66 protein-coding genes are annotated in these 52251 nt (G+C 61.9%); 12 read left to right on the plus strand and 54 right to left on the minus strand.

The genetic code is table 11. The annotated features are described in order from the left end of the window. Window positions 1-154: 154 nt before the first annotated feature. The 4 genes from CEJ45_RS22970 to CEJ45_RS22985 all read right to left on the minus strand — a co-directional run bounded on the left by CEJ45_RS22970 (window position 155) and on the right by CEJ45_RS22985 (window position 4536). Window positions 155-1084 carry a branched-chain amino acid ABC transporter permease gene (locus tag CEJ45_RS22970; RefSeq protein WP_088755204.1) on the minus strand — a complete coding sequence of 310 codons (930 nt, stop codon included), beginning with the start codon at window positions 1082-1084 and terminating at the stop codon, window positions 155-157. A 133-nt stretch (window positions 1085-1217) separates the two neighbouring features. Then, complete coding sequence (locus tag CEJ45_RS22975; protein WP_088757357.1) at window positions 1218-2156, minus strand: delta(1)-pyrroline-2-carboxylate reductase family protein; 939 nt, start codon at window positions 2154-2156, stop codon at window positions 1218-1220. Window positions 2157-2174: 18 nt separating this feature from the next. Next, window positions 2175-3185, minus strand: coding sequence for a trans-3-hydroxy-L-proline dehydratase (gene lhpH / locus CEJ45_RS22980; protein ID WP_088757358.1), 1011 nt, complete (start codon window positions 3183-3185; stop codon window positions 2175-2177). Window positions 3186-3399: 214 nt separating this feature from the next. Beyond that, entirely contained in the window at window positions 3400-4536 is a 1137-nt protein-coding gene (locus CEJ45_RS22985; RefSeq protein ID WP_088757359.1) for a branched-chain amino acid ABC transporter substrate-binding protein, read from the minus strand. Window positions 4537-4915: 379 nt separating this feature from the next. Between CEJ45_RS22985 and CEJ45_RS22995 the strand changes: the two genes are divergently transcribed. Continuing rightward, the gene (locus tag CEJ45_RS22995) at window positions 4916-5380 is read left to right on the plus strand and encodes an Lrp/AsnC ligand binding domain-containing protein (protein ID WP_034340473.1); all 465 of its coding nucleotides are present in this window, start codon (window positions 4916-4918) and stop codon (window positions 5378-5380) included. Here CEJ45_RS22995 and CEJ45_RS23000 read toward each other — a convergent pair. Next, the gene (locus CEJ45_RS23000; RefSeq protein WP_088757361.1) at window positions 5370-6374 is read right to left on the minus strand and encodes an AraC family transcriptional regulator; all 1005 of its coding nucleotides are present in this window, start codon (window positions 6372-6374) and stop codon (window positions 5370-5372) included. The genes CEJ45_RS22995 and CEJ45_RS23000 overlap by 11 nt on opposite strands. Window positions 6375-6524: 150 nt before the next feature. Between CEJ45_RS23000 and CEJ45_RS23005 the strand changes: the two genes are divergently transcribed. Further along, a complete protein-coding gene (locus CEJ45_RS23005) occupies window positions 6525-7058 on the plus strand; it encodes a carboxymuconolactone decarboxylase family protein (protein ID WP_088757362.1) in 534 nt (177 codons plus the stop codon). 180 nt (window positions 7059-7238) lie between these two features. Here CEJ45_RS23005 and CEJ45_RS23010 read toward each other — a convergent pair whose 3' ends face one another. The 7 genes from CEJ45_RS23010 to gpmA form a co-directional block, all read right to left on the minus strand. After that, window positions 7239-9293 (minus strand): TonB-dependent receptor, encoded by a 2055-nt coding sequence (locus CEJ45_RS23010; protein WP_088757363.1) that lies wholly within the window; start codon window positions 9291-9293, stop codon window positions 7239-7241. Window positions 9294-9474: 181 nt separating this feature from the next. Further along, window positions 9475-9876 (minus strand): hypothetical protein, encoded by a 402-nt coding sequence (locus CEJ45_RS23015; RefSeq protein ID WP_088757364.1) that lies wholly within the window; start codon window positions 9874-9876, stop codon window positions 9475-9477. A gap of 80 nt (window positions 9877-9956) precedes the next feature. Next, complete coding sequence (gene dksA, locus CEJ45_RS23020) at window positions 9957-10442, minus strand: RNA polymerase-binding protein DksA (protein ID WP_182993485.1); 486 nt, start codon at window positions 10440-10442, stop codon at window positions 9957-9959. A gap of 438 nt (window positions 10443-10880) precedes the next feature. Continuing rightward, a complete protein-coding gene (locus CEJ45_RS23025; protein ID WP_088757365.1) occupies window positions 10881-11636 on the minus strand; it encodes a HesA/MoeB/ThiF family protein in 756 nt (251 codons plus the stop codon). Window positions 11637-11719: 83 nt separating this feature from the next. Then, window positions 11720-13216 (minus strand): S41 family peptidase, encoded by a 1497-nt coding sequence (locus tag CEJ45_RS23030; RefSeq protein ID WP_088757366.1) that lies wholly within the window; start codon window positions 13214-13216, stop codon window positions 11720-11722. A 3-nt stretch (window positions 13217-13219) separates the two neighbouring features. Further along, complete coding sequence (locus CEJ45_RS23035; RefSeq protein ID WP_187697732.1) at window positions 13220-14599, minus strand: murein hydrolase activator EnvC family protein; 1380 nt, start codon at window positions 14597-14599, stop codon at window positions 13220-13222. 125 nt (window positions 14600-14724) lie between these two features. After that, window positions 14725-15471, minus strand: a complete 747-nt coding sequence (gene gpmA / locus CEJ45_RS23040) for a 2,3-diphosphoglycerate-dependent phosphoglycerate mutase (protein WP_088757368.1) — start codon at window positions 15469-15471, stop codon at window positions 14725-14727. Window positions 15472-15631: 160 nt separating this feature from the next. Between gpmA and CEJ45_RS23045 the strand changes: the two genes are divergently transcribed. The 5 genes from CEJ45_RS23045 (at window position 15632) to CEJ45_RS23065 (ending at window position 18437) form a co-directional block, all read left to right on the plus strand. Beyond that, window positions 15632-16045 (plus strand): rhodanese-like domain-containing protein, encoded by a 414-nt coding sequence (locus tag CEJ45_RS23045; RefSeq protein WP_088757369.1) that lies wholly within the window; start codon window positions 15632-15634, stop codon window positions 16043-16045. Next, on the plus strand, window positions 16042-16302 hold the full coding sequence (gene grxC, locus CEJ45_RS23050) for a glutaredoxin 3 (RefSeq protein ID WP_034340510.1): 261 nt from the start codon (window positions 16042-16044) through the stop codon (window positions 16300-16302). The genes CEJ45_RS23045 and grxC overlap by 4 nt, the downstream gene beginning before the upstream one ends. A gap of 52 nt (window positions 16303-16354) precedes the next feature. Further along, window positions 16355-16849, plus strand: a complete 495-nt coding sequence (gene secB, locus CEJ45_RS23055; protein ID WP_006464888.1) for a protein-export chaperone SecB — start codon at window positions 16355-16357, stop codon at window positions 16847-16849. Window positions 16850-16965: 116 nt separating this feature from the next. Further along, window positions 16966-17415: an SH3 domain-containing protein gene (locus CEJ45_RS23060; protein ID WP_039789605.1), complete on the plus strand. Its 450-nt coding sequence runs from the start codon at window positions 16966-16968 to the stop codon at window positions 17413-17415. Window positions 17416-17432: 17 nt separating this feature from the next. Then, window positions 17433-18437, plus strand: coding sequence for an NAD(P)H-dependent glycerol-3-phosphate dehydrogenase (locus tag CEJ45_RS23065; protein ID WP_088757370.1), 1005 nt, complete (start codon window positions 17433-17435; stop codon window positions 18435-18437). A gap of 162 nt (window positions 18438-18599) precedes the next feature. Here the strand turns inward: CEJ45_RS23065 and CEJ45_RS23070 are convergent, their stop codons facing one another. The 6 genes from CEJ45_RS23070 to CEJ45_RS23095 form a co-directional block, all read right to left on the minus strand. Then, window positions 18600-18854 (minus strand): hypothetical protein, encoded by a 255-nt coding sequence (locus tag CEJ45_RS23070; RefSeq protein WP_088757371.1) that lies wholly within the window; start codon window positions 18852-18854, stop codon window positions 18600-18602. Between the two features lie 437 nt (window positions 18855-19291). Continuing rightward, window positions 19292-19882, minus strand: a complete 591-nt coding sequence (locus CEJ45_RS23075; protein ID WP_088757372.1) for a GNAT family N-acetyltransferase — start codon at window positions 19880-19882, stop codon at window positions 19292-19294. Window positions 19883-19949: 67 nt separating this feature from the next. Beyond that, on the minus strand, window positions 19950-20597 hold the full coding sequence (locus CEJ45_RS23080) for an HAD family hydrolase (protein ID WP_088757373.1): 648 nt from the start codon (window positions 20595-20597) through the stop codon (window positions 19950-19952). 58 nt (window positions 20598-20655) lie between these two features. After that, window positions 20656-21810, minus strand: a complete 1155-nt coding sequence (gene ccsB / locus CEJ45_RS23085; protein WP_088757374.1) for a c-type cytochrome biogenesis protein CcsB — start codon at window positions 21808-21810, stop codon at window positions 20656-20658. A gap of 94 nt (window positions 21811-21904) precedes the next feature. Continuing rightward, the gene (locus CEJ45_RS23090) at window positions 21905-24070 is read right to left on the minus strand and encodes a cytochrome c biogenesis protein ResB (RefSeq protein WP_088757375.1); all 2166 of its coding nucleotides are present in this window, start codon (window positions 24068-24070) and stop codon (window positions 21905-21907) included. A 278-nt stretch (window positions 24071-24348) separates the two neighbouring features. Further along, window positions 24349-25011: a c-type cytochrome gene (locus CEJ45_RS23095; RefSeq protein WP_039789612.1), complete on the minus strand. Its 663-nt coding sequence runs from the start codon at window positions 25009-25011 to the stop codon at window positions 24349-24351. A gap of 204 nt (window positions 25012-25215) precedes the next feature. Between CEJ45_RS23095 and yihA the strand changes: the two genes are divergently transcribed. From yihA to CEJ45_RS23115, 4 genes are all read left to right on the plus strand, one after another. After that, a complete protein-coding gene (yihA, locus tag CEJ45_RS23100; protein ID WP_229296993.1) occupies window positions 25216-25965 on the plus strand; it encodes a ribosome biogenesis GTP-binding protein YihA/YsxC in 750 nt (249 codons plus the stop codon). A 291-nt stretch (window positions 25966-26256) separates the two neighbouring features. Further along, window positions 26257-27276, plus strand: coding sequence for a porphobilinogen synthase (gene hemB, locus CEJ45_RS23105; RefSeq protein WP_088757376.1), 1020 nt, complete (start codon window positions 26257-26259; stop codon window positions 27274-27276). 26 nt (window positions 27277-27302) lie between these two features. After that, a complete protein-coding gene (gene sigJ, locus CEJ45_RS23110) occupies window positions 27303-28265 on the plus strand; it encodes an RNA polymerase sigma factor SigJ (protein ID WP_088757377.1) in 963 nt (320 codons plus the stop codon). Window positions 28266-28388: 123 nt separating this feature from the next. Further along, on the plus strand, window positions 28389-28850 hold the full coding sequence (locus CEJ45_RS23115; protein WP_039789618.1) for a carboxymuconolactone decarboxylase family protein: 462 nt from the start codon (window positions 28389-28391) through the stop codon (window positions 28848-28850). Between the two features lie 168 nt (window positions 28851-29018). On the opposite strand, the gene CEJ45_RS23120 is transcribed toward CEJ45_RS23115, so the two are convergent. The 3 genes from CEJ45_RS23120 to CEJ45_RS23130 all read right to left on the minus strand — a co-directional run bounded on the left by CEJ45_RS23120 (window position 29019) and on the right by CEJ45_RS23130 (window position 33218). Next, a complete protein-coding gene (locus CEJ45_RS23120) occupies window positions 29019-30230 on the minus strand; it encodes an ABC transporter substrate-binding protein (protein ID WP_088757378.1) in 1212 nt (403 codons plus the stop codon). Window positions 30231-30348: 118 nt separating this feature from the next. Continuing rightward, window positions 30349-31938, minus strand: coding sequence for an aldehyde dehydrogenase (NADP(+)) (locus tag CEJ45_RS23125; protein WP_088757379.1), 1590 nt, complete (start codon window positions 31936-31938; stop codon window positions 30349-30351). A gap of 140 nt (window positions 31939-32078) precedes the next feature. Next, complete coding sequence (locus CEJ45_RS23130) at window positions 32079-33218, minus strand: iron-containing alcohol dehydrogenase (RefSeq protein ID WP_088757380.1); 1140 nt, start codon at window positions 33216-33218, stop codon at window positions 32079-32081. A gap of 204 nt (window positions 33219-33422) precedes the next feature. On the opposite strand from CEJ45_RS23130, the gene CEJ45_RS23135 reads away from it, so the two are divergent. Further along, window positions 33423-34367 carry a LysR family transcriptional regulator gene (locus CEJ45_RS23135; RefSeq protein WP_088757381.1) on the plus strand — a complete coding sequence of 315 codons (945 nt, stop codon included), beginning with the start codon at window positions 33423-33425 and terminating at the stop codon, window positions 34365-34367. Window positions 34368-34434: 67 nt separating this feature from the next. On the opposite strand, the gene CEJ45_RS23140 is transcribed toward CEJ45_RS23135, so the two are convergent. From CEJ45_RS23140 to CEJ45_RS23300, 33 genes are all read right to left on the minus strand, one after another. Then, window positions 34435-35073 carry a peroxiredoxin gene (locus CEJ45_RS23140; RefSeq protein ID WP_006464905.1) on the minus strand — a complete coding sequence of 213 codons (639 nt, stop codon included), beginning with the start codon at window positions 35071-35073 and terminating at the stop codon, window positions 34435-34437. A 110-nt stretch (window positions 35074-35183) separates the two neighbouring features. Beyond that, window positions 35184-36974, minus strand: coding sequence for a protein-disulfide reductase DsbD (dsbD, locus tag CEJ45_RS23145; protein ID WP_088757382.1), 1791 nt, complete (start codon window positions 36972-36974; stop codon window positions 35184-35186). A 34-nt stretch (window positions 36975-37008) separates the two neighbouring features. Then, window positions 37009-37356, minus strand: coding sequence for a divalent-cation tolerance protein CutA (cutA, locus tag CEJ45_RS23150; protein ID WP_088757383.1), 348 nt, complete (start codon window positions 37354-37356; stop codon window positions 37009-37011). 150 nt (window positions 37357-37506) lie between these two features. Beyond that, window positions 37507-37902 (minus strand): 50S ribosomal protein L17, encoded by a 396-nt coding sequence (rplQ, locus tag CEJ45_RS23155; RefSeq protein ID WP_008334167.1) that lies wholly within the window; start codon window positions 37900-37902, stop codon window positions 37507-37509. A 187-nt stretch (window positions 37903-38089) separates the two neighbouring features. Beyond that, window positions 38090-39067, minus strand: a complete 978-nt coding sequence (locus tag CEJ45_RS23160; protein WP_006464909.1) for a DNA-directed RNA polymerase subunit alpha — start codon at window positions 39065-39067, stop codon at window positions 38090-38092. Between the two features lie 106 nt (window positions 39068-39173). Beyond that, entirely contained in the window at window positions 39174-39797 is a 624-nt protein-coding gene (gene rpsD, locus CEJ45_RS23165; RefSeq protein ID WP_017453027.1) for a 30S ribosomal protein S4, read from the minus strand. 162 nt (window positions 39798-39959) lie between these two features. Further along, on the minus strand, window positions 39960-40364 hold the full coding sequence (gene rpsK / locus CEJ45_RS23170; protein ID WP_006464911.1) for a 30S ribosomal protein S11: 405 nt from the start codon (window positions 40362-40364) through the stop codon (window positions 39960-39962). Between the two features lie 42 nt (window positions 40365-40406). After that, the gene (gene rpsM, locus CEJ45_RS23175; protein ID WP_006464912.1) at window positions 40407-40772 is read right to left on the minus strand and encodes a 30S ribosomal protein S13; all 366 of its coding nucleotides are present in this window, start codon (window positions 40770-40772) and stop codon (window positions 40407-40409) included. 28 nt (window positions 40773-40800) lie between these two features. After that, window positions 40801-40914, minus strand: coding sequence for a 50S ribosomal protein L36 (gene rpmJ / locus CEJ45_RS23180; RefSeq protein WP_013232189.1), 114 nt, complete (start codon window positions 40912-40914; stop codon window positions 40801-40803). A gap of 30 nt (window positions 40915-40944) precedes the next feature. Next, entirely contained in the window at window positions 40945-41163 is a 219-nt protein-coding gene (gene infA / locus CEJ45_RS23185; RefSeq protein ID WP_005663428.1) for a translation initiation factor IF-1, read from the minus strand. Between the two features lie 32 nt (window positions 41164-41195). Next, window positions 41196-42527, minus strand: a complete 1332-nt coding sequence (gene secY, locus CEJ45_RS23190; protein WP_013232188.1) for a preprotein translocase subunit SecY — start codon at window positions 42525-42527, stop codon at window positions 41196-41198. A gap of 19 nt (window positions 42528-42546) precedes the next feature. Next, a complete protein-coding gene (gene rplO, locus CEJ45_RS23195; RefSeq protein WP_008334147.1) occupies window positions 42547-42981 on the minus strand; it encodes a 50S ribosomal protein L15 in 435 nt (144 codons plus the stop codon). A gap of 26 nt (window positions 42982-43007) precedes the next feature. Next, window positions 43008-43187 carry a 50S ribosomal protein L30 gene (gene rpmD, locus CEJ45_RS23200; protein ID WP_006464916.1) on the minus strand — a complete coding sequence of 60 codons (180 nt, stop codon included), beginning with the start codon at window positions 43185-43187 and terminating at the stop codon, window positions 43008-43010. 10 nt (window positions 43188-43197) lie between these two features. Beyond that, the gene (gene rpsE, locus CEJ45_RS23205; RefSeq protein ID WP_006464917.1) at window positions 43198-43716 is read right to left on the minus strand and encodes a 30S ribosomal protein S5; all 519 of its coding nucleotides are present in this window, start codon (window positions 43714-43716) and stop codon (window positions 43198-43200) included. 12 nt (window positions 43717-43728) lie between these two features. Continuing rightward, window positions 43729-44091: a 50S ribosomal protein L18 gene (rplR, locus tag CEJ45_RS23210; protein WP_008334143.1), complete on the minus strand. Its 363-nt coding sequence runs from the start codon at window positions 44089-44091 to the stop codon at window positions 43729-43731. 12 nt (window positions 44092-44103) lie between these two features. After that, entirely contained in the window at window positions 44104-44637 is a 534-nt protein-coding gene (rplF, locus tag CEJ45_RS23215; RefSeq protein WP_008334141.1) for a 50S ribosomal protein L6, read from the minus strand. A 10-nt stretch (window positions 44638-44647) separates the two neighbouring features. Continuing rightward, on the minus strand, window positions 44648-45043 hold the full coding sequence (gene rpsH / locus CEJ45_RS23220) for a 30S ribosomal protein S8 (protein WP_006464920.1): 396 nt from the start codon (window positions 45041-45043) through the stop codon (window positions 44648-44650). 14 nt (window positions 45044-45057) lie between these two features. Continuing rightward, window positions 45058-45363: a 30S ribosomal protein S14 gene (gene rpsN / locus CEJ45_RS23225; protein ID WP_008334139.1), complete on the minus strand. Its 306-nt coding sequence runs from the start codon at window positions 45361-45363 to the stop codon at window positions 45058-45060. A 7-nt stretch (window positions 45364-45370) separates the two neighbouring features. Next, entirely contained in the window at window positions 45371-45910 is a 540-nt protein-coding gene (rplE, locus tag CEJ45_RS23230) for a 50S ribosomal protein L5 (protein ID WP_006464922.1), read from the minus strand. A gap of 5 nt (window positions 45911-45915) precedes the next feature. After that, entirely contained in the window at window positions 45916-46230 is a 315-nt protein-coding gene (gene rplX / locus CEJ45_RS23235) for a 50S ribosomal protein L24 (RefSeq protein ID WP_088757384.1), read from the minus strand. 9 nt (window positions 46231-46239) lie between these two features. Beyond that, window positions 46240-46608 (minus strand): 50S ribosomal protein L14, encoded by a 369-nt coding sequence (gene rplN / locus CEJ45_RS23240; RefSeq protein ID WP_006464924.1) that lies wholly within the window; start codon window positions 46606-46608, stop codon window positions 46240-46242. A gap of 196 nt (window positions 46609-46804) precedes the next feature. Further along, entirely contained in the window at window positions 46805-47077 is a 273-nt protein-coding gene (gene rpsQ / locus CEJ45_RS23245) for a 30S ribosomal protein S17 (RefSeq protein WP_034333526.1), read from the minus strand. Continuing rightward, the gene (gene rpmC, locus CEJ45_RS23250) at window positions 47074-47268 is read right to left on the minus strand and encodes a 50S ribosomal protein L29 (RefSeq protein WP_006464926.1); all 195 of its coding nucleotides are present in this window, start codon (window positions 47266-47268) and stop codon (window positions 47074-47076) included. Before rpmC ends, rpsQ begins: the two co-directional genes overlap by 4 nt. Before the next feature lie 13 nt (window positions 47269-47281). Beyond that, window positions 47282-47701, minus strand: coding sequence for a 50S ribosomal protein L16 (rplP, locus tag CEJ45_RS23255; protein ID WP_008334136.1), 420 nt, complete (start codon window positions 47699-47701; stop codon window positions 47282-47284). 2 nt (window positions 47702-47703) lie between these two features. Then, window positions 47704-48522: a 30S ribosomal protein S3 gene (gene rpsC / locus CEJ45_RS23260; protein WP_013232186.1), complete on the minus strand. Its 819-nt coding sequence runs from the start codon at window positions 48520-48522 to the stop codon at window positions 47704-47706. 9 nt (window positions 48523-48531) lie between these two features. Beyond that, a complete protein-coding gene (gene rplV / locus CEJ45_RS23265) occupies window positions 48532-48864 on the minus strand; it encodes a 50S ribosomal protein L22 (protein ID WP_008334132.1) in 333 nt (110 codons plus the stop codon). A 6-nt stretch (window positions 48865-48870) separates the two neighbouring features. Continuing rightward, entirely contained in the window at window positions 48871-49146 is a 276-nt protein-coding gene (gene rpsS / locus CEJ45_RS23270; protein ID WP_006464930.1) for a 30S ribosomal protein S19, read from the minus strand. A gap of 10 nt (window positions 49147-49156) precedes the next feature. Further along, complete coding sequence (rplB, locus tag CEJ45_RS23275) at window positions 49157-49984, minus strand: 50S ribosomal protein L2 (protein WP_006464931.1); 828 nt, start codon at window positions 49982-49984, stop codon at window positions 49157-49159. Beyond that, window positions 49984-50301 (minus strand): 50S ribosomal protein L23, encoded by a 318-nt coding sequence (gene rplW / locus CEJ45_RS23280; protein ID WP_006464932.1) that lies wholly within the window; start codon window positions 50299-50301, stop codon window positions 49984-49986. The genes rplB and rplW overlap by 1 nt, the downstream gene beginning before the upstream one ends. Further along, entirely contained in the window at window positions 50298-50918 is a 621-nt protein-coding gene (gene rplD, locus CEJ45_RS23285) for a 50S ribosomal protein L4 (protein ID WP_006464933.1), read from the minus strand. Before rplD ends, rplW begins: the two co-directional genes overlap by 4 nt. A gap of 2 nt (window positions 50919-50920) precedes the next feature. Then, the gene (gene rplC, locus CEJ45_RS23290; RefSeq protein ID WP_013232185.1) at window positions 50921-51589 is read right to left on the minus strand and encodes a 50S ribosomal protein L3; all 669 of its coding nucleotides are present in this window, start codon (window positions 51587-51589) and stop codon (window positions 50921-50923) included. Window positions 51590-51740: 151 nt separating this feature from the next. Beyond that, window positions 51741-52058, minus strand: a complete 318-nt coding sequence (gene rpsJ / locus CEJ45_RS23295) for a 30S ribosomal protein S10 (protein WP_006464935.1) — start codon at window positions 52056-52058, stop codon at window positions 51741-51743. Window positions 52059-52156: 98 nt separating this feature from the next. Then, window positions 52157-52251 (minus strand): EF-Tu C-terminal domain-related protein (locus CEJ45_RS23300; protein WP_017455451.1); only part of this gene is annotated, 95 nt, incomplete at its 5' end.

Genomic DNA, 52251 nt, shown 5'->3' on the forward strand with positions numbered 1-52251 from the left:
CAGCGCCAACAGCGCCAGCAGGCTGAACCGCGCCTGCTGGGGGTTGCGCTTCATGTCGAAGGTCATGAGAGCCATAGTGTTCTCTTCCGATTTCTCAAGTTTCTAAGTTTCTGTTTTTAAGTTTTTAAGTTTTAAGGTTTTAAATCTTAAAAACTCAGGCACGGTCCGCAACACGCTCACCCATGATCCCGGACGGACGCAGGGTCAGCACGATGATCAGCACGATGAAGGCGAAGATGTCCTGGTAGTTGCTGCCCAGGAAGTTGCCGGTCAGGTCGCCGATGTAACCGGCGCCCAGGCTTTCGATCAGGCCCAGCAGGATGCCGCCCAGCATGGCGCCGTAGATGTTGCCGATACCGCCCAGCACCGCTGCCGAGAAGGCCTTAAGGCCCGGCACGAAGCCCATGGCGAATTGCGCGGTGGAATAGTTGGCGGCCCACATCACGCCGGCGATGGCGGCCAGTGCGGCGCCGATGGCGAAGGTGACGATGATGACGCGGTTGGCGTCCACGCCCATCAGACCGGCGATGCGCGGGTTCTCGGCGGTGGCGCGCATGGCGCGGCCCATCTTGGTCTTCTCCACGATCAGCACCAGGCCGATCATCGCGGCCAGGGCCAGGATCAACAGCATGATCTGGGTCGGCGAGATCAGGGCACCGGCGATGTTGACAGGGTTCGACGGCATGATCTGCGGGAACGGCAGCGGGCTGCGGCCCCAGATCATCATGGCGAAGGTCTGCAGCAGGATCGACACGCCGATGGCGGTGATCAGCGGCGCCAGGCGCGGTGCATTGCGCAGCGGACGATAAGCGATGCGTTCGATCAGCAAGCTCACGATCACGCACACCGGGATGGCCCCCACGATGGCGATGATCAGCTTGACGATGCCCGGCAGGTCAGGCGCCACCTGCTGCACCAATTTGAGGATCGACAGGCCGACCATGGCCCCTACCATCAGGATGTCGCCGTGGGCAAAGTTGATCAGGTTCAGCACCCCGTACACCATGGTGTAGCCCAGGGCAATCAGTGCGTACATGCTGCCTAGCACCAATCCGTTGATGATCTGCTGGATGAAAATGTCCATGAAACGGTGTCTCCTTCAGGAGGATGATTGTTGTGAAACGTCAGGAAACTGCAAGGAAACCGCAAACGCACGAGCGTTCGCGAAAAAAGCGTAAATTATTTATCAAATTAGGCGCGCATGCACGCGCAATTTTTCATATCCCCAGTGTGGTGCGCATCACGCGCGCTGCCGCCAGGTCCCACGCGGCCTGGCCCACGGTCTTGAACACCGGCAGCGCCCCCGCGCTGCCGAGCGTGTCCGGCGCAATCTTGCCGGACAGCACATCGCCGATACCGGCCACCCCCGCCCAGTCCACCTTGGCCTGGATCAGGTCGCCGGCTTCGTGGTGCGCGCCGGCCAGGTCATCGACCACGATGCGGCGTGCATGCAGCAGGCTGGCCGGGAACTCCACCATGTCCGGCTTGAAGGCGCCCACGCCGATGGCCAGCGTATCGGCCGCGACCTGTTCGGGAATCACGGCCACGCGCGACGTGGTCAAGGCAATCACCACATCGGTGCGCGGTAGATCCTGTTGCAACATCTGTGCCGGGAGCGGACTGGCCACGACCAGCGGATGGCGTTCGCTGACTGACCGGCAGAAGGCCTGGGTACGGGCCAGGTCACGTGCGGCCACCCAGAACTGACGCACACCAAACACCTCGGCCAGCGCATCAGCATGCGCGGCCGCCTGCGCGCCGGTGCCGATCAGCAGCGCCGATCGGGGCGTGCGCGGCAACAGCGTGCGGATGCCCAGCAGGCTCATCGCAGCGGTACGGCGGGCGGTCACGGTCGGGCCATCCATCAGGGCCAGGCGGCGTCCTGTATCCGTCTCGAAGGCGATCACCTCACCCTGGATGGCGGGCAGCTGATGGCGGGCATTGTCGCCATGCACGGTGATGAGCTTGGTCACCGAGAGATCCTCGGCAATGGCCGGCATGCCCAGCAAGACGCTGTTGCCATCGATGGGAACGACCTGGCGTTCCGGCGCGCGGATGGCACCGCTGGCCAGTTCCTGCGCGGCGCGTGCGAGGGCATCGACCAGTGCGGAGTAAGGCAGGGCCTGCGCGGTCTGGAGGGAGTCGAGGATATGCATGGGAATCCTGTGGGAAAGTCAGCGCAGGAAGAAACCGGTCGGGAAGGGATCGGACTCTTCCAGCACCCACTGGTTGGTACTCATGATGTGGGCGTAGCCGCTCACCTCGGTGAGGGCGCCATCGAAGTCGCCCACCTTGGTGGCAGCAGTCACGCGCACGCCGAAGTTGCTGCCGACGATGCTGCCGTTGACGTAGTGCTGGTCCAGCGCCAGCTGGCCGCGCAGGAACAGCTGGGCCGCGCGGCCCGAGGTACCGGTGCCGGTGGGCGAGCGGTCCACTTCGCGGTCGGCGAAGATGCAGACATTGGACTGGTCCGCTCCCGGGAAATTGGGTTCGCTGTCGATGATGGTGCCATACAGCGTGTTGAGGCCCGGCTCCAGGGGATGGGCGATGGCGACCTTGGCCATGACGGCAGCCTTGGTCTCGGCACCCAGCTGGATCAGCTGGCGCACCAGTTCAGGCTTGACCGTGAGACCGGCTTGCGCCGCATTGATGTAGTAGTAAAAGGCGCCACCGAAGACGATGTCACCGGTGATCTTGCCAAACCCGGGCGTCTCGACTTCGACGTCGCGGCGATAGATGAAAGCAGGTACGTTGTTGAAGCTGACCTTGCCGGCGCGCACGCCATCCCACTCGACGAAGGCTTCGATGAAGCCGGCCGGGGCATCGAAGCAGATGCGGGTCTGCGGCTGCGTGCGTTCGACGTAGCCCATCTCGACCAGCACCTTGCCCAGGGCGATGATGCCGTGGCCGCACATGTCGCTGTAGCCTTCGTTGTGAATGAAGATGACGCCGAAGTCGGCACCGGCGGTGACCGGCGGCAGCAGGTAGGCGCCGTACATGTCGGCATGGCCGCGCGGTTCGTTCATCAGGAAGCGGCGCAGGTCGTCGCGATGTTCACGCAGCCAGGCGCGCTGCTCCAGGATGGTGCCGGCCGGGATCTTGGGCAGGCCCGAGACCACGATGCGCAGCGGTTCGCCGCCGGTGTGGGCATCGATGGTCTGGACGGTACGGGTATAGCTGAGCATGGTCTTCCTTCCGAATATGCTGCGGGTCCGCCAGGGCAGAGGGTAACACTGCGGCACCGGCCTCGGCACCGCAAGCGGGTACGGCAAACCGCTCCCGGGCCGGTCGGAACCGGCGGGAAGCGGGGTACTGCAATGTGGAGCTGGGACTGGAGCCTGGCATACCGCCCGCTCATGCGGGCGGCAGGACCGGGCCAGAGAAAGGACCGGGGACCGATCAGTAGCTGGTCAGGGGAACCGGCAGGCCATCCTTGAAGCGATAGACGGTCACGGGCGATTGCTTCAGGTCGTGATTTTCGTCGAAGTCGTACTGGCCGGCCACACCCTTGTAGCTGATCTTGGCCAGGGCCGGACCGAAGGTCTTGGGTTCGACCGAGTTGGACTGCTTCATGGCTTGTGCAATCAGCATCATGCCATCGTAGAACGAGACCGCATAGGTTTCTGCAGGACGGCTGAACTTCTTCTGGTAGTCGTCAGCGAAGACCTTGCCATCCTTGGCCTTGTCCAGCATGGTGCCGCCCTGGGTGCAGTAGACGGTTTCGCCGATGGCGTCGCCACCCAGGCGACCCATTTCCGGGGAACAGATGCCGTCGCCGCCCATCAGCGGCACGTCGATGCCCAGCTGCTTCATCTGGCGCTTGATCGGGCCGCCTTGGGGAGCGTAGCCGCCCAGGAACACGGCGTCGGGCTTCTTGCCCTTGATGGAGGTCAGGATGGCGGTGAAGTCGGTAGCCTTGTCGTTGGTGAAGTCCTTGCTGATGACTTCGATGCCGTTGGCCTTGGCGACCTTGGCGAATTCCTCGGCCAGGCCCTGGCCGTAGGCGGTGCGGTCATCGATGACGGCCACGCGCTTGAGTTTCAGTTCCTTGGCTGCGTACAGGGCCATCTTGCCACCCAGCTGGCTGTCGCTGGCGGCCACGCGGAACAGGGTGGCAAAACCTTGCTGGGTGATCTTGGGGTTGGAGGCCACGGTGGCCACCACGATGCCGGCATCGTTGTAGACGCGCGAGGCAGGAATGGTCACGCCCGAGTTGTAGGGACCGACGATGGCCTTGACGCCCTGGTCAGCCAGCTTCTGTGCCACGGCCACGCCCTGCTTGGGGTCGGCCTGGTCATCTTCGGCGATGACTTCGAACTTGATCTTCTTGCCGCCCACGGTGATGGGTTGCGCATTCAGACGCTCGACGGCCATCATCAGGCCGCCCTGGTTGTCCTTGCCGGCCGATGCCTGGGGACCGGTCAGCGGGCTGGAGAAACCGATCTTGACGACCTGGGTTTCCTGCGCCATGGCGAAAGCAGGGATCAGCGCCAGCGAGGCGGCGATGATATTGAGTCCGGAGACGCGCTTGAACATGGGGTGTTTCCTCTCTTCTAGAAAGTCAGACTGCGGTGGGTGATTGCATTGAAAACGCCGGAAAAGCAGGATTTGCGCCATCCCCTGCCTCGTGGGCAAGAGCGGTGCATTCCGTTGATGCCGGGCCCAGCGCGTCAGGCCGGTTTTCACGGCCGCGCGCAGGCTGGACCTGGCAAACAAAACTCGTCAAATCTGTTGTCGAGATACTGCTGTGATCCGCGCAGAAACGAGGTGAACTTCGCTTCATGCCCGCATTACGTTATGTTTTTTATGAGGGAGGATTCTATTGACTCTTCCTTGATATTAGGCGCGCTTATTCCCCTTATAATCGGAATAAAATTTTCTCTATATATTTTTAACTGAATAAAGTTCAGAAACCATGGCCGGACTCGACAAGATCAGCAAGAAAATTCTGGCGGAGCTGCAAAACGACGGCCGCATCAGCAACGTCGACCTCGCCGGCCGCGTGAACCTGTCGCCGGCCGCTTGCCTGGAGCGGGTTCGCAAACTGCAGGAAGCCGGCTATATCCTGGGTTATGCGGCACAGCTGAATCCGGAACTGCTGGATGTCTCCCTGCTGGTCTTCATCGAAGTGGTGCTGGACCGTACCACGCCGGATGTCTTTGCCGAATTCAAGAAGAGCGTGCAGAGCATCCCCGAGATCATGGAATGCCACATGGTGGCCGGCGGCTTCGATTACCTGGTCAAGTCGCGGGTCAAGGACATGAACGCCTATCGTGAATTCCTGGGCAAGTCGCTGCTGCAATTGAAGGGTGTGCGCGAGACCCACACCTATGCGGTGATGGAAGAGGTGAAGAACACCATCCGCCTGCCTATCCGCTGATCGCCGGCTCCTGCACACCCTCTTCCGGGGCCGGCCCCTGCCCTTGCTCCAGCCTGCCCTTGCGCCGGTACGCCCCCGGCCCCATCCCGCTGAACTTCTTGAATACCCGGTTGAACGCTGCTTCGGACTGATACCCCACAGCTTCGCCGATCTGGGCCGTGCCCATTTTGCTGTAGCTCAATAGCTGCGCAGCGCGCGCCATGCGCAACTGCTGCAGGAGTTCGCCTGGCGTAGTGCCGCCGACCTCCTGGAAGCGCCGCACGAAGGTCGCACGCGACATGTGGCACAGCGTTGCCAGGCGAGGCAGCGTCCATTCCTGCTGCGGAGCATCCAGCATGGCCTGCATGGCAGCTTGCAGGCCGGGATGCGCCAGCAGCGCCAGCAAACCCGGCTGCGGCCCGCCCTGGGCCAGCCAGGCGCGCACGGCCAGACCAAACAGCGCCGCCGCCAGCCCGGCCACCACTGCCTGGGCGCCGGCGCGCAATTCCCCGCGACCATCGGCGCCACCGCACTCGTTGCGCAGCAAGGTGGCCAGGGTGTGCAGGCCATCCCCTGGCGGCAGCAGCCTGCCCCGCACCAGCAAGACTTCCGGCAGCGCCTGCACCAGGGCGTTGGAATGCGGGGCATCGAAATGGAATTGTCCACAGAGGAAATCCGACAGCGGCTGCGCGCCGCCCGCCTCCTCATCATTCACATTCAGTTGCACCGGCGCTGCAGTCACGCCCGGGCGCGCCGCGATGGCTTCGCCAATGGGCGCGATGAACAGATCATGGGCAGCGCCCCGCGTGAGCACCACCAGGTCGCCAGCCTCCAGCAGCAAAGGCTCGCCCGCTGCCAGGCGCAGCTGCGCCCGACCCTCGAGGATGAAGTGATAAGGCGCCACCCCCGCTGGCAAGGCCGCATGCGGCAGGTTCCATGGCTGCCCGAAACGGCAGCGGATATCCAGCGCGGCACGCACCGGATGCAGGGACAGCAGGCGGCTGAGGGCATCCATCATTTTCCTTTTTGAGCTTTTTGAGCAATTTTATGTCATTTTCAAGCATTCATAATTTCATCCTGGAAGCCTACAGTACGTCCATGCGCAACACGGACCAGCGGCAATCCTGCCCCGGCCACGGCGCTGACCTCATCAAGGAGAAATATCATGTCCCGTTTGAACACTGCCCCCATCAGCGAAGCCAGCGGCCAGGCCGCCCAACTGTTTGCCGCCATCAAGTCCGCCGTCGGGATGGTGCCCAACGCCTATGCCGGCATCGGCAGCCTGAGCCCGGTAGCGCTGGAATCGGCCCTGCACCTGGATGGCGCCCTGCGCAAGAGCAGCCTGTCGGCCAAGGAAATCGAAGCCATCAAGCTGGCCGTGAGTGAACAGTCCGGTTGCGACTACTGCCTGGCCGCCCACTCGCTCATGGGCAAGAAAGTCGGCCTCTCCGCCCAGGCCATCGACGGCGTGCGCCATGACCGTCCCTCGGGCGATGACCGCCTGGATGTGCTGGCCGACTTCGCCCGCCGCCTGGTTGCTACCCGTGGCACCGTGCCAGCCGATGTGGTCGAACGCGTGCGCGCGGTCTACAGCGATGCCCAGATCGTCGATACGCTGCTGGCCGTCACTGCGATTACCTTCACCAACCTGTTCAACCGTGTGAACGATACTGTTCTGGATTTCCCGCCGGCACCGTAATCGGCCCGCAAAAAATCCGGAAAATTGACCTGTTGCTTCATATGGGCGATACAGGCGAAAAAAAGCCCGGCAGCCTCCTTGCGGAGACGGCCGGGCAAGCCGCGCTGGCGGGAGGCGCAGTCTCCCGCTGGCACCCGTGGACGCCGCTGCCCGGGGCAGCTGGCGTTTCATTCATATCGCTCAGAAGGCGGTGCGTACCCCCACGATGAAGTTGCGGCCACCCAGCGGTACCGTCTCGCGCAGCACCGACGTGGACAAGCGGATGTCCTGGTTCAGCAGGTTGCGGGCCAGTGCGAACCAGGTCAGCTTCACGCCGTTGAGGCGCTGGGTATAGGACAGGTTGGCGTCCAGCTGGGTATAGGACGGGGTCTCATAGGTTTCGAAGGACGCCAGGCGATCCTGCTTCTGCGCGCGCAAGACCTTCACGCCGCTGGCCCAGGGGCCGGTCTTGTAGCCCAGCTCGATACCGTAACGGGTGGACGGTTGCAGGGGCAGGTTGCCGAGATTGTCGAGCGTGCCGCGCGAGGTATCGGCAAAGACCCGGCCGGACATGCCTTCGCCGTTCCAGTTGTACGTGACCTCGGCTTCCACCCCGCGGATGGTGGCATCGCCCTGCGACCAGAAGCGCTGGGTGAATTCGCCATCGGGATCAGCCGTGCCGGTATCGTCCACCTGGCCGTTGGTACGGCCGTAGATGTAGTTGTTGACCTTGTTGCGGAAGACATTGCCCTTCCAGCGCACCAGACCTTCGGTCTTCTGCAGGGTCAGCTCGATGTTGTGTGACGTTTCCTTCTTCAACTGGTTGTCACCGATGTCGTAGGTGGAGGTCGACTCATGGGGACCGTTGGAATAGAGCTCCTCCACCGTCGGCGCACGCTGGGCAAAGGAATAGGTCAGGCCCAGGCCGTAACCGGGCTGGAAGGTCCACAGGCCGCCGGTGGACCAGGACACCAGGCTGAAATCGCGTCCCGGCAGGCCGCTGCCGCTGTCCGGACGACGGCTCACGCTCTCGGCGCGCAGGCCGGCGCTGGCCAGCACCTGGCCGAACTGGCGTTCTTCCACCAGGAAGCCGGCAAAGGACCTCGACCGCGTGGGCGGGGTCAGCTCGGAGACCCCGGTATCGGGCGTGAGGGCCGAGTAGTTGCTCTGCTCGGTCTGCACGCCGAAGGTGCCGTGCCAGCCGGCCAGCGGGGCGTGCGTCAGTTCCCAGCGGGTCTGCACGGCACGGTTGGCGAAGACCGTGTTGGGCGTGCCATCCTCCGCCTTCTCGATGTGGCTGTAGTCGGTGTACCCCATGCGGAAGCGGAATTTCTCGATGCCGGCGAAGGGGTTGTTGACCACGGTATCGAGGTCGTAGCGGTTCTGGTGCAGGTCGATGAAGGACTTTTCGTCGGTCGGGATACCGTAGTGATCGTCCAGCGTCGCCGCCGACAGGCCGATGTAACCCCAGTTGGTGACGTAGGAGATGCCGCCACCCAGGCTGGTCTCGTGGGTGAAGGAATTAGGCAGGCGCCCCGACGCGCTGCTGCCATCACCCTGGCGCACGTTGCCGGGGATCTTGTAGTTGTCGGTATCGCGGTAGTTGCCGTCCAGGTGCAGGCCGATCTGGCCGGCCGAGGTATCGAGCGAGAAAGACGTGTTCTTTTCGCCATCGACGGTGCCATAGCGGCCTTCGACGGTGCCGGTGGGCTTGCCGACCAGCTCGGTGGGGATGCGGTCATTGACCACGTTGACCAGTCCGCCGATGGCGCCCGAGCCATACAGCAGCGCGGCCGGGCCACGCAGGATCTCGATCTGGCGGGCGGTCGCGGCTTCGGTGGCCACCGCATGATCGTTGGAGACGGTGGAGACGTCGGAGACGCCCATGCCGTTCTGCAAGATCATCACGCGCGGACCTTCCATGCCGCGGATGATGGGACGCGAGGCGCCGGCACCGAAGGCGCTGGCGGACACGCCCAGTTCGCCCGAGAGCGTATCACCCAGCGAATTGCCGAGCTTGTTGCGCAGTTCGTCTCCGGCGATGACCTTGGCGGGTGTCAGGACCTGCACGTCTTCCTGCGAGGCGAAAGGCGTCGCGGTGACGACGATGGGTTGCAGGGCCGGTTGGGCCGCAGGCGTGGCAGTGGTTGCAGCAGGGGTGGCGCTGGTGTCGGCAGTCTGGGCGACTGCGGATACGGACCAGGCCGCCAGGGCCGAGAAGACGGCCGAGGCGATGCGTTGGCGTTGAAAAGCCATGTGAATTCCTTGTTATGCAGAAGGCGCCGCCACTTGTCGTGAGGGAAACGGGCGGCGCGGATACACCGGCCGTCAACACGCGATCACGCGCGGCGACGGCGTCAGGACGACGCGGCACCACGCACGGATGCGCGAGCGACAACCGGTAACCAGTCAGGCGGGTATTGCAGCGGGAGGGAATTCAGCGCGGCGGGGCGCGCGAGGAGAAATGGCAGTTCAGCGGTGCGTCCCAGGACGCGAAAGCCAGCCACAGGGCCAGCACGCGCACCGGCGGCAGCAGCGGCAGGGGAGGAAAATCGAAGTGCACACCGGCCGACAGGGCGGCGGCGTCATAGGCCACGCAGGAGTGGTGCAGGTCGTGGGCGTGGTGATGATGGGCATCCTGCCCATCGGCGGCAGCGGGATCGGCGTGGGCCTTCTCGCCTTCATCGAACAGGGCTTCGCTGATCAGCGAATGGACCGTTCCCGGTGCCCAGCCCGCGTGCGCAATTCCGTGCACGAAACCCAGCATCTGCGCGAACAACAGCGACATCGCCAGCAGGGCGATGACGGCAGAGCTTCGCAGGGCGCGCAGACGGTACATGAGGCGGGACCAGGTTGGAAACGACAGCGGCACTGCGCCTGCGCACCGCATGGCGCAGGCGTCATCGTGCGAGGCGAAGATCAGTCGCCGTAGAGTTTCTGCTTCAGTTCGCGGCGTTGCTGGGCTTCCAGCGACAGGGTCGCGGTCGGACGCGCCAGCAGGCGGGGGATACCGATCGGTTCACCCGTTTCTTCACACCAGCCGTACTCGCCATTGTCGATGGAGACGATGGATTGCTGCACCTTCTTGAGCAGCTTGCGCTCGCGGTCGCGGGTGCGCAGTTCCAGCGCGTGTTCTTCCTCGATGGTGGCGCGGTCGGCCGGGTCCGGCACCAGCACGGTCTCGCGCAGGTGTTCGGTGGTTTCATCCGCGTTCTTGAGCAGATCCTTTTCCAGCTGCTGGAGACGGGCCTTGAAGAAAGCAAGCTGCGCTTCGTTCATGTAGTCCTTCTCGTCCATCTTGAGGATTTGTTCCTCGGTCAGCAACTGCGCTGCAGGGGTAGTTTTGGGAGTCTTGGTTGCCACTTCGCTTACTTTCAATACTACGGGTTTTTCAACTATATCCATTCCCGGCTGATGCACGGCTGCCGGAACAGGTCGCTTGTGAATCCACTTCCCTTGCCGCGTTGGCACCTCTTCGATTGACGTTGACGCGATCAGTGCGCAGCGCCGGGCCGTCAGGACCGGGGCGCGTTGCCGATGGCGTACGCTTTTTCGCGGTCAAGGATTGTACACCAACGATTCAGTATGCCAAGCCTTTGGCGCGGCGGCCCGCTGGCCATCTCCTCGGGCGGCGTTCCGGTTCATGGAGCGGTTCATGACTTCCCCTGTGACGGGCTAGGCGGGGCGGGCTGATCGCGCTTGTGAATTGTCGTCGTTCGGAACATCAGCCTGGCGCATGCTGCATGCTGCATGCTATTTGCATTGCAACATCCATCCGTGTTTATACCAGAAGAACGGGGCCCGATGGAAGCGGCGATGCGTGCCATCGGCCGCACCCCCTGCCTATCCGTGCCGCTGGGCACACACCGGGCAATGGCGGTCGCGGCCGATGCCGATGCTGGTCCATTCCATCTCGCGCGCATCCAGGATCAGGAGGCGCCCGGCCAGCGAGCGGCCGATACCGGCCACCAGCTTGATGGCCTCGGCTGCCTGCATGGTGCCGATGATGCCGACCAGGGGCGAGAATACGCCCATGGTGGAACATTGCACTTCCTCGAACTCGCGCTCGGGCGGGAACAGGCAGGCATAGCAGGGGCTGGCATCCTGGCGCGGGTCGAACACGCTGACCTGGCCATCGAAGCGGATCGCCGCGCCCGACACCAGCGGCACCCCGGCCGCCACGCAGGCGCGGTTGACCGCATGGCGGGTGGCAAAATTGTCGCTGCAGTCCAGGACCACGTCCGCCGCCGCCACCAGCGCCTGCAGGCGCTCGCCATCGACCCGCTCGGCCAGGGCCGTGACCTGCACGCCGGGGTTGATCTGCTGCAAGGCTTCGCGTCCGGACGCGACCTTGGGCTGGCCCACGCGCGCGGTGGTGTGCATGATCTGGCGTTGCAGGTTGGTGAGATCGACGGTGTCGTGATCCACCAGGGTGATGTGGCCTACCCCGGCCGACGCCAGGTACATGGCCGCCGGCGAGCCCAGGCCGCCGGCACCGATCACCAGGGCATGGCCTTGCAGCAGGCGGGTCTGGCCTTCGATGTCGATCTCGTCGAGCAGGATGTGGCGCGAGTAGCGCAGCAGCTGTTGGTCATCCATCGTCATATCCGACACGGTTGAGATGAAAAAAAGGGCCGCTGGCAAGTGCTAGCGGCCCGATGTGCCTGCCCGCAGGCGGCGTATTACTTGGTGGTGTCGATCTTTTCGGCGGGCGCCTTGTTATCCTTGCGCTCGTCCTTCACCGGGGTGTCGTTCTTGCCTTCTTCATTGCGCACTTCCGGCTTGGCGTTGGAGACCTTCACCGGCAACCCCTTCAACTGGTTCAGCGCCTGGGTCAGCTGGAAGTCGTCCTTGCTGCCGAATTCCAGCGGCTTGCGCTTCTTCTCGGCGGCGATCAGGCGCTCTTCAGACTGTTCATCCATGGCCTTGGCCTTGACTTCAGCGGACTTGTCGGTGTCGTTGGTCAGGTGCTTGGAGAGATCGGCTTCACGCAGGCGCAGGCCGTTCAAGCCATCGCCATCCGGGTATTCGTCCACCATGATGTCCGGCACGATGCCGCGCGCCTGGATGGAACGGCCCTTGGGCGTGTAGTAGCGGGCGGTGGTCAGCTTGACGGCGGTGTTCTTCTCCGGCGGCAGTGCGATCACCGATTGCACCGAGCCCTTGCCGAAGGACTGCGTGCCCATGATGGTGGCGCGCTTGTAATCCTGCAGGGCACCGGCCACGATTTCGGAGGCCGACGCCGAGCCGCTGTTGATCAGGACCACCATCGGAACCTTCTTGATGGCATCCGGCAGGCGCGACAGCGGATCCGACAGCGGGTTGGCAGCGTAATACTCACGCTTGGCATAGAAGGTCTGCTTGGAACTCGGAAGCTGGCCATTGGTGGAGACCACCACCGAATCCTTGGGCAGGAAGGCCGCCGCCACGCCGATGGCACCAGGCAGCACGCCGCCCGGGTCATTGCGCAGGTCCAGCACGATGCCCTTCAGGTTGGGTTCCTGGGCGTAGATGGCGGCGAGCTTCTTGGACATGTCGTCCACCGTCGGTTCCTGGAACTGGGTCACGCGCAGCCAGGCGTAGCCCGGTTCGACCACCTTGGACTTGACGCTCTGCACGCGGATTTCCTGACGGGTGATGGTCAGGATGACGGGCTTGTCTTCGTCCTTGCGGGCGATGGTCAGGGTGATCTTGGTGTTGGGTTCGCCGCGCATCTTCTTGACGGCTTCATCCAGGGTCAGGCCCTTGACCGGGGTGCTGTCCAGGCGGGTGATCAGGTCACCGGCCTTGATCCCGGCGCGGAAGGCCGGTGAATCCTCGATGGGGGAGATGACCTTGACGTAGCCATCTTCCATGCCGACCTCGATGCCCAGGCCCACGAACTTGCCCATGGTGCCTTCACGCAGCTCCTTGTAGGCCTTCTTGTCCAGATAGGCGGAGTGCGGGTCGAGCGAGGCGACCATGCCGGAAATGGCCTCGGTCAGCAGCTTCTTGTCATCGACCTGTTCGACGTAATCCGACTTGATGAGACCGAACACGTCGGCCATCTGGCGCAGCTCCTCCAGGGGCAGCGACGCCGTTGCATTCTTTTGCGCGATGGCGTCGAACTGAATCATCGCAGTGGCACCTGCCACCATGCCCAACCCGATCAAACCGATATTCTTGAGTTTGCTGCCCATGTGTCACCTAGAAGTTACCCACCCCTGTGGGTCGAATGCGCGGCCTTGATACCGCATTTCAAAGTATAAACCCGATTGCTCATTGCCGCCGCTGTTGCCTGCAGTGGCAATGGTTTCCCCGGTCTTGACCAGGTCACCGGCACGTTTCAATACCGACTGGTTGTTGCCGTAAATGGTCATGTACTGGTTGCCGTGATCGACGATGATCAGGTTGCCGAAACCGCGCAACCAATCCGCGAAGACCACGCGTCCTGCCGCCACCGCCCGCACTTCCGCCCCTTCGTGAGCGCGGATGAAGAGGCCCCGGCTGGTCGGCCCGTCACCGCGCCGGCTGCCGAACTTCGACATGAGGTCACCCTTGACCGGCAAATGCAATTGTCCGCGCAGGCTGGCAAAGGGCTTGCCGAAGTTGTCCGCCTGCGGCTCGGGCAGCGTGTCGTTGCGGCCCAGCGAAGCCTGTTGCGGTGGTTCGTCATCATCGATGGCGTCGGCCGGATCGGGCATCTTCGGCGCCGGCTTGCCTTCCTTGGCGGCCCTGGCCGCTTCGGCGGCGCGCTTTTCGGCGCGGGCACGCTGTTCAGCCAGACGCTTCTCGCGTTCGGCCTTGGCTTTGGCCAATTGTTCCTGGCGACGTTTCTCGCGAGCCTCGGCTTCGGCCTTTTTCTGCTGCTCGATGATCTGCGCCAGCTTGTCCACCAGGCTGGAGAGGCGCTGCTGGTCCTGCTCGATGCGGCCGGCTTCCTGGCGCTGGGCGTTGAGTTTGGTGGAAAGCTGCGAGAGCAAGGTCTGGCGGCGGCCCTTCTCGCGTTCCAGCACCTTCTTTTGCTCCAGTTCTTCCTGGGCGATTTCTTCCAGTTCGAACTTGGCGTTCTGGGTATCGGCCTTGTTGGCACGGATCGCCTGCTGGTTGGCGCGCAGCGTTTCAATCAGCTTGGCCTGGGCTTGCGAGACATAGCCCATGTACTGCAGCTCGCGGTTGATGCGATTGGGGTTGTCCCCGGAGAGCAGCAGCTTGATGCGATCTTCATTGCCGGCCACGTATTGCTCGCGCAGCAGCTTGGAGAGCTGCGCCTGCTGGGCGTTGACCAGCGCGGTCAGTTCATTCAACTGCTTGACCAGCTGCGCCAGGCGCGCTTCGGTGGCCTGCTGCTCCTGCGCCAGGTCGCGCAGCGAACGGTTGGCTTTGGAAATCGCCTGTTCGGAGGCGGCCAGGGCATCGGCGGCGTTGTCCTTGGCGGTCTCGGTCTGGTCGATATCGCGCTTGAGGGTGGTCAGGCGTTGCTGCAGGTCGGCCTGTTCCTTCTCGGCGGCCTGCTTCTGCCTGGTGCGCTCGGTGATCGGCTGGCCTTGGACCGCTGCACACAGCAGCAGACCGGACGCCATCGCGACCAGCACGCGCAAGGCTCCCCGCGGCGCGCCCGGTATCAGGGACGAGCGCGCCGGTAAAATGCACTTTCCGGAAAGGGACGCCGCCTGTGCGGCCGGCGTCTTGCTGGAGCAACGCAGTTTTATTTCGACTTCCCTTGATTGGCCACGGCCTTGAGCGCTGCCTCGATGGCGGACTGGTCGCCCAGGTAGTAGCTCTTGATAGGCTTGAGGTCGGCATCCAGTTCATAGACCAGCGGCTGGCCGTTGGGGATGTTCAGGCCGACGATGTCGTTGTCGCTGATGCCGTCCAGGTACTTGATCAGGGCGCGCAGGCTGTTGCCGTGCGCCGAGATGATGATCTGCTTGCCGGCGCGGATGGCCGGGGCGATGGCATCATTCCAGGCCGGCAGCACGCGGGCCACGGTGTCCTTGAGGCATTCGGTCAGCGGCACCTGCTCGCGCGAGAGGCCGGCGTAGCGGGCATCGCCGAAGGCATCGCGCTCCTCGCCCGGGGTCAGCGGGTTGGGCGGGGTGTCGTAGCTGCGGCGCCAGACCAGCACCTGCTCGTCGCCGTACTGGGCGGCAGTCTCGGCCTTGTTCAGGCCCTGCAGGGCACCGTAGTGGCGTTCATTCAGGCGCCAGTCGTTCTTGATCGGGATGTACATCTGGTCCATTTCGTCCAGCGTGGTCCAGAGGGTGCGGATGGCGCGCTTCAACACGGAGGTGTAGGCCAGGTCGAAGGAGAAACCGGCTTCCTTGAGCAGCTTGCCGGCCTGGCGGGCTTCAGCCACGCCCTTTTCGGTCAGGTCGACGTCGACCCAGCCGGTGAAGCGGTTGGCCAGGTTCCAGGTCGATTCGCCGTGGCGCATGAATACGATTTTGTACATAGCAGGACTTGTATTGATGATGGATAAACCGCTGCGGCTGCCCCAAAGATCGACTACGCGAGACCGGGTGCACACCTTAGACTAGACTGTTCGGTCCGGATGCAAACCGCGAATGCTTCTATTTTATAATGCCGGGATTCAGTAAACTCATTGGACTGCCGTGAAATTCATCATCGACAATATTTTCCTGATCGCCCTGGCCTTGGTCTCGGGCGGTGCGCTGCTGGTTCCCTACCTGCAGCAGCGCGGCAACAAGCTCAGTCTGTTGCAGGCCACGCAGATGCTCAACCAGGGCAAGGTGCTGGTGCTGGACGTGCGTGATGCCGAACAATTCGCCGCCGGCCACCTGCGCGACGCCCGCAACATTCCCTTGAAAGAGTTGCCGCAGCGCATCGGCGAGCTCGACAAGCTCAAGGGCCGCCCGGTCATCGTGGTGTGCCAGACCGGCACTCAGGCCAACCGTGCCGAAGCTTCCCTGAAGAAGGCCGGCTTCACCGAAGTCTACGGCTTGAACGGCGGCATCGCCGCCTGGCAGGGCCAAGGCCTGCCGCTGACCACCAAGGAGGCAAAATGAGCGCCCCCGTGACCATGTACTGCACCGCCGTGTGCCCGTATTGCATGATGGCCGAGCGTTTGCTGGCCAGCAAGGGAATCACGCAGATCGAAAAGATCCGCGTGGATCTCGAACCTCAGCAGCGTGAGCTGATGATGCAAAAGACCGGCCGCCGTACCGTGCCCCAGATCTATGTCGGCGACACCCATGTCGGCGGCTTCGATGACCTGAGCGCACTGGACCGTGCCGGCAAGCTGGACCCGCTGCTGCAAGCCTGACGCCAGGGCAGCACACTCCCCCCTATCGATTCACCGAACCTGAAAGAGATCCATGTCGGAACAGAACCAAGAAGCCCAAGAGCAACCCGTTTTCCAGATCCAGCGCGTCTACCTGAAGGATCTGTCGCTGGAGCAGCCGAATTCCCCGGCCATCTTCCTGGAACAGGAAGCCCCTTCGATCGAAGTGTCGGTGGACGTCGGTGCCGAAGCGCTGGCTGAAGGCGTGTTCGAATCAACCGTGACCATCACCGTGACCGCCAAGGTCAAGGACAAGGTGGCCTTCCTGGTCGAGGGCAAGCAAGCCGGCATCTTCGAGATCCGCAACGTGCCGGCCGAACAGCTGGACCCGCTGCTGGGCATCGGCTGCCCCAACATCATCTACCCGTACCTGCGCGCCAACATCGCCGACGCCATCACCCGCGCCGGTTTCCCGCCGGTGCACCTGGCCGAGATCAACTTCGAGGTGTTCTACCAGCAGCGCCTGCAGGCCCTGGCCGAGCAACAAGGCGCGACCCTGGTCAACAACGGCTCCACCGCCGTCAACTGATCGGGTTTCCCCCTGTCCGCCTGCCGGTGCCGGCCGCAACCCTGCGGCAGCCCGGCACGACAACGAGCCGCCGCAGCCTGTGCTGCGGCGCTTTCCCTTCTGCGGAGACCTTCACGATGAAACGCCTGCCCCTGATTCTTTGCGCCACCCTGCTCGGCGCCTTCATGGCCAAGGACGCCCTGGCCCTGGACTTCAAGTCGGTCGGCGCCTCGCCCGCCATCATGTACGATGCCCCCTCCGAAAAGGGCCGCCGCGTCTATGTCGCGCCGCGCGGCATGCCGGTCGAGGTGGTGCTGACCTATGGCGACTGGAGCAAGGTCAGGGATGCCGCCGGTACGCTGTCCTGGATCTCCTCCAAGGCCTTGACGCCCAAGCGCATGCTGGTGGTGTCGGTGGCCAATGCGCGCATTTTCAATGCCGCCGATGAGGGTAGCCCGGTGGTCTTCACGGCCGACAAGTCGGTCCTGCTGGAGATGCTGGAAAGCCCCAACAATGGCTGGGTCAAGGTCCGCCATCGCGACGGCCAGAGCGGCTTCGTGAAGGCCGGCGATGTCTGGGGCGATTGAGCCAAGAGCGGCCTGAGATGAAGATCACCATTCTGGGTGCCGGCGCATGGGGTACCGCGCTGGCCATTCCCCTGGCGCGCAAGCACCAGGTCGTGCTGTGGGGGCGCAATGCCCAGGCCATGCAGGCCGCCAGCGAGCAGCGCGAAAACAGCCTCTACCTGCCCGGATTCCCGCTGCCGCCCGAACTGGCGGTGAGTTCGGACTTCGATGCCGCCGTGCGCCATGTCTGCGACACTCCCGCCGATTCGCTGCTCATCGCCGCTTCATCGGTGTCCGGCCTGCGTGAACTGGCGGGCCATCTGCGCGCCTATGCCATTCCCAACCTGGTCTGGCTGTGCAAGGGCCTGGAAGAAGGCACGCGCCTGCTGCCGCACCAGGTGGTGCAGGAAGTGCTGGGATCAGGGGTCGCCGCAGGCGTGCTCTCCGGCCCCTCCTTTGCCCAGGAAGTGGCGCGCGGCCTGCCCTGCGCGCTGACCATCGCCGGCGCCGATGCGGCACTGTGCGAGCGCGTGGTCGCGGCGGTGCACGGCAACAACATCCGCATCTATTCCAGCGATGACCTGGTGGGAGTGGAGATTGGCGGTGCGGTCAAGAACATCCTCGCCATCGCCACTGGCGTGGCCGATGGCCTGCAACTGGGCTTGAACGCCCGTGCCGCATTGATCACACGCGGCCTGGCGGAGATCACGCGATTGGGCGTGGCGCTGGGCGGACGTGCGGAAACCTTCATGGGACTTTCGGGCGTGGGCGACCTCATCCTGACCTGCACCGGCGACCTTTCACGCAACCGGCGCGTTGGCCTGGGACTGGCGCAGAACAAGAAACTGGACGTGATCGTCGCCGAACTCGGCCACGTGGCCGAGGGCGTGCGCTGCGCACAGGCCGTACGGGCGCTGGCGCGCGAAAAAGGCATCGAGATGCCGATCACCGATGCGGTGGCGGCCGCCTTGTTCGACGGCGTGTCGGTGCAGAATATGGTGGCCCGGCTGCTGGCACGGGATCCGCGCGAAGAAAGCCTGTAAGACAGTCGCTCCCGCTCGCATATTGGGGCGGGAGATTCACCAAACCTCACCTGAACGTGAAGCGGAGAAAATGACAGCCGGAGCAGAAATGCCTCCGGCTGTTTTTATCGCACGGGAATGGGAAGGGATTCGGGCCAGATGCCGGCCCGGATCCGTCCCGCCTCATCGCGCGATGATGTCGCTTTCCATCTTGGGACGCTTGAAGCGCTGCGGGGAACCGCCTTCGAGGGCGTCATCCATCTGCTTGGAGATCTTGTCGTAACGCGCGCTGCAGTCATCGTCCTGATGGACGGCTTCTGCGCCCTTGAGGCGCTTGGCCAGGCGGGTGCTGCGCGCTTCCCCGCCCATGACGTATTGCTGGGCGGCGCGGCCGGCGTGGTTGTTGTTCGTGGTCTTGTTGCGTTGTATGGCTTGCATCGTATTTCCTCTTACGTCGCTGACGCTCAACGTTCTTCCATCCTGAGTTGTTGTTCGGAAGAACACGCAGCGCCCCGGAAGATGTTGCCTGCTGCCTTGATTCCGGGAGACTGCTCCAGATACACAAGCACTGCGTTTCTTGACAGTGCTTTAGGTATGTAACGCCCGAGCGGCGATTTGGAATACGCGAAAAGTCAGTATTTTGTCAGCCAAATCGAAATTACTGGATTGAAACAATTCCATGCGGCTTTGCAAAAATGGCGCAAACCCGCAGCCGTCAAGGCTGACAGCGCTGTCAGAATGCATCGGGTTGTGCACTTTTACTCAGCAAAAAAAAATGAAAAAAACGTGTTGCGAAACGTATCTTGGTTCACGTGACACGACAAATAAGCGACGAAAACTTACCCGGCGGCATGTTTATCAAGTGCTGCGACAGGTCAGTCATGCACCGGAACCGGCAGTCCGAGGTCGGCCGGCACCAATGAAAAGACCTTCGCATCGCGCGGTTCGCCATGAAAGACCAGGCGGTTGCGGGCAAGGCATTCAAGGGTTGCACCGGCCTTCTCGGCCACGCGCTGGCTGCGCAGGTTGCCCGCCTGGGCGACGATTTCCAGGCGGGTCAGACCCGTTTTGGAAAACGCAAAGGCCGCCGCCGCCCGCGCGGCCAGGGGCGCAATGCCACGACCGGTGTAGCCCTCGCGCACCCAGTAGCCGAGGTTGGCCATCTGGTTCAGCTGGCTGACCTGGTTGATGGCCACCGAGCCGATCACCAGGCCGTTGCTGCGATCAATGATGTTGAAATCGTAAGCCGCGTGGACATGCCATTGCTCGATCGAGCGCTGCAGGAACAGCTTGACGTCCAGCAGACCGTAGTCGGGCGTGCACCAGGCTTCCCACTGGCCGATGGCCTCCCTGGACTGGCGCACGGCGTCATACAGCGCCGGTGCCTCGCGCAGGCCGAGCGGACGCACTTCGATGGCACGGTCGCAATGGATGATTTGCCGTTCGCGGTCTAGGGAGCGGAGCATGGATGCCGTAGGTGAATTTTATTGCTGATCTTACCGAAATTGGCCGCTGCCGGAACTGTCCTTGGGGTCAGCCCAGCTGGGCTCGCAATTGTGCCAGGTGGGTGATGACCGCCACTTCGGCGGGCAACTCCGGATGCACGCCATGTTCCTGCAGGGCGATCACCTGCATGCCCGCTGCCAGCCCGGCCTGCACGCCCGGCAGGCTGTCTTCCACCACGGCGCAGCGCTGGGGCGCCACGCCCAGGCGTTCGGCGGCAAACAGGAACAGGGCGGGATCGGGTTTCCAGCGTTGCACGTCATAAGCGCTGAAGATCCGGCCGGCGAAATGCGGCAGCAGCCCGGTCACGCGCAGGCACAGCTCGATCTTGTGATGCGGGGCGTTGGAGGCCAGGGCGAAGGGGACATGCAGCTGCTCCACCATCTCGACGGCACCGCTGATGGGTTGCAGGTGCTGCTCCAGCATGCCCCCCATGAGGGCGCGCAACTCCTGCTCGAAATGCGCTGGCAGCGGCTGGCCATGCAATTGCTCGATATGCGAGATGCACCACTTCATGCTCACGCCGCGAAAACGCGCCAGCGCATCCTCGGGGCTGAGGGTGACGCCGTAGCCGGCCACGTACTCGGACCAGGCCCGGGCAGCCACCACTTCGCTGTCGACCAGGGTGCCATCACAGTCGAAGATGACCAGTTCGGGCGTGGCAGAGGGATGCTTCATCGTTGCTCCTTGTTGTCCGGGGGCGTTGGCCGCCCTCTGCAAGGAGCCGCCACTGCCATCAAAGTTCGCCGTAGGAATGCAGGCCCGAGAGGAACATGTTCACCCCGAGGAAGGCAAACGTCGTCACCAGCAGGCCCACCAGCGCCCACCAGGCGGCAGTACGGCCACGCAGGCCCTTCATGAGGCGCATGTGCAGCCAGGCGGCATAGTTGAGCCAGACGATCAGGGCCCAGGTTTCCTTGGGGTCCCACGACCAGTAGCCGCCCCAGGCCTCGGCGGCCCACAGCGCACCCAGGATGGTGGCGATAGTGAAGAAGGCAAAGCCGACCGCGATGGCCTTGTACATCACGTCATCCAGCACTTCCAGCGTGGGCAGGCGATCGGCCAGGATGCCGCGCTCGCGCAGCAGGTAGGCCACCGCCACCATCGCGGCCAGGGCGAAGGTACCGTAGCCGATGAAGTTGGCCGGCACATGGATCTTCATCCACCAGCTCTGCAGCGCCGGCACCAGCGGCTGAATCTCGGCCGCATCCCGCGAGACGGTATACCACATCAGGAAACCGACCGCTGCCGTGATGACGGTCAGCACGAAAGCACCCAACTGGCGGGTGGCGTAACGTTCTTCGTAGTACAGGTAGAAAAGGGCCGTAATCAGGCAGAACAGGACGAAAACTTCATATAAATTGGAAATGGGGATGTGGCCCACGTCCGGCCCGATCAGGTAGGACTCGTACCAGCGCACCATCATGCCGGTAAAGCCCAGCACCACGGCCGCCCAGCACAGGCGCGAGCCGATCGCGCTGCCGGTACCGGCCGCAGTGGCCAGGCCGCCCCAGTAGAACAGCGTAGAGAGGCAGAACAGCGCGCTCATCCACAGGATCGCGGACTGGCTGGAGAGCATGTACTTGAGGAAGAATTTCTTGTCGGCCACTTCGAGCGCGCCGCCATACATGGCGATGGCCCCCAGCGAGAGCACGGCGATCACCAGCATCAGCAGGCGTACCGGCTTCCAATGCCAGCCCAGCCAGGCGAAGGTCGGTGCGGCCAGCAGCAGCACGGCCTTCTCGTAGTAATCCATATAGCTGCCGAAGCGCCCGAAGGCGTACAGCGATCCGGCCACCAGCGCGGCGGCGTAGATCCAGTCGACGAGACTGAGCCGCCGGAAGAAGCCCTGTTCTTGCTCGTAGGCCTGGTTTGCTTGGGTCAGTTGCATTGCGTTCTCCACTGCTGCTGTCCCGGACCATGCGGCAGGCGCAAGCCAGCCCATGAGCCGGGGGATCGCCGCCATCACCGGCGGCATGAAGGGTTCAGGCCGAGGGACCGGGGGCGGGCTGGCCCGCGCCGGTCAGACGGCCTTTCATCTGTTCGAATTCCTTGTCGAAGTCCAGCGTGCGGCGCTGCGTGCTCATGGCCAGCAGCGCCTGGCTGCCCTGGCCATCGGGACCGGGCTTGATCCAGATCCAGAGGCGCCGTTCACGAATGTACAGCATCGAGAACACGCCCAGCACCAGGAACAGGCAACCCAGGTAGACCACCTTCTTGCCCGGCGAGCGCGTCACCTGCAGCACCGAGGCCTTGATCTCCTGGAAACCCGTGAGTTGCAGGAACACCGGCGCCGGATAGAAGGCCGCATCGGCCAGGGCGTTGATGGCCAGTTGCAGGTAGCGCCCGTGCTTCTCGTCGCTGGCCACCGCAGCCAGACCGTCTTGGGCGCGCGCAGCTTGCCACAACTCCCACATGCTGCCGTTGAGGATCTTCATGAAAATGTCCGCGGCCTTTTCCTGTTCGGCAGCGGGCAGCTGTTCCAGGAAGCGCGTGACTGCGATGTAGCCGGACACCTTGCCGTCGCCGGCAAAGATGGTCAACCCGCGCAGGGCCGATTGCTCCAGTTGCTCGCGCAGCACGGGTGAGGCTTCGCGGCCGCTGCTGATGGCCTGCCGCGCATAGCGGCGTGCCGCTTCCTCGCGCAAGGCCGGATTGGCCAGGGCCGCGCGCAGGCGCATCCACTCGGCCACGCTGTCGTTGTCATCGGCCGGAATGCGCAGGTAGCGGAAGGGCTGGTCCGGCTGCTCACGCATGCCGGCCAGGAAGACGTCGGCACCATCGATGGGCAGCGACTGCATGTAGTTGAAGTATTCCCGGGCCTGGCCGGTCTTGTCGCGCAGCTTGTACTGCACGCTCGGGCCGACATTCTTGAAGTCCTTGCTGTTGGCATTCTTGGCGCTGGAGCCGAGGTGCTTGTCCAGGCCGTCCATGAAGCCGCGATTGACATTCTTGCCCACGTTGACCGCGCGCGCATCGCCCGAGGTCGAACCGGACGCCTGGCCGGAAGCAGCTGCCTGCATGTTCTCGACGTTGAAGGGACGGAAGCCGCTCCATTCGATGGTGTAGTCGCCGCTGCTGGAGGACAGCGGCGTGGTGCCGTTGACTTCGCCGGCCAGGTCGAAGTGGCTGTTGCTGCCGCCGCGCATCGGATAGGCGACCAGCTTGAGCTTGCTGCCGCCGTCCTCGAAGCTGGATTGGTAGATGGCCACGCCCTTGTAGATCAGCGGTTCGTTGACCTTGATGGTGGCGGCCGTTTCCTTGCCGGTTTCATGGTCGCGCACCACCACTTCGCTGGCGAAGAGCTTGGGCATGCCGGTCGAGTAGAAATCGATGATGAAGCGCTTCAACTGGATGGTGAAGGGCAGGTCCTGGATCATCACGCCATCCTTCTGAGGGATGATGGCGGTGCTGCTGCTGGAACCTTCGGGAATGAGGGTGTTGCCACGGAAGGTCGGGTTGTTCAGGCCCAGGCGATAGCGTTCGGGAATTTCGGAGATGATGCCATTGCCGGCAAAGGCCGACTTGCCGTAGAACCATTGCTGGAAGCGGATCGGCAGATCCGAATCGAGCAGGCCGCCCAGGCAGATGATCACGATGGCCGCATGCGCGAAGATGTAGCCCCACTTGTTGGCCGCACCCTGCTTGGCCGCCAGCAGCGTGCCGCCTTCCTTGTCGACCAGCTTGGTCTTGTAGCCGCGCGCGCCGACCTGGCGGGCCAGACGCGCCGCAGCCTCGGCCGGGCTTTCGGCGCTGGTCCATTCATGCTTGTGATGGAAATTGCGCAGCGACTGCTCGCGCACGTTGTCGCGCCAACTCTTCACATCGCGCAGCATCTTGGGCGCATTGCGGGCGATGCACAGGGAGGTCGACAGCACCAGGAAGCCCATGATCAGCAGGAACCACCAGGCCGAATACACCGCATACAAGCCGAGCTTGCCGAAGATCTCAAACCAGAACGGACCGAACTGGTTCACGTAGTTGGGCATCGGTTCGTTCTGCTTCATGACCGTCCCGATCACCGAGGCGATGGCGATCAGGGTCAGCAAGCTGATCGCAAAGCGCATCGATGAGACCAGCTCCACGGCCTCGCCGAGCCAGCGTTGGCGGGTCCTGATCTGGATTCCTTGGGTACTGCTGCCCGTCGTCATATTCCTGCCTTACCGGACCGGGCCTACCGGTTCCGCTTACTTGGGGGGATCGCCTTGCCGGCCGGCAAAGCGATGCGAACCCGGAATTCTACCGCTCCGGGGGAAAGTCCGTGATACGCGCCTGCGTAACACGGGTATGCCGGGGCGATTATCTGGTCCGGCGGGAAGGCATCATGCCGTGTTGGACGACGATGCACCACGACGTGCGTCAACCCGCATGAAAAAAGGCGGCACGCCGGCCGCCTCTTTCCTGCCTGCGCCATGCGGCGGCAGGCTCATTACTTCAGGCCGGCGATGTAGTCGGCGACGGCCTTGATTTCCTTGTCCGACAGGCGGTCCGCGATGGCGGTCATCTGGGCGCTGTTGGTCCGCGCTCCGCCACGGAAGTTGGTCAGCTGGGCCACCGTGTAATCCTGGTGCTGGCCGGCCAGGCGCGGATACTGGGCCGGAATGCCGGCGCCGTTGGGGCTGTGGCAGCCAGCACAGGCCGGCACGTTCTTGGAGGCGATGCCGCCACGCCAGATGTGCTTGCCCAGCTCGATGGTGTCCTTGTTCTTGGCGGCACCCGGCTTGGGCGCCTGGGCGGCCAGGTAGGCGGCGACGTTGTGGATGTCTTCATCCGAGAGCGCCTTGGCCAGCGGCGACATCACCGGATTGTTGCGGTCGGGAGTACGGAAGTTGAGCAGCTGCTTGGCGATGTAGGCCTCGTGCTGGCCGGACAGCTTGGGATTCTGGGTGATGGTCGAATTGCCGGCCGCACCGTGGCAGGATACGCAGGCCACGATGTTGCGGGCATTGTCGCCATTGGTGTAGAGGGCTTCGCCCTTGGCCGGATCGGCCTTGATCGGGGCTTTCTTGTCATCGGCCGCATGGGCCGCCGAGGACACTGCCAGCACGGCAGCAAGAACGGTATACAACAGTGGGGAAAAGGCACGGTTCATTCGTCACCCTAATACTTATTGTGGAATTGAGAGATTTTGCCCGTTCGGCGGCTGGCTGCCCCCTGCCCAAATGCCTGTTGTTTGACCTGTCTCCAATGGCCGCCATATTTTTTGCTTGCTTGGCGTCAACGAGGCGCTGGGTTTCGAGCCATTGTACAATAGCTTCTCCGCGTTTTTCCCTCCTCTTTCGGATTTCCCCCCACCATGTCGCAACTTTGGCAAGCCCGTTTCTTCACCACCGTCAATCACCTGCGGGACCTGCCCAAGACCAGTGTGCCGGAAATCGCCTTCGCCGGCCGTTCCAATGCCGGCAAATCCAGTGCCATCAACGTGCTGTGCAACCAGAAGCGCCTGGCCTTCGCCTCCAAGACGCCGGGACGTACCCAGCACATCAACTATTTCTCGCTGGGCGGCGCCCACGTGGGCCAGCACCGCAATGACGAGGCGCGCCCCGATGAAATCCGCGCCATGCTGGTGGACTTGCCCGGCTATGGCTATGCCGAGGTCTCCGGGTCGGCCAAGCATCACTGGCAAGCCCTGCTGGGCGACTACGTGCGCCAGCGCGAGCAGCTGGCGGCGCTGGTGATGATCGTCGATTCGCGCCGTCCCTTCACCGACCTGGATATCCAGATGATCGAGTGGTTCGCCCCCACCGGCAAACCCATCCATTGCATCCTGAGCAAGGCCGACAAGCTCAACCGCAACGAATCCACCAATGCCCTGCGCCAGGCCCAGACCTTCCTGCAAAGCTATGTGGATGCGGATGGCCAGCCCTTCCCGTTCACGGCCCAGTTGTTCTCGGCCTTGAAGCGCATCGGGCTCGACGAAGCCAACGACAAGATCCTGGAACTGGCCGGCCTGAACCAGCCGGTACCGGCGTCCGAGCCGGTTGCACCGGCTGCGCCTGCAAATGAAGGTGCAGGCAGCGCCGCCAGCGAAACCCCGCAAGCCTGATCGCCGACAAGGCAAGATCTTTCCGGACGGAGTACAACGCATGAATAAAAAAACCCCGGAGAACAGGGAAATTCTCCGGGGAAGAACGCCTTTCGCTTGCGCGATCAGCCCCGCTCAGGGAGGGAAGGGGAAGCGGGAGGTGAAAAAATCACCTGCCGCCAAGATAATGTAAGCCGCGTAAATTGGAGCAGATTTGCAATCAAAGGAATCAAATCTCCGAAGATAGCGATATTTGCCTCGAAATAATTCCAAGATAGCCTCAAATAACATCTAATTTTTGAAAGCTGACCTATGTCCTTGACCGATTTCAGTTCCAACGCCGCCTACCCTGCCCTGCGCATGCGCCGCATGCGCCGCGACGCCTTCTCGCGCGCCCTGATGGCAGAAAACGTCATCACCAGCGCCGACCTGATCTACCCCGTGTTCGTGCAGGAAGGCCAGAACCTGCGCACGCCCGTGGCCTCGCTGCCGGGCGTGGAGCGGCTGTCGCTGGATGCGCTGCTGCCGGTGGCCGAGGAATGCGTCAAGCTGGGCGTGCCGGTGCTGGCACTGTTCCCGGTGATCGACCCGGCCCTGAAGACGCCTGACGGCATCGAAGCCACCAACCCCGACGGCCTGGTGCCGCGCGTGGTGCGCGCTTTGAAAGACCGCTTCCCCGAACTGGGCGTGCTGTGCGACGTGGCGCTGGACCCCTACACCAGCCACGGCCAGGACGGCGTGCTCGACGAGACCGGCTACATCCTCAACGATGAAACCATCGCGCTGCTGGTCAAGCAGGCGCAAACCCAGGCCGATGCCGGCGTGGACGTGGTGGCCCCCTCGGACATGATGGACGGCCGCATCGCCGCCATCCGCGCCATGCTGGAGGCCAAAGGCCACATCTACACCCGCATCATGGCCTACTCGGCCAAGTACGCCTCGGCCTTCTACGGTCCCTTCCGCGACGCCGTCGGCTCGGCCGCCAACCTGGGCAAGGGCAGCAAGGCCACCTACCAGATGGATCCCGCCAACAGCGACGAAGCCCTGCGCGAAGTGGCGCTGGACCTGCAGGAAGGTGCCGACATGGTCATGGTCAAACCCGGCATGCCCTACCTGGACATCGTGCGCCGCGTGAAGGATGAATTCCGGGTGCCCACCTTCGCCTACCAGGTCAGTGGCGAATACGCCATGATCAAGGCCGCCGCCCAGAATGGCTGGCTGGACCACGACAAGACCATGATGGAAGCCATGATGGCCTTCAAGCGCGCCGGCGCCGATGGCGTGCTGACCTACTTCGCGCTGGACATCGCGCGCAAGCTCAAGCAGGGCTGATCCCGCTGCCACCCCAGGCCCGGCCGATGAGCGACGACCCCGTACTCGCCCAGTTCACCCAGCTGCGGCCGCGCCTGTTCGGCGTGGCCTATCGCATGCTGGCCTCGCGCAGCGAAGCCGACGACGTCCTGCAGGACGCCTGGCTGCGCTGGCACGCCCAGGACAAGTCGGTGCTCGACTCGGCAGAAGCCTGGCTGGTCACGGTAGTCACACGCCTGTGCATCGACCGCCTGCGCCAGCTGCAGCAGGAACGCCAGCACTACGTCGGCCACTGGCTGCCGGAACCGCTGGTGGGACTGGCCGACCCGGCGCCGGAGATCGACTTGTTCGGGGCGGCCCGCCTGGCCCCCTCGCCGGAAACCCTGCTGGAACAGCAAAGTGACGTTTCCTTCGCCTACCTCCTGCTGCTGGAGCGCCTCAAGCCCGAAGAACGCGCGGCTTTCCTGCTACGTGAAGTATTTGACAACGACTATCCCGACATCGCCGCCATCCTGCAGAAGTCCGAAGCCAGTTGCCGCCAGCTGGTGCACCGCGCCCGTGAGCGGCTGGCGCGGCTGGAGGCCGATGGCATCGCGCGCCCTTCGGTTCGCGCCGCTTCCAGCCCGGTCACGCGCGAAACCCACGCCCTGCTGCTGGAGAAATTCATGCAGGCCGTGCAAAGCGGCCAGCGCGAGGCCATGCTGGGCCTGCTGGCCGAGGATGCGCGCCTGATCGGCGACGGTGGCGGCAAAGTGGCCTCGTTCCCGCACCCGCTGGCCGGTGGCGAGCGCATCTCCTGGCTGTACTACGCCAACGTGCGGCGCTTTGCGCAGCGTATCGTCTATCGCGCGGCCTGGATCAACGGCAGCCCGGGCTTGCTGCGCTACGTCGATGGCGCGCTGGAATCGGCCCAGGTGCTGGAATCGGATGGCCTGCGCATCCACGCCATCTATGTGGTGCGCAACCCCGACAAGCTGGCCGCCATCGCGCAGCAAAACGCGGCGCCCTGAGATTTTTCAAATTTCTTCATTTATTTTTCACCGGACCTGTCACAAGGGGCGAGCCCACTCCGTCTAGAAGGGGAACAGCGGCGATTGGCGTCGTTGTCACCTTATCCCCGATGGAGAATCCTCATGTCCGACTTCAAGCAACGCCTGCCCCACGCCAAGCTCGCCGCCCCGGCCTTCAATGCCCTGCTCAAGGCCAGCGAAGTGGTGCACCAGAGCGGTGTCGATCCCAAGCTGCTGGAACTGGTATTCCTGCGCGTGTCGCAACTCAATGGCTGCGCCTTCTGCACCGACATGCATTCGCATGACCTGCTGCAGAAGGGCGAAGACCAGCAGCGCCTCAATACCCTGGCGGCCTGGCGCGAAATCGCCTTCTTCACCGAAGCCGAACGCGCCGCGCTGAACTGGGCCGAACGCTTCACCCACCTGCACCAGCCCGATGCCGAGAAGGAAGACGCCGCCTTCGCCCTGCTGCAGCAGCACTTCAACGATACCGAGATCGCCAACCTGACCTTTGCGGTGGCCATCATCAATGCCTGGAACCGCCTGGGCGTGGCCATGCGCCCGCAGGCTCCGCGCCGTGCCTGAACGTTCCATCGGCAGATCAGGCAGATCAGGCAGGTGAAAAAAAACGCACCCCGGTCACCCGGGATGCGTTGAACATGGTCCGATCCACATCAGACTTCTTGCTCAAAAACTGGCAGGTGGCGGCATCACGGGCGCCACCCGGATTGATGCTTCATGCCGCCGGTGCGCTCACTTCCACAGTGCGCACTTGGATTCGGCCTTGGTCATGTAGGCTTGCTCGCCGGGGATGGTCTGCACCAGCTTGTAGTAATCCCATGGGCGCTTGGATTCGGAAGGTTTCTTCACTTCCATCAGGTACATGTCATGCACCATGCGGCCGTCCGGGCGTACCACACCATTGCTGGTGAAGAAATCCTTGATGCGGTTCTTGCGCAGGTAGTCCATGACCTGGTCGGCATCTGTGCTGCCCACGGCCTTGACCGCCTTCAGGTACTGGCCCACGGCCGACGCGTCACCGGCCTGGAACATGGACGGCATCTTCTTCATCTTCATGAAGTAGCGATTGGCCCAGGCGCGGCTCTCGTCGTTCAGGTCCCAATACCAGCCATCGGTGAGGTACATCCCCTGCGTCATCTGCAAACCCAGCGAATGGGTATCGTTGATGAAGATGAGCAGGCCGGCCAGCTTCATGGTCTTGTTCACGCCGAACTCATTGGCAGCCTTGATGGCATTGATGACGTCGCCCCCGGCCACGGCCAGGCCGAGGATCTGCGCCTTGGAGGACTGGGCCTGCAACAGGAAGGACGAGAAATCGGAAGTCGCCAGCGGGACGCGGGTCGCGCCGACGACATTGCCGCCATTGCTCTTGACGACTTCGCTGGTGTCCTTCTCCAGCGACGTACCGAAGGCATAGTCCGCCGTCAGGAAATACCAGGACTTGCCGCCCTGGCGCGTGATGGCCGCGCCCGTACCGCGTGCCAGGGCCGTGGTGTCATAGGCGTACTGGACGGTGTAGGCATTGCACTCTTCATTGGTCTGGCGGGTGGTGCCGGCGCCGACCGAGATGAAGACCTTCTTCTTCTCGCCCGCCACCTTGCCCATGGCCAGGCTGGCGGCCGAGTTCACACCGCCGACCAGCATGTCCACGCCATCGCGGTCGAACCATTCGCGGGCCTTGTTGGCGGCGATGTCGGCCTTGTTCTGGTGGTCGGCAAAGACCAGTTCCACTTTCTTGCCGTTGATGGTGCCGCCGGCATCGGCAATGGCCATGCGGATGGCTTCGACGCCGCCCTGGCCGTCGAAGTCGGCATAAGTGCCGGACATGTCGGTGATGAAGCCGATCTTGATGGTATCGCCCGCCGCCTGGGCGGTTGGCAGGGTGGCTGCGCCCAGCAGGGCACAGGCGGCCGACAGCGCGGCGCGCCGGATGAAAGCGGTCATGGGGTCTCCTCCTTTGGGGGTCCTGGAATGTGATTCTTGTTGCGACCCCGCAATCGAGTGCGGGGAAGGTCTTGCGGGACCGGCAGTGCTTTGCCGGTCCGGTCTTGCGTGTGGACGATCAGCCGACGGTGGCGCGCGTCTGTTCGCCATCGACCAGGCGCATCAGGCCCAGCGGGTTGGCGTTCTGCAGCGCGGCCGGCAGCATGGCGTCCGGATAGTTCTGGTAGCACACCGGGCGCAGGAAGCGCTCGATGGCCAGCGTGCCCACCGAGGTGCCACGCGCGTCGGAGGTAGCCGGATACGGGCCGCCATGGACCATCGCATCGCACACCTCGACGCCGGTCGGGAAGCCGTTCAACAGCAGGCGGCCGGCCTTCTGTTCGAGGATCGCGATGAGGTCCTGGTTGCCTTGCAGGTCACCGATTTCGGCTTGCAGGGTGGCGGTCAGCTGGCCGTTCATCTTGGCGGCGAAGTCCAGCAGCTGTTCACGGCTTTCCAGCTCGACGATGACGGTGGAGGGGCCGAAGACTTCTTCTTCCAGCGGCGCTTCCTTGGAGAACAGCAAGGCCGCATCGGCCTTGAACAAGTGCGGCACGGCCTGGGTGTAGCTGGTGCCGCCGGTGGCGATGACCTTCACGCCCGGCAGCTGGGTCAGGCGCGCCACACCGCCGTTGTAGTGGGTCAGGCCGCCGCTGTTGAGCATGGTGGCCGGGTTGGTGCCACCGAAGGCGGCCGACAGCTTCTCGATGAAGGCGGTCAGTTCCGGCGAACGCACGCCCAGGAGCAGGCCGGGGCTGGTGCACAGCTGGCCCACGCCGACCGTGACGGAGCCCGCCAGGTCCTTGGCGATGGCGTCACCGCGCAGCTTCAGGGCTTCGGACATCAGGATGATGGGGTTGATGCTGGACATCTCGGCAAACACCGGGATCGGCTGCGGACGGGCGGCGGCCATGTCGCACAGGGCGCGGCCACCACGCAGCGAGCCGGTGAAGCCGACGGCCTGGATGCCGGCGCTCTTGACCAGCTGGGCACCGACGCGATCACCGTAGATCATGTTGAAGGTACCGGCCGGCATGCCGGTCTTCTTGACGGCGCGCTCGATGGCGTTGGCTACCAGTTCGGAGGTGACCAGGTGGCCGCTGTGGGCCTTGAACACCACCGGGCAGCCGGCGGCCAGCGCGGCAGCAGTATCGCCACCGGCTACCGAGAAGGCCAGCGGGAAGTTGCTGGCACCGAACACGGCCACCGGACCCACGCCGATCTTGTACTGGCGGATGTCCGGGCGCGGCAGCGGCTGGCGTTGCGGCAGGGCGGTATCGATGCGGGCACCGTAGAAGTCGCCACGGCGCAGCACCTTGGCGAACAGGCGCATCTGGCCGCTGGTACGGGCGCGCTCGCCGGCCAGGCGCGGGGTGGCCGGCAGGGCGGTTTCACGGGCCACGGCCGCCAGGAAGTCGTCGCCCAGGGCATCGATCTCGTCGGCGATGGCTTCCAGGAACAGCGCGCGCTGTTGCGCCGGAACGGCGCGGTAGAGCGGATAGGCCTTCTCGGCCGCGTCCACGGCGGCGGCCACTTCGTGCTCGGTGGCAGTCAGGAAAGGGGTTTCAAAGAGGGCGCCGGTGGCCGCGTCTACGCTGTGCAGGGCGACGTCGCCCTGGCCGCTGCGCTGGCCGCCGATGTAGTTGTGTCCTAGGATCTTGTCGCTCACGTTGTGCTCCTGCTGGTGTCGTTGATGCCGCCCGGGGTCGGGTCAGGCAAGAAAGCTGCGCCCGCGCAAGGCGGGAGCAGCTGAGGGGGAAATGCGCAGCAGGCCGAGAGTAGCCTGCCCGCGCTGTTCATTGTCGGCCATCACATGGATTGCTGCAGCATGTTCAGGTAATCCTGTTCCGAGGCTTCGCGCGGATTGGTCTTGTGGCTGTGGTCGGCCAAGGCACCCTTGATGATCTGCGGGAACAGGGATTCGCTCACACCCAGTTCGCGCAGCCCTGCGGGCAAGCCGAGGCGACGGCTCATGTCACGGATTGCCGGGCCGATCTCGGCACCGCTGGCCAGGCCCATGGCGTGTGCCATGCGCGCCATCTTGTTGTCCTTGACCATGCTGGGCGCACTTTCGTTGAAGGCGATGATGGCCGGCAGGAAGATCGCGTTCAGGGTGCCGTGGTGCAGCTTGGGATTGATGCCGCCCAGCGAGTGCGACAGGCTGTGTACGCAACCAAGTCCCTTCTGGAAGGCCATGGCGCCCTGCATGGAGGCGCTCATCATGTTGAGCCGCGCTTCGCGGTCACCCGGTTCACGGGTGGCGCGCTCGATGTGCGCCCAGGCGCGCCACAGGCCATCCAGCGCGATGCCGTCGGCAGGCGGGTTGAAGGCCGGGGCCATGAAGGTCTCCAGGCAGTGCGCGATGGCATCCATGCCGGTGGCGGCCGTCATCAGCGGCGGCAGGCCCAGGGTCAGTTCGGGGTCGCAGAGGGCCAGCTTGGGCACCAGGTGCGGCGAAATGATGCCGACCTTGCGGCCATCGTCGAGGATCAGAATGGCACCCCGGCCGACTTCGCTGCCGGTACCGGCAGTGGTCGGGATGGCGATCACCGGGGCGGTCTTGGCCGTGATGTTGGCCAGGCCGCCTTCGATGAGGGCAAAGGATTTCAGCGGGCCTTCATGAGTGCCGCAGACGGCCACGCCCTTGGCCAGGTCAATGGAGGAACCGCCGCCTACGGCCACAATGCCATCGCAGCCATGCTCGCGGAACAATGCCACGGCGGCGCGCACGGCACCCTCGTTGGGATTGGGCGGGGTCTGGTCGTAGACGACGGTGCCGGCACCTGCCTTCAACTGGCCCAGGACCTTGTCCAGCAGGCCGGCGTTGCGGATGCCCGGGTCGGTCACCAGCAGCGGCTTCTTGATGCCCAGGCGGTCGCATTCCTGCTGCAGCAGCGCCAGCGCGCCGTAGTCGAACTGGACCTGGGTAATGTAGTTGATGAGTGCCATTACATAGCCTTGATTTATAGATGTCTCCACCGGGTCCGCCATCGGCGGGCTTGCTCAGAAACCCTGCAGGAGCCAGCGTTTCCCAATAGGGGACCCGCTTTGGAAAGCCAGACTCTAAGCCATCGAGGGGCGCTTGGCTAATGAGAGCTGTTGATATGGGTATAACCAACGCTCATACTAGCGGCTTCTTTGGGGATCACTTCCATGCACAATACCTTGCCCTCGCTGGCCTCCATCACTTCGCGCCTGCACCTGCGCCAGTTGCGGCTGCTCATTGCGCTGTCCGACCATGGTTCCCTGCTCAAGGCGGCCGAGCAGGTGGCGCTGACCCAGCCGGGCGCCAGCAAGGCCTTGCAGGAGATCGAGAGTACGCTCGGAGCGCAATTGTTCACCCGCACCAATCGCGGGCTGGAAGCGACCGAGCTGGGCCATTGCGTGATCCGCTATGCGCGGCTGATCCAGACCGACCTGACCCACCTGCGTGAAGAAATGTTATCCATCATGCAAGGCCACGGTGGACGGCTGGCCGTGGGCACCATCATGGGCGCGGTGCCGCTCTTGACCGATGCGCTCACGCAATTGCTGGAGGCGCATCCGACGCTGTCGGTGGAAATCGTGGAAGACACCAGTGCCCGCCTGCTGCGCCTGCTGGACCAGGGCCGTCTGGACCTGGCGATCTGCCGCACCAGCATCAGCCAGCGCCCGGACCTGTATGACGCCTTCAACATCCATGAGGAAGAGCTGGCCGTGGTGGCCAGCGTGCAGCATCCGCTGGCTGGAGCATCCAGCCTGCAACTGGCGGACCTGGCCGATTCACGTTGGGTGGTCTATTCGGCCAACATGCCGATGCGACTGACGCTGGAGCGCGAATTCCACAATGCCGACCTGCGCTTCCCGCTGCACCTGATGGAAACCACCTCGGCCTTCACCACCTTGTCGCTGCTGCAGAAGAATCCGCACTTTGTGGCACTGCTGTCAGTGGATGTGGCGCAGTTCTGCACGCGCTTCGGCATGACGCGCATCCTGCCGCTGAAGCTGCATACGCGCAGCGAGCCCTATCAGTTGGTGACACGGCACGGGACGCTCCTGTCGCCGGTGGCGCGGTTGTTCGTGGATGGATTTGCGCGGGCGGTGGCGCCGGGCGCCTGAGCAGGGGCCAAACAAAAAGCGCTCCCGGAGGAGCGCTTTCGCTTTATTGACGCGGCGAACGCAGCAATTACTTGTTCGGCTGCGGCGTAATGCGCAGGTACGGACGCGGCGACTTGTAGCCCTTCGGATACTTCTGCTTGATGACTTCCTCATCCTTGACCGACAACGGGATGATGACGTCGTCGCCATCCTTCCAGTTGCCCGGGGTGGCCACGGTGTAGCCGTCGGTCAGTTGCAACGCATCGATGACGCGCAGCACTTCGTCGAAGTTGCGGCCGGTGCTCATCGGGTAGGTGATGATGAGGCGCACCTTCTTCTTCGGGTCAATCACGAAGAGCGAACGCACGGTCGCCGTTTCGGATTGGTTGGGGTGGATCATGTCGTACAGGCCCGCGACCTTCTTGTCGACGTCGGCCACGATGGGGAAGCCGACCACGGTCTGCTGGGTTTCCTCGATGTCCTTGATCCACTGGTTGTGGGCCTCGGCACCATCCACGGACAGGGCGATGGCCTTGACGTTGCGCTTGTCGAATTCGGGCTTTAGCTTGGCGGTCAGGCCCAGCTCGGTGGTGCAGACCGGCGTGAAGTCGGCCGGGTGCGAGAACAGCACGACCCAGGAGTCACCCGCCCAGTCGTGGAATTTGATCTTGCCGATCGAGGATTCTTGCTCGAAATCCGGTGCGGTATCGCCCAGGCGCAGTGTCATGGTGGTCTCCTTGGTGGACAGAATGAAAACGGAAGGCTGACTATAACGCGAGGCCAGTCTCAGGCCAACGACTATAAAGTGCTTTTCAAATTACATTGCGACATGTGGAACTACAGATTTTGCAGCGTAGCCATGAACCTGTCGGCATCCTGATAACCGATCACGCGGCGCTGTGCCAGTTCCCGGCCATCCGCATCGAAGAACATGATGCCGGGCGGCCCGAAGAGATTGAAGCGCTTCAGCATGGCGCGGTCATCGCCGTTGTTGGCGGTCACGTCAATCTGCAGCAGCAGCATCTGGCTGAAGCGTTCCTTCACCCGCGGATCGGTAAAGGTGAAGCGTTCCATTTCCTTGCAGGACACGCACCAGTCGGCATAGAAATCCAGCATGACCGAACGGCGTTCACCAGCTGCGTTTTCCTTCAGCGCTGCATCGAGCTCGGCACTGGAGCGGATGCGCACGAAGTCGGTGCCATGTGCGGCGGCTGACTGGCCGCGCAGATGCGACAGGGGCGCCAGCGGATCACGCCCGCCGGTGGCCACGCTGACCAGTTGCAGCAAGCCCAGCGTGACTACCACCAGGCCGAGTGCCCGGGACATCCAGCCAGCCGGACGCGTCCACAGCAGGAAGGCACCATAGCCGATGCCCAGCGCCGCCCAGCCAGCTACCTGCAGCCATGGTGGAATCACCGGCGACACCATCCACAAGGCCGTGCCCAACATCAATACGCCAAAGAAGCGCTTGATCGCATCCATCCAGGCACCGGCGCGCGGCAGCAGGGCGCCGGCCGAGGCGCCGACCAGCAAGAGCGGTACGCTCATGCCCATGGCCATGGCAAAGAGGGCGCTGCCGCCCAGCACCACGTTGCCGCTCTGGCTGATGTAGATGAGGGCGCCAGCCAGCGGTGCCGCTACGCAGGGACCAACGATCAAGCCCGAGATGGCGCCCATGAGGAACACCCCCACCCATTTGCCACTGCCGCCGCCAGAAGCTGAGGACAACCTGGTTTGCAGTGCAGTGGGAACTTGCAGGGTATAGACGTCGAACATGGACAAGGCCAGCCCGGCCATCAACAAGCCAAACGGAAGCAGCACCCACGGATGCTGCAAATAGGCCGACAAGCCGGCACCCAGCAAGCCAGCCGACACGCCCAAGGCGGTATAGACCACGGCCATGCCGAGCGAATAATCCACTGAGAGCAGGAAACTGCGGGCGCGCCCAGACCCCGCCGGTGACTGCTGCCCCACGATGATGGAGGACAGGATGGGCAACATCGGCAAGACGCACGGCGTGAAGGAAAGGCCGATACCCAGCAGGAAGAACAGCGTCAGGACCGGCCATAACTTGCCCGCCTGCAGTACTGCGGTGATACCGTCGACGTCACTGCCACCGGACGTGGTCGCCGTACCATCCGCGGCCCCCGGACTGACGCTCTGGCCGATGGCCTGGGCCGACATCGCCAGCTTCAAGGTCATCGGTGGATAGCACAAGCCCTTGTCGGCACAACCTTGCGATACCGCCGAAACGACAAAATCCTTCACTGCCCCGCTGACCGGAATCTGCGCAGTCACCGACTGGTGGTAGGTTTCCACTTCCTTCTGGAAGTTATCGTCATATTTGCGTTTCCCGGGCGGAAACCGGGGTTCCCCGAGCGTGGCCCCTTCGGCGCTGAAGTGGAAGCGGTCGCGGTACATGTAATAGCCATCGGCAATGCGATAGCTCAGCTCCAGCGTCTGGGCATCGATCATGCGCCCGCTGAGCTGGAAGGCCTGCTCAGGGGGCAGGTAATCGTCTGCGGCCTTGGCAGCCTTGGCCACCAGCAGGCCGAGCAGCGCCAGGAGCGCCAATACGATCAGCAGGGGATATCTTGTCAGGCGCGTGCGCCGGTTGATGCGGTTCAACGGTGTTCCTCGTTCGAAGGGAGTGCTCTTTACTTCATACGCGCAGGGGACGAGCGGTCTCATCCTGCATCCACGCCAGATAAGCCGGAATACCCGCCGTGATGGGCAAGGCGATGATTTCGGGCACGTCGTAGGGATGAGCCTCGGCGATTGCCTGCTCAAGTTCCTGGTAGCGGCCCTGGGTGGTCTTGATCAGCAAGGGGATCTCGGCATCGCGCAGGATCTTGCCCTGCCAGCGATAGACTGACTGCACCGGGGCCAGGATGTTGACGCAGGCCGCCAGGCCTTGTTCCACGAGCGTGTTGGACAAGCGTTCGGCCAACGCCTGGTCGGGCACATTGGCCAGTACCAGCAGGGGCTGGTTCAACAGGGATGCGGACATGATAAGGTCTCCTTGCAGAGTCCGTATTCAACCACATCCTGAGGCCAGGCGTGACGGCGCACATCAGCCGGATGAAAGAAAATGCAGCCGCACAAAACAAAAAAGCGAGGCAGAGCCTGGCTTTTTCCTGGTGATGCAGCGTCCGGTGAATTATTCAGCGGTCGGTGCGTCAGCAGCGTCGGTGACTTCCGGACGATCGACCAGCTCAACGAAGGCCATCGGTGCGTTGTCGCCTTGGCGGAAGCCCATCTTCAGGATGCGCAGGTAGCCGCCGTTACGGGCAGCGTAGCGCGGGCCCAGTTCGGAGAACAGCTTGCCGACGATTTCGCGATCGCGCAGGCGGTTGAAGGCCAGGCGCTTGTTGGCCAGGGTGTCGGTCTTGCCCAGGGTCAGGATCGGCTCGACGACGCGGCGCAGTTCCTTGGCCTTCGGCAGGGTGGTCTTGATGGCTTCATGACGCAGCAGCGAAACAGTCATGTTGCGCAGCATGGCCAGGCGGTGGGACGAAGTACGATTCAGTTTGCGGAGACCGTGACGGTGACGCATGGTAATTTCCTTTCAGGTTACAGTTTTGATCCAGTTCTTCTATCGGCAGGCCAGCTGGGCTGACCGGACCGCGGACCGGTAAATATCGGATAAAAGTTCTTTGCTACGGATGTGACGACTACTTCAGGTACAGCCTCAAGCCAGCCTGGCGGTGCGGCTTGCACCGCAGCCCGCCAGGTGGCGTGAATTACTTTTCCAGACCGGCCGGCGGCCAGTTTTCCAGCTTCATGCCCAGGGTCAGGCCACGCGAAGCCAGGACTTCCTTGATTTCGTTCAACGACTTGCGACCCAGGTTCGGGGTCTTCAGCAGTTCGTTCTCGCTGCGCTGGATCAGGTCGCCGATGTAGTAGATGTTCTCGGCCTTCAGGCAGTTTGCCGAACGCACGGTCAGTTCCAGGTCGTCGACCGGACGCAGCAGGATAGGATCGACCTGCGGTGCGCGCGACGGTGCTTCTGCAGTCGCTTCGGTGCCTTCCAGGGCAGCGAACACATTGAGTTGGTCAACCAGCACGCGAGCCGACTGGCGGATCGCTTCTTCCGGGGTAATGACGCCGTTGGTCTCGATGTTCATGACCAGCTTGTCCAGGTCGGTACGCTGTTCCACACGCGCGGATTCGACCGCGTAGGACACGCGACGCACGGGCGAGAACGACGCATCCAGAATGATGCGGCCGATGGTCTTGTTGGTGTCTTCGGACAGGCGACGCACGTTGCCCGGCACGTAGCCACGGCCCTTTTCGACCTTGATCTGCATGTCCAGCTTGCCGCCACCGGTCAGGTTGGCGATGACGTGATCCGGGTTGATCAGTTCGACGTCGTGCGGCAGATCGATGTCGGAAGCCAGGACGGCGCCTTCGCCTTCCTTCTTCAGGGTCAGGGTGACTTCGTCACGGTTGTGCAGCTTGAAGACCACGCCCTTCAGGTTCAGCAGAATGTCGACCACGTCTTCCTGCACACCGTCCAGCGAGGAGTACTCGTGCACGACGCCAGCGATGGTGACTTCGGTGGGAGCGTAACCGCTCATGGTCGACAGCAGGACGCGACGCAGCGCGTTGCCCAGGGTGTGACCGTAACCACGCTCGAACGGCTCCATCACGACCTTTGCGTGACCGGGGGCCAGGGTTTCCACTTCGATGATGCGGGGCTTCAACAAACTGTTTTGCATGAATTGTCCTTTTCAATACCCTCGGCTCGTTACACCGATAAGGCTGATGGCAGTTCGGAAAAATGCCCACCATGAGGTGGGCACAGGGGGACGGCGGTACTACGAATTAACGCGAGTACAGTTCGACGATCAGCGATTCGTTGACGTCGGCAGCGATTTCGCTACGGTCCGGAGCGGACTTGAAGGTGCCTTCCAGCTTCTTCGAATCCACGGAAACCCACTGCGGGAAACCGTTCGATTCGGCCAGCGACAGTGCTTCGGCGATACGCACTTGCTTCTTGGCCTTTTCACGGACGGCAACCACGTCGCCAGCCTTGACGGAGTAGGAAGCGATGTTCACGACTTGACCGTTCACGGTCAGGGCCTTGTGGGACACCAGCTGACGCGCTTCAGCGCGGGTCGAGCCGAAGCCCATGCGGTAGACGACGTTGTCCAGGCGCGATTCCAGCAGCTTCAGCAGGGTTTCGCCGGTGTTGCCCTTGCGGCGGTCGGCTTCAGCGAAGTAGCGGCGGAACTGACGCTCGAGGACGCCGTACATGCGCTTGACCTTCTGCTTTTCACGCAGCTGGTTGCCGTAGTCGGAGGTGCGGGCGCCCGAAGTGCGACCGTGTTGACCCGGCTTGGAATCCAGCTTGCACTTGGAATCCAGCGAGCGGCGTGCGCTCTTCAGGAACAGGTCGGTGCCTTCGCGGCGGGAGAGTTTTGCTTTCGGTCCGATATAACGTGCCACGGTATTTCCTTTATCAATGACGTCCCATGTTGCCGGACGCTAGTCTGACCTGCATGCGGCCAGACAGTGGTCTTAAGAACAAAACCCGCCAAGGTGATTGGCGGGTGATTTGCCTGCGCTTTTGCCTGACTGACAGGCGAAAGCGCAAGATTATACTACAACTTAGATGCGACGGCGCTTCGGCGGACGGCAGCCGTTGTGCGGGACCGGGGTCACGTCCTGGATCTGGGTGATCTTGATGCCCAGGTTGTTCAGAGCGCGCACTGCGGATTCACGGCCCGGGCCGGGGCCCTTGATACGCACTTCCAGGTTCTTGATGCCGCATTCGATGGCAACCTTGCCGGCGCTTTCAGCGGCGACCTGGGCTGCGAACGGAGTCGACTTGCGCGAACCCTTGAAGCCAGCACCACCCGAAGTTGCCCACGACAGAGCGTTGCCCTGACGGTCGGTGATCGTGATGATGGTGTTGTTGAACGAAGCGTGAACGTGCGCGATGCCTTCAGCAACGTTCTTCTTGACTTTCTTACGAACACGCGATGCTGCTGCGTTGTTGGGGGACTTTGCCATAATTTCTTCCTTGAATCCGACCAGTGCTTGCGCCTGCCGGGATTATTTCTTCAGCGATTGAGCGGCCTTGCGCGGACCCTTGCGAGTACGGGCGTTGGTGCGGGTACGTTGACCACGAACCGGCAGGCCACGACGGTGACGCAGGCCGCGGTAGCAACCCAGGTCCATCAAACGCTTGATGTTCATGGACAACTCACGGCGCAGATCGCCTTCCACGACGAACTTGGCGATTTCGTCACGCAGCTTTTCCAGCTCGTTATCGTCCAGGTCCTTGACCTTCTTGTTGGTCGGAACGCCGGTAGCAGCGCAAATGTCTTGTGCGCGCGGACGGCCAATACCATAGATGGCGGTCAGGCCGATTACGGTGTGCTGATGGTTGGGGATGTTGACCCCTGCAATACGTGCCATTCGTTATTCCTCGATCAATAACGTTAAGTTAACCCTGGCGCTGCTTATGGCGAGGTTCGGTGCAGATCACACGAACGATACCATTGCGCTTGATGATTTTGCAGTTGCGGCAGATCCGCTTGACTGATGCGAGCACTTTCATTGTGGCCCTCTTTCTTTCAATGTTTCACTGTTACTTGGTTCGGAACACGATACGTGCCCGGCTCAAATCGTAAGGCGTCAGTTCCACCGTTACCTTATCGCCGGGCAGGATACGGATGTAATTCATGCGCATCTTGCCGGAAATATGGCCGAGTACAACGTGACCGTTTTCCAACTTAACCCTGAATGTCGCGTTGGGCAGATTTTCAAGAATCTCGCCCTGCATCTGAATAACGTCGTCTTTTGCCATTCCGTGTCTTCTTCCTTGGAGCATGAGCCCGCTTATCGCGGTGTCATGCCACCCTTGAAATTAGCTTTGCGGAGCAACGATTCATACTGCTGCGACATCACATAGTTCTGCACTTGGGCCATGAAATCCATCGTCACGACCACAATGATCAGCAGCGATGTGCCACCGAAGTAGAACGGCACCTTCCAGCGTGCGATCAGGAACTCTGGCAGCAGGCACACCAAGGTGATGTACACGGCGCCGGCCAGGGTCAGGCGCATCAGGATCTTGTCGATATAACGCGCTGTCTGGTCACCCGGACGGATACCCGGAACAAAAGCACCACTCTTCTTCAGGTTGTCTGCCGTTTCCTTGCTGTTGAACACCAGTGCGGTGTAGAAGAAGCAGAAGAAGACGATAGCCACCGCATACAGCAAGGCATGGATCGGTTCGCCTGGTGCCATCGATGCCGCCAGATCCTTCAGGAAACGAATGAAGGGATTCGACGTATCACCGGAGGTGAACCAGCTGGTGATCGTGGCCGGGAACAGGATGATCGACGATGCAAAGATCGGCGGGATCACGCCAGCCATGTTCAGCTTCAGCGGCAAGTGGCTGCTCTGGCCACCGTAGATCTTGTTGCCGACCTGACGCTTCGCATAGTTCACCAGGATCTTGCGCTGGCCACGTTCGATGAAGACCACCAGGAACGTCACCAGAGCCACGATCACGCAAATCAGGATTGCCGACAGGGCGTTCATCGAACCAGTACGAACCAGCTCGAACAAGCCACCCAGAGCATTCGGCAGACCTGCCGCAATACCGGCGAAGATGATGATCGAGATGCCATTGCCCAGACCACGTTCAGTGATCTGTTCACCCAGCCACATCAGGAACATCGTACCGGTAATCAAGGTCACCACCGTGGTCAGACGGAAGGCCAGACCCGGATCCAGCACCAGGCCGGCTTGCGATTCCAGCGCCACCGCAATGCCCAGCGCCTGGAAGGTCGCCAGCACCAGGGTGCCGTAACGGGTGTACTGCGTGATCTTGCGACGACCGGCTTCACCCTCTTTCTTCAATGCTTCCAGCTGCGGCGAAACCACCGACAGCAGCTGCATGATGATCGATGCCGAGATATACGGCATGATCCCCAGTGCGAAGATCGTGAAGCGCGACAGGGCACCACCGGAGAACATGTTGAACATGCCCAGAATGCCGCCCTGGTTCTGCTTGAACAGCTGCGCCAACTGCGTCGGATCAATACCCGGAACCGGGATATGTGCACCGATGCGATAAACGATCAACGCCCCCAGCAGGAACCACAAACGACCCCAGGGGAATCCTTTTGCGGCACCTTTTGCTAATTGAGGAGTAGTTGCCAATTAATGCTCCGGGACCGGATCACTCAGCGATGGAACCACCGGCAGCTTCGATAGCGGCCTTGGCACCAGCGGTTGCGATCAGACCCTTGACGGTTACCTTCTTGGTCAGTTCGCCAGCCTTGATGATACGCACGACACGAGCCAGTTCCGACACGAGGCCGGCTTGCTTCAGTGCCAGCACGTCGATCTCGGCGACGGGCAGCTTTTCCAGGTCGGACAGGCGCACTTCAGCCTTGTAAGGCGTAGCCAGCGACTTGAAACCGCGCTTGGGCAGACGACGTTGCAGGGGCATCTGGCCGCCTTCAAAGCCGACCTTGTGGAAACCGCCCGAACGCGACTTCTGACCCTTGTGGCCGCGACCAGCGGTCTTGCCCAGGCCAGAGCCGATACCACGACCGACGCGACGCTTAGCGTGCTTGGCGCCGTCTGCGGGTTGGATAGTGTTTAATTGCATGATTCGCTCCGTTCGCAAGCCGAGGCTTACGACACAACTTTCACAAGATAGGACACTTTGTTGATCATGCCGCGCACCGACGGGGTGTCTTCCAGTTCGGACACCGAGTTGACGCGACGCAGACCCAGACCGCGCACGGTAGCGCGGTGGTCCTGACGAGTACCGATCAGACCCTTGACCAGCTTGACTTTGATTGTGTTAGCCATCTCGATCACCTTAGCCCAGGATTTCTTCGACCGACTTGCCGCGCTTGGCAGCAATTTCAGCCGGAGTGTTCATCTTCGACAGACCGTCCAGGGTGGCACGGACCATGTTGTAGGGGTTGGTCGAACCAGTCGACTTGGCCACCACGTTGGTCACGCCCATCACCTCGAAGATCGCGCGCATCGGACCGCCGGCGATGACGCCAGTACCGTCCTTGGCCGGCGAGATCATCACAGACGAAGCGCCGTGCTTGCCGATGACGGTGTGTTGCACGGTACCGTTCTTCAGGGTCACCTTGATCAGCTTGCGACGAGCCTCTTCCATCGCCTTCTGCACGGCCACGGGCACTTCCTTGGACTTGCCCTTGCCCATGCCGATACGGCCATCGCCGTCACCGACCACTGCCAGCGCTGCGAAACCCATGATGCGGCCGCCCTTCACCACCTTGGTGACGCGGTTGACCGCGATCATTTTTTCGCGCATGCCGTCATCAGGCTTGTCGCTTTGCGTTTTCGATTGCATTTTTGCCATGATCGATAATCCTTAGAACTTCAGGCCGGCTTCACGCGCAGCCTCAGCCAGCGCCTTGACGCGACCGTGATAACGGAAACCGGAGCGGTCGAATGCGACTTCAGTCACACCGGCCTTCAGAGCCTTCTCCGCCACGCGCTTGCCGATCAGGGCAGCAGCGGCAGCATTGCCGCCCTTGCCGGTCTGACCTGCCAGCTGGGCGCGGACTTCTGCTTCCAGGGTGGAAGCGGAAGCCAGCACGTTGGCGTCGGGGCCGATGACGCTGGCGTAGATGTGCGTGTTGGTACGGTGCACAGCCAGACGATTCACCTTCAGTTCTGCGATCTTGGCGCGAGTCTGAGTCGCACGGCGCAGGCGAGATTGTTTCTTGTCCATCGTCAACCCCTATTACTTCTTCTTGGTTTCTTTGAGAGTCACCACTTCGTCAGCGTAGCGCACACCCTTGCCCTTGTAGGGTTCGGGTTCGCGGTACGCGCGAATTTCAGCGGCGACCTGGCCAACCACCTGGCGATCGATACCCTTGATCAGGATTTCGGTCTGGGTCGGGGTCTCAACCTTGATGCCGGCGGGCATCTGGTGAACGATGGGGTGCGAGAAGCCCAGCGACAGGTTCAGCTTGTCGCCTTGTGCTTGTGCACGGAAACCCACGCCAACCAGGTTCAGCTTCTTTTCGAAGCCCTTGGTGACGCCGTTGACCATGTTGTTGACCAGAGCACGCAGGGTGCCCGACATCGCGTTGGCTTCGCGGCTGTCATCAGCCACTTCGAAGCTCAGCGAGCCATTGTTGTTGACCACCTTGACCTTCTTGGTCAGCGGTTGGGTCAAGGAGCCCAGCGGGCCCTTGACGGTGATTTGCTCTGCAGTGATGGTCGCTTCCGCGCCATTCGGCAGTGCAACAGGCATTTTACCTACACGAGACATCTTGCACTCCTTAGGCCACGTAGCAAATCACTTCGCCACCGACACCGGTTGCGCGTGCTTTGCGATCAGTCATCACGCCGCGCGGGGTGGACACGATTGCCACACCCAGGCCGTTCATGACGTTGGGGATATCGTCCTTGCCCTTGTAGATGCGCAGACCCGGACGGGACACGCGCTCCAGGCGCTCGATGACCGGACGGCCAGCGTAATACTTCAAACCGATTTTCAATTCAGCCTTGCCATCAGCGGCAACAACGGCGAAATCTTCGATATAGCCCTCGTCCTTGAGGACGTTGGCAATGGCGACCTTCACTTTGGAAGACGGCATGACGACGGTAGTCTTGTTCACGCCTTGCGCATTGCGGATACGGGTCAGCATATCGGCGATAGGATCGCTCATACTCATTGCTTCTTCTCCTATTACCAGCTAGCTTTGGTCAAACCCGGGATTTCGCCGCGCATGGCGATTTCACGGACCTTGATACGGCCCAATCCGAACTTGCGGAAAGTACCACGGGGACGGCCAGTCAGTGCGCAACGGTTGCGCTGACGGGTCGGAGCGGAGTTACGCGGCAGAGCCTGCAGCTTCAGGCGGGCTTCGTAACGCTCTTCTTCCGACTTCGATTGGTCGTCGATAATAGCCTTCAACTCGGCGCGCTTGGCAGCATACTTCTTCACCATTTCTGCGCGCTTCTGTTCACGGTTAATCAGTGCCAGTTTTGCCATGGCATCCTCAGTTTCTGAACGGGAATTTAAATGCGGCGAGAAGCGCCTTCGCTTCGTCGTCGGTCTTTGCAGTCGTGGTGATGCTGATGTTCATGCCACGCAGTGCATCGATCTTGTCGTACTCAATTTCGGGGAAGATGATCTGCTCTTTCACACCGATGTTGTAGTTGCCACGACCATCGAACGCACGACCCGACACGCCACGGAAGTCACGCACGCGCGGCAGGGCCACGGTGATCAGACGATCCAGGAATTCGTACATGCGGGCGCCACGCAGGGTCACCATGCAACCGATCGGGTAGCCTTCGCGGATCTTGAAACCTGCGATAGCCTTGCGAGCCTTGGTCACCACCGGCTTCTGGCCAGCAATCTTGGTCAGATCGCCAACGGCGTGCTCGATGATCTTCTTGTCCGCAACTGCTTCGGACAGACCCATGTTCAGGGTGATCTTCAGGATGCGCGGAACTTCCATCACCGACTTGTACGAATACTTCGTAGTCAGATCGGCGACGACCTTATCTTTATAAAACTGTTGAAGACGTGCCATGATGTTTAAACCTTAACGACTTCGCCGTTGGACTTGAAAGCGCGGACCTTCTTGCCGTCCACTTCCTTGTAAGCCACACGATCTGCCTTGCCGGTCGCAGCGTTGAACAACGCGACGTTCGACACATGAATTGGCATCAGCTTATCGACGATGCCGCCAGTTGCACCCGTCATCGGGTTCGGACGGGTCGCCTTCTTTGCGACGTTCACGCCTTCCACGACGACATAATCGGTCCCGACGCGAGCAGTCACGACACCGCGCTTGCCCTTGTCTTTGCCGGTCAACACGATGACTTCATCGTTTTTACGAATCTTTGCCATGACCACTCCTTACAGAACTTCAGGCGCCAGGGAGACGATCTTCATGAAGCGCTCTGTACGCAGCTCACGAGTCACCGGCCCAAAGATACGGGTGCCGATGGGCTCCAGCTTGGCGTTCAGCAGGACGGCAGCATTACCATCGAACTTGACCAGCGAACCATCCTGACGACGCACGCCCTTGGCGGTGCGAACGACGACAGCGTTATAAATTTCACCCTTCTTGACGCGACCACGCGGTGCTGCGCTCTTGACAGTAACCTTGATCACATCGCCAATGCCCGCATAGCGGCGCTTGGAACCACCCAAGACCTTGATGCACAGAACTTCGCGCGCACCAGTGTTGTCGGCCACTTCGAGCCGGCTTTCAGTTTGAATCATGATATTTTCTTTCCCAACTTAATCCGCTTCGCAGGATGCGCTGGCGGTCAGTCTTGGTCCTGTTAGCAAGCGAACTCGCTAGTTAGGGGACGAATAGAGCTACTCTTGAGTCTTCCTCTGCAAACTTTGTTTTGCAAAGAAAGAGCTCGATATTATGGCACCATAATATCGAGCACGCAAGTACTACCTTTACTGCTTAAACGATTTGTGCTTCCTGCACCACACGGGTCACAGTCCACGCCTTCGTCTTGGAGATCGGACGGCTTTCGGTGATTTCCACCACATCGCCGGCCTTCGCCGTGTTTTGCTCATCATGCGCATGGTACTTCTTGGTGCGCTTGATGATCTTGCCGTACAGCGGGTGCTTCATTTGACGCTCGATTTCGACAGTGACGGTCTTATCCATCTTGTCCGACACAACTTTGCCAATCAGCGTGCGCTTGAGCGCTTGTTTCACTTGATCGTTCATTGTTGGCCATCCTTCGAGTTGATCACAGTTTTCACACGTGCGATGTCGCGACGTACCTTCTTCAGCTGTGCGGTATTGTTCAGTTGCTGGGTCGCAATTTGCATGCGCAGGCTGAACTGAGCTTTCAACAGCTCGCCCAGTTCCTTTTCCAGTCCTGCCTTGTCCTTACCGCGGAGTTCAGATGCTTTCATGTTCCGCTCCTAATTATTGACCGACTTGGCGAACAACGAAAGTCGTCGACAGCGGCAATTTGGCAGCAGCCAAACGGAACGCCTCGCGCGCCAGGGCTTCGTCCACACCGTCCATCTCGTACAGTACCTTACCCGGCTGGATTTCAGCCACGTAGTACTCCGGATTACCCTTACCGTTACCCATACGCACTTCTGCGGGCTTCTGGGAAATTGGCTTGTCCGGGAAAACGCGGATCCAGATACGACCACCGCGCTTGATGTGACGGGTCATCGCACGACGAGCAGCTTCGATCTGACGGGCAGTGATACGGCCGCGGCCGGTTGCCTTCAGACCAAAATCGCCGAACGAGACGGCAGTTCCGCGGGTGTGCGAAATGCCGGTGTTACGACCTTTTTGTTCTTTACGATATTTTCTACGTGCTGGTTGCAGCATGATTATTCTCCTGCTTTCTCAGCCGACACACCGGCATCGGCAGCTTGAGGACGACCACCGCCACGCTTTGCACCGGCGCCAGGAGCACCAGTCTTGGAGCGGGGACGTGCACCCGGCTTGCCGTCGTCACGACGGGGACCACGACGCTTCTTGTCGTCTTCCGGTTCGCCGACCAGCACCGGCGATTCGCCGTTTGCCAGGCGATCGCCCTTGTAGACCCACACCTTCACACCGATGATGCCGTAGGTGGTTTCAGCTTCGCCGAAGCCATAGTCGATATCGGCGCGCAGGGTGTGCAGGGGCACACGGCCTTCACGGTACCATTCGGTACGTGCGATTTCGATGCCGTTCAGACGACCCGAGGACATGATCTTGATGCCTTGGGCGCCCAGGCGCATTGCGTTCTGCATCGCACGCTTCATGGCGCGACGGAACATGATGCGCTTTTCCAGTTGCTGGCAGATCGAGTCAGCGATCAGCTGAGCATCGGCTTCCGGCTTGCGGATTTCTTCGATGTTGACGTGCACGGGCACGCCCATCAGCTTGGCCAGTGCCGACTTCAGCACTTCGATGTCCTCGCCCTTCTTGCCGATCACAACGCCCGGACGGGAGCTGTAAATGGTGATGCGGGCGTTCTTGGCAGGACGCTCGATGACCACGCGGCCAACCGAAGCGTTCTTCAGCTTCTTCTTCAGGTAAGCACGGACCTTCAGGTCCTCGTTGAGCATGTCGGCAAAGTTGTTGTTGCCTGCATACCAACGCGAGCCCCAGTTACGCGTAACCGCCAGACGGAAACCGGTTGGATGAATCTTCTGTCCCATCGTGACTCCTTAGTTTCCGACGGTCACGTAAATGTGACACGACTGCTTGGAAATACGATCACCACGGCCCTTAGCACGCGCCGTGAAGCGCTTGAGGACCGCACCCTTTTCCACATAAATGGTCTTGACTTTCAGCTCGTCAATGTCGGCACCATCGTTGTGTTCGGCGTTCGCGATTGCGGACTCCAGAACCTTCTTGATGATGACCGCGCCCTTCTTGGGGCTGAAGGCCAAGATATTCAGTGCCTGATCAACTTTTTTACCGCGGATCAGGTCTGCAACCAGGCGGCCTTTCTGGGCCGACAGGTGCACACCGCGCAGAGTAGCTTTAGTTTCCATCATAGGACCTTATTTCTTAGCCTTCTTATCGGCAGCGTGACCCTTGAAAGTACGGGTCAGCGCGAATTCGCCGAGCTTGTGACCAACCATGTTTTCCGACACATAGACCGGCACGTGTGCCTTGCCATTGTGCACGGCAATCGTCAGGCCGATGAAGTCCGGCATGATGGTCGAACGACGCGACCAGGTCTTGATCGGCTTCTTGTCCTTGGTAGCCTGGGCAGCCTCAACCTTTTTCACCAGGTGGGCGTCGCAGAAAGGACCTTTTTTCAATGAACGTGTCATGTTTTATCCTTTATTTCTTGCCGCGACGCGAGACAATCATCGAAGTCGTACGCTTGTTGCTACGAGTCTTCTTGCCCTTGGTCTGCTGGCCCCACGGGGAAACCGGGTGACGACCAGCGGCGGTCTTGCCTTCACCACCACCGTGCGGGTGATCCACCGGGTTCATGACAACGCCACGAACGGTCGGACGCACACCGCGCCAACGGGTTGCACCGGCCTTACCGATCTTGCGCAGGTTGTGCTCGCCGTTACCGACTTCACCGATGGTGGCGCGGCATTCGATGTGAACGCGACGCACTTCACCGGAGCGCAGACGAACCTGGGCGTAGGTGCCTTCACGTGCCATCAGCACGACAGCGGCGCCAGCGGTACGGGCGATTTGCGCGCCCTTGCCCGGCAGCATTTCCACGCAGTGGATGGTGGTACCGACGGGGATGTTGCGGATCGGCAGGGTGTTGCCCGACTTGATCGGAGCTTCAGAACCGCTGATCAGCTGATCGCCAACCGACACGCCCTTGGGAGCGATGATGTACTTGCGCTCGCCGTCCGCGTAGCACAGCAGTGCGATGTGCGCGGTACGGTTCGGGTCGTATTCGATACGCTCAACCTTGGCAGGGATACCATCCTTGTTGCGACGGAAGTCGACAACACGGTAGTGCTGCTTGTGACCACCGCCGATGTGGCGGGTGGTGATGTGGCCGTTGTTGTTACGGCCGGCGGTCTTGGACTTCTTTTCGACCAGCGATGCCAGCGGACGGCCCTTGTACAGGTCGGGATTGACGACCTTGACCATGCCGCGCCGACCGGGCGAGGTCGGCTTCACTTTTACGAGTGCCATTATTTAGCCTCCTCGGTGAAGTTGATTTCTTGACCCGGCTTCAGGCTGACGAAAGCACGGCGGGTGTGGTTGCGGCGGCCCATACCGTTGCGCGAGCGCTTCTGCTTGCCCTGACGGTTGGCGACTTGCACCGATTCCACTTCCACCTTGAACAGCAGTTCGACGGCGGCCTTGACTTCCAGCTTGGTGGCGTCCTTGGCGACCAGGAAGACGACTTGCTCGTTCTTCTCGGCGACAAAGGTTGCCTTTTCGGAGATCACCGGTGCCAGCAGCACCTTCATCAGGCGCTCTTCGCTATGTTTCACGATTGCGTTCATGCCAGCAACTCCTCAATCTTTGCCAGAGCCGGCTTGGTGATCAAGACATTCTTGAAGTACACCAGCGACACGGGATCAGCTTGACGCGGCTCGACCACCAGCACGCCCGGCAGGTTGCGCGAGGCCAGCAGCAGCTTTTCGTCCAGGCTGTCGGTAATAACCAGCACCGATTCCATGCCCATGCCCTTCAACTTCTGGGCCAGCAGCTTGGTCTTCGGGGCTTCGACGGCGAACTCTTCGACGACCGACAGGCGGCCTTCACGAGCCAACTGGGACAGGATCGAGCAGACACCTGCGCGATACATCTTCTTGTTGACCTTGTGGGTGAAGTTTTCGTCAGGCGAGTTCGGGAAGATACGGCCACCACCGCGCCACAGAGGCGACGAAGACATACCGGCACGTGCACGGCCAGTACCCTTTTGACGCCAGGGCTTCTTGGTGGTGTGGCTGACTTCTTCACGATCCTTTTGCTTGCGGTTGCCGCTACGAGCGTTGGCTTGGTAGGCAACCACGACCTGGTGGATCAGGGCTTCGTTGTAGTCACGACCGAAAATGGTATCCGGTGCGGCGACGTTCGAAGCAGCTTGACCTTGGTCATTCAGGAGCTTCAGTTCCATTATTAAGCCCCCTTCTTCGCTTTGACTTTGACTGCCGGCGAAACGATCACTTGACCGTTCTTGGCGCCAGGAACGGCACCCTTGACCAGCAGCAGCTGACGCTCTGCGTCCACACGGGCGATTTCCAGGTTCTGGACGGTGGTCTTGACATCACCCAGATGACCGGTCATGCGCTTGCCGGGGAACACGCGGCCCGGATCCTGCGCCATACCGATGGAGCCAGGAACGTTGTGCGAGCGGGAGTTACCGTGGGTCGCGCGACCCGACGAGAAGTTGTAACGCTTGATGGTACCGGCGTAGCCCTTACCGATCGACACGCCTTGCACGTCGACTTTCTGGCCAGCTTCAAACATGCCGATGCCAACGACGTCGCCAGCCTTCAGTTCGGCAGCCTTGGAAGCGTCAACACGGAATTCTTTGAGGACAGTACCTGCCTCTACGCCAGCTTTGGCGAAGTGGCCGGCGGCGGCTTTCACCACGCGCGAAGCGCGGCGTTGACCGAAGGTCACCTGAACAGCGGAATAACCATCCACTTCAGGCGTTTTGATTTGAGTCACGCGGTTGTTGGACACGTCCAGCACGGTCACAGGGATCGAATCCCCATCTTCCGTGAAGATGCGCATCATACCAACCTTGCGACCAACAAGGCCCAGGCTCATTGTTTTCTCCATTCCCGCCTGCGATTGGGCGGGGCTGATGTTCGTACTACCATAAATTATGGGTCTTGCAAACGCAAAACCCACATCGAAGCCGAGCATTATAGCCCGTAAAACAAAAGCGCACAACCGAGGTTGTGCGCTTTTCCAACACTATGCCAGCTGATTACTGCAGCTTGATTTCAACGTCAACGCCAGCGGGCAGGTCCAGCTTCATCAATGCGTCAACCGTCTTGTCGGTCGGATCGACGATATCCATCAGGCGCTGATGGGTACGGATTTCGAACTGATCGCGGGAGGTCTTGTTGACGTGCGGCGAGCGCAGGACGTCGAAGCGCTGGATGCGGGTCGGCAGGGGAACCGGGCCCTTGACGACAGCGCCGGTACGCTTGGCGGTGTCAACGATTTCCAGTGCGGACTGGTCGATCAGACGATAGTCGAAAGCTTTCAGACGGATACGGATTTTTTGGCTAGGAACCGACATGATTTTCCTTTAAAGAACGAACCGGGGATGGGGATCATCCCCGGCGATGTTAAAAATGCGACTAGTGTTACTGGGTACTGCTACTGCTGATCCGACGATTAGTCGAAGATCTTGGCAACCACGCCGGCGCCGACGGTACGGCCGCCTTCACGGATAGCGAAGCGCAGGCCTTCTTCCATGGCGATCGGGTTGA

This window comes from Herbaspirillum aquaticum (genome assembly GCF_002213425.1).
Lineage (GTDB): Bacteria > Pseudomonadota > Gammaproteobacteria > Burkholderiales > Burkholderiaceae_D > Herbaspirillum > Herbaspirillum aquaticum.

Excerpts from the sequence above, each read along its gene's own strand:
- CEJ45_RS22970 (WP_088755204.1), bottom strand. The coding sequence starts at position 1,084 with ATGGACATTTTCATCCAGCAGATCATCAACGGATTGGTGCTAGGCAGC.
- CEJ45_RS22975 (WP_088757357.1), bottom strand. The coding sequence starts at position 2,156 with ATGCATATCCTCGACTCCCTCCAGACCGCGCAGGCCCTGCCTTACTCC.
- lhpH (WP_088757358.1), bottom strand. The coding sequence starts at position 3,185 with ATGCTCAGCTATACCCGTACCGTCCAGACCATCGATGCCCACACCGGC.
- CEJ45_RS22985 (WP_088757359.1), bottom strand. The coding sequence starts at position 4,536 with ATGTTCAAGCGCGTCTCCGGACTCAATATCATCGCCGCCTCGCTGGCG.
- CEJ45_RS22995 (WP_034340473.1), top strand. The coding sequence starts at position 4,916 with ATGGCCGGACTCGACAAGATCAGCAAGAAAATTCTGGCGGAGCTGCAA.
- CEJ45_RS23000 (WP_088757361.1), bottom strand. The coding sequence starts at position 6,374 with ATGGATGCCCTCAGCCGCCTGCTGTCCCTGCATCCGGTGCGTGCCGCG.
- CEJ45_RS23005 (WP_088757362.1), top strand. The coding sequence starts at position 6,525 with ATGTCCCGTTTGAACACTGCCCCCATCAGCGAAGCCAGCGGCCAGGCC.
- CEJ45_RS23010 (WP_088757363.1), bottom strand. The coding sequence starts at position 9,293 with ATGGCTTTTCAACGCCAACGCATCGCCTCGGCCGTCTTCTCGGCCCTG.
- CEJ45_RS23015 (WP_088757364.1), bottom strand. The coding sequence starts at position 9,876 with ATGTACCGTCTGCGCGCCCTGCGAAGCTCTGCCGTCATCGCCCTGCTG.
- dksA (WP_182993485.1), bottom strand. The coding sequence starts at position 10,442 with ATGGATATAGTTGAAAAACCCGTAGTATTGAAAGTAAGCGAAGTGGCA.
- CEJ45_RS23025 (WP_088757365.1), bottom strand. The coding sequence starts at position 11,636 with ATGGATGACCAACAGCTGCTGCGCTACTCGCGCCACATCCTGCTCGAC.
- CEJ45_RS23030 (WP_088757366.1), bottom strand. The coding sequence starts at position 13,216 with ATGGGCAGCAAACTCAAGAATATCGGTTTGATCGGGTTGGGCATGGTG.
- CEJ45_RS23035 (WP_187697732.1), bottom strand. The coding sequence starts at position 14,599 with ATGGCGTCCGGTCTGCTGCTGTGTGCAGCGGTCCAAGGCCAGCCGATC.
- gpmA (WP_088757368.1), bottom strand. The coding sequence starts at position 15,471 with ATGTACAAAATCGTATTCATGCGCCACGGCGAATCGACCTGGAACCTG.
- grxC (WP_034340510.1), top strand. The coding sequence starts at position 16,042 with ATGAGCGCCCCCGTGACCATGTACTGCACCGCCGTGTGCCCGTATTGC.
- secB (WP_006464888.1), top strand. The coding sequence starts at position 16,355 with ATGTCGGAACAGAACCAAGAAGCCCAAGAGCAACCCGTTTTCCAGATC.
- CEJ45_RS23060 (WP_039789605.1), top strand. The coding sequence starts at position 16,966 with ATGAAACGCCTGCCCCTGATTCTTTGCGCCACCCTGCTCGGCGCCTTC.
- CEJ45_RS23065 (WP_088757370.1), top strand. The coding sequence starts at position 17,433 with ATGAAGATCACCATTCTGGGTGCCGGCGCATGGGGTACCGCGCTGGCC.
- CEJ45_RS23070 (WP_088757371.1), bottom strand. The coding sequence starts at position 18,854 with ATGCAAGCCATACAACGCAACAAGACCACGAACAACAACCACGCCGGC.
- CEJ45_RS23075 (WP_088757372.1), bottom strand. The coding sequence starts at position 19,882 with ATGCTCCGCTCCCTAGACCGCGAACGGCAAATCATCCATTGCGACCGT.
- CEJ45_RS23080 (WP_088757373.1), bottom strand. The coding sequence starts at position 20,597 with ATGAAGCATCCCTCTGCCACGCCCGAACTGGTCATCTTCGACTGTGAT.
- ccsB (WP_088757374.1), bottom strand. The coding sequence starts at position 21,810 with ATGCAACTGACCCAAGCAAACCAGGCCTACGAGCAAGAACAGGGCTTC.
- CEJ45_RS23090 (WP_088757375.1), bottom strand. The coding sequence starts at position 24,070 with ATGACGACGGGCAGCAGTACCCAAGGAATCCAGATCAGGACCCGCCAA.
- CEJ45_RS23095 (WP_039789612.1), bottom strand. The coding sequence starts at position 25,011 with ATGAACCGTGCCTTTTCCCCACTGTTGTATACCGTTCTTGCTGCCGTG.
- yihA (WP_229296993.1), top strand. The coding sequence starts at position 25,216 with ATGTCGCAACTTTGGCAAGCCCGTTTCTTCACCACCGTCAATCACCTG.
- hemB (WP_088757376.1), top strand. The coding sequence starts at position 26,257 with ATGTCCTTGACCGATTTCAGTTCCAACGCCGCCTACCCTGCCCTGCGC.
- sigJ (WP_088757377.1), top strand. The coding sequence starts at position 27,303 with ATGAGCGACGACCCCGTACTCGCCCAGTTCACCCAGCTGCGGCCGCGC.
- CEJ45_RS23115 (WP_039789618.1), top strand. The coding sequence starts at position 28,389 with ATGTCCGACTTCAAGCAACGCCTGCCCCACGCCAAGCTCGCCGCCCCG.
- CEJ45_RS23120 (WP_088757378.1), bottom strand. The coding sequence starts at position 30,230 with ATGACCGCTTTCATCCGGCGCGCCGCGCTGTCGGCCGCCTGTGCCCTG.
- CEJ45_RS23130 (WP_088757380.1), bottom strand. The coding sequence starts at position 33,218 with ATGGCACTCATCAACTACATTACCCAGGTCCAGTTCGACTACGGCGCG.
- CEJ45_RS23135 (WP_088757381.1), top strand. The coding sequence starts at position 33,423 with ATGCACAATACCTTGCCCTCGCTGGCCTCCATCACTTCGCGCCTGCAC.
- CEJ45_RS23140 (WP_006464905.1), bottom strand. The coding sequence starts at position 35,073 with ATGACACTGCGCCTGGGCGATACCGCACCGGATTTCGAGCAAGAATCC.
- cutA (WP_088757383.1), bottom strand. The coding sequence starts at position 37,356 with ATGTCCGCATCCCTGTTGAACCAGCCCCTGCTGGTACTGGCCAATGTG.
- rplQ (WP_008334167.1), bottom strand. The coding sequence starts at position 37,902 with ATGCGTCACCGTCACGGTCTCCGCAAACTGAATCGTACTTCGTCCCAC.
- CEJ45_RS23160 (WP_006464909.1), bottom strand. The coding sequence starts at position 39,067 with ATGCAAAACAGTTTGTTGAAGCCCCGCATCATCGAAGTGGAAACCCTG.
- rpsK (WP_006464911.1), bottom strand. The coding sequence starts at position 40,364 with ATGGCAAAGTCCCCCAACAACGCAGCAGCATCGCGTGTTCGTAAGAAA.
- rpsM (WP_006464912.1), bottom strand. The coding sequence starts at position 40,772 with ATGGCACGTATTGCAGGGGTCAACATCCCCAACCATCAGCACACCGTA.
- rpmJ (WP_013232189.1), bottom strand. The coding sequence starts at position 40,914 with ATGAAAGTGCTCGCATCAGTCAAGCGGATCTGCCGCAACTGCAAAATC.
- infA (WP_005663428.1), bottom strand. The coding sequence starts at position 41,163 with ATGGCAAAAGACGACGTTATTCAGATGCAGGGCGAGATTCTTGAAAAT.
- rplO (WP_008334147.1), bottom strand. The coding sequence starts at position 42,981 with ATGCAATTAAACACTATCCAACCCGCAGACGGCGCCAAGCACGCTAAG.
- rpmD (WP_006464916.1), bottom strand. The coding sequence starts at position 43,187 with ATGGCTAACACAATCAAAGTCAAGCTGGTCAAGGGTCTGATCGGTACT.
- rpsE (WP_006464917.1), bottom strand. The coding sequence starts at position 43,716 with ATGGCAAAAATGCAATCGAAAACGCAAAGCGACAAGCCTGATGACGGC.
- rplR (WP_008334143.1), bottom strand. The coding sequence starts at position 44,091 with ATGGACAAGAAACAATCTCGCCTGCGCCGTGCGACTCAGACTCGCGCC.
- rplF (WP_008334141.1), bottom strand. The coding sequence starts at position 44,637 with ATGTCTCGTGTAGGTAAAATGCCTGTTGCACTGCCGAATGGCGCGGAA.
- rpsH (WP_006464920.1), bottom strand. The coding sequence starts at position 45,043 with ATGAGTATGAGCGATCCTATCGCCGATATGCTGACCCGTATCCGCAAT.
- rpsN (WP_008334139.1), bottom strand. The coding sequence starts at position 45,363 with ATGGCAAAACTGGCACTGATTAACCGTGAACAGAAGCGCGCAGAAATG.
- rplE (WP_006464922.1), bottom strand. The coding sequence starts at position 45,910 with ATGGCACGTCTTCAACAGTTTTATAAAGATAAGGTCGTCGCCGATCTG.
- rplX (WP_088757384.1), bottom strand. The coding sequence starts at position 46,230 with ATGGCAAAGATTCGTAAAAACGATGAAGTCATCGTGTTGACCGGCAAA.
- rplN (WP_006464924.1), bottom strand. The coding sequence starts at position 46,608 with ATGATTCAAACTGAAAGCCGGCTCGAAGTGGCCGACAACACTGGTGCG.
- rpsQ (WP_034333526.1), bottom strand. The coding sequence starts at position 47,077 with ATGAACGATCAAGTGAAACAAGCGCTCAAGCGCACGCTGATTGGCAAA.
- rpmC (WP_006464926.1), bottom strand. The coding sequence starts at position 47,268 with ATGAAAGCATCTGAACTCCGCGGTAAGGACAAGGCAGGACTGGAAAAG.
- rplP (WP_008334136.1), bottom strand. The coding sequence starts at position 47,701 with ATGCTGCAACCAGCACGTAGAAAATATCGTAAAGAACAAAAAGGTCGT.
- rpsC (WP_013232186.1), bottom strand. The coding sequence starts at position 48,522 with ATGGGACAGAAGATTCATCCAACCGGTTTCCGTCTGGCGGTTACGCGT.
- rplV (WP_008334132.1), bottom strand. The coding sequence starts at position 48,864 with ATGATGGAAACTAAAGCTACTCTGCGCGGTGTGCACCTGTCGGCCCAG.
- rpsS (WP_006464930.1), bottom strand. The coding sequence starts at position 49,146 with ATGACACGTTCATTGAAAAAAGGTCCTTTCTGCGACGCCCACCTGGTG.
- rplB (WP_006464931.1), bottom strand. The coding sequence starts at position 49,984 with ATGGCACTCGTAAAAGTGAAGCCGACCTCGCCCGGTCGGCGCGGCATG.
- rplW (WP_006464932.1), bottom strand. The coding sequence starts at position 50,301 with ATGAACGCAATCGTGAAACATAGCGAAGAGCGCCTGATGAAGGTGCTG.
- rplD (WP_006464933.1), bottom strand. The coding sequence starts at position 50,918 with ATGGAACTGAAGCTCCTGAATGACCAAGGTCAAGCTGCTTCGAACGTC.
- rplC (WP_013232185.1), bottom strand. The coding sequence starts at position 51,589 with ATGGAGAAAACAATGAGCCTGGGCCTTGTTGGTCGCAAGGTTGGTATG.
- rpsJ (WP_006464935.1), bottom strand. The coding sequence starts at position 52,058 with ATGTCGGTTCCTAGCCAAAAAATCCGTATCCGTCTGAAAGCTTTCGAC.